This is a genomic window from Acidovorax lacteus (genome assembly GCF_039540375.1).
Taxonomy (GTDB): domain Bacteria; phylum Pseudomonadota; class Gammaproteobacteria; order Burkholderiales; family Burkholderiaceae_C; genus Acidovorax_G; species Acidovorax_G lacteus.
Genome location: NZ_BAABEX010000008.1, coordinates 54,780 through 110,618 on the forward strand (window position 1 = coordinate 54,780; position 55,839 = coordinate 110,618).

50 protein-coding genes (2 of these 50 running past the window's edge) are annotated in these 55,839 nt (G+C 68.5%); 28 read left to right on the plus strand and 22 right to left on the minus strand.

What is annotated here, in order from left to right; translation table 11 throughout:
* Both ABD866_RS07145 and hemC read right to left on the minus strand, forming a co-directional pair.
* Positions 1-114, minus strand: the start of a protein-coding gene (locus ABD866_RS07145; protein ID WP_345062631.1) for a uroporphyrinogen-III synthase. The gene continues 702 nt to the left of window position 1, outside the view; 114 of the gene's 816 nt are visible here — the first part of the coding sequence; it begins with the start codon at positions 112-114; its stop codon lies beyond the left edge, outside the window.
* Between the two features lie 7 nt (positions 115-121).
* Positions 122-1,054, minus strand: a complete 933-nt coding sequence (hemC, locus tag ABD866_RS07150) for a hydroxymethylbilane synthase (RefSeq protein WP_345062634.1) — start codon at positions 1,052-1,054, stop codon at positions 122-124.
* Positions 1,055-1,186: 132 nt separating this feature from the next.
* Here hemC and ppc point away from each other — a divergent pair, with 132 nt between their 5' ends.
* The 3 genes from ppc (at position 1,187) to ABD866_RS07165 (ending at position 5,473) form a co-directional block, all read left to right on the plus strand.
* Complete coding sequence (ppc, locus tag ABD866_RS07155; protein ID WP_345062636.1) at positions 1,187-3,982, plus strand: phosphoenolpyruvate carboxylase; 2,796 nt, start codon at positions 1,187-1,189, stop codon at positions 3,980-3,982.
* Between the two features lie 166 nt (positions 3,983-4,148).
* Positions 4,149-4,916 carry a hypothetical protein gene (locus ABD866_RS07160; protein WP_345062638.1) on the plus strand — a complete coding sequence of 256 codons (768 nt, stop codon included), beginning with the start codon at positions 4,149-4,151 and terminating at the stop codon, positions 4,914-4,916.
* Positions 4,913-5,473 (plus strand): FlgO family outer membrane protein, encoded by a 561-nt coding sequence (locus ABD866_RS07165; RefSeq protein WP_345062640.1) that lies wholly within the window; start codon positions 4,913-4,915, stop codon positions 5,471-5,473. The genes ABD866_RS07160 and ABD866_RS07165 overlap by 4 nt, the downstream gene beginning before the upstream one ends.
* Before the next feature lie 98 nt (positions 5,474-5,571).
* Here ABD866_RS07165 and flhC read toward each other — a convergent pair whose 3' ends face one another.
* The 5 genes from flhC to ABD866_RS07190 form a co-directional block, all read right to left on the minus strand.
* Positions 5,572-6,114, minus strand: coding sequence for a flagellar transcriptional regulator FlhC (flhC, locus tag ABD866_RS07170; RefSeq protein ID WP_345062642.1), 543 nt, complete (start codon positions 6,112-6,114; stop codon positions 5,572-5,574).
* 43 nt (positions 6,115-6,157) lie between these two features.
* Positions 6,158-6,484 carry a flagellar transcriptional regulator FlhD gene (gene flhD, locus ABD866_RS07175; RefSeq protein WP_345062644.1) on the minus strand — a complete coding sequence of 109 codons (327 nt, stop codon included), beginning with the start codon at positions 6,482-6,484 and terminating at the stop codon, positions 6,158-6,160.
* 424 nt (positions 6,485-6,908) lie between these two features.
* Positions 6,909-7,823: a sulfurtransferase gene (locus ABD866_RS07180; protein WP_345062646.1), complete on the minus strand. Its 915-nt coding sequence runs from the start codon at positions 7,821-7,823 to the stop codon at positions 6,909-6,911.
* Positions 7,824-7,839: 16 nt separating this feature from the next.
* Positions 7,840-8,751, minus strand: coding sequence for a DMT family transporter (locus ABD866_RS07185; protein WP_345062648.1), 912 nt, complete (start codon positions 8,749-8,751; stop codon positions 7,840-7,842).
* 113 nt (positions 8,752-8,864) lie between these two features.
* Positions 8,865-9,998 (minus strand): aromatic ring-hydroxylating oxygenase subunit alpha, encoded by a 1,134-nt coding sequence (locus ABD866_RS07190; protein ID WP_345062650.1) that lies wholly within the window; start codon positions 9,996-9,998, stop codon positions 8,865-8,867.
* Positions 9,999-10,303: 305 nt separating this feature from the next.
* Between ABD866_RS07190 and ABD866_RS07195 the strand changes: the two genes are divergently transcribed.
* The 5 genes from ABD866_RS07195 to ABD866_RS07215 all read left to right on the plus strand — a co-directional run bounded on the left by ABD866_RS07195 (position 10,304) and on the right by ABD866_RS07215 (position 15,954).
* Positions 10,304-10,543 (plus strand): exodeoxyribonuclease VII small subunit, encoded by a 240-nt coding sequence (locus tag ABD866_RS07195; RefSeq protein ID WP_345062652.1) that lies wholly within the window; start codon positions 10,304-10,306, stop codon positions 10,541-10,543.
* A complete protein-coding gene (locus ABD866_RS07200; protein WP_345062654.1) occupies positions 10,540-11,460 on the plus strand; it encodes a polyprenyl synthetase family protein in 921 nt (306 codons plus the stop codon). Before ABD866_RS07195 ends, ABD866_RS07200 begins: the two co-directional genes overlap by 4 nt.
* A gap of 103 nt (positions 11,461-11,563) precedes the next feature.
* A complete protein-coding gene (dxs, locus tag ABD866_RS07205) occupies positions 11,564-13,456 on the plus strand; it encodes a 1-deoxy-D-xylulose-5-phosphate synthase (RefSeq protein ID WP_345062656.1) in 1,893 nt (630 codons plus the stop codon).
* A gap of 135 nt (positions 13,457-13,591) precedes the next feature.
* Entirely contained in the window at positions 13,592-14,674 is a 1,083-nt protein-coding gene (locus ABD866_RS07210; protein ID WP_345062658.1) for a TRAP transporter substrate-binding protein, read from the plus strand.
* 197 nt (positions 14,675-14,871) lie between these two features.
* Positions 14,872-15,954 (plus strand): TRAP transporter substrate-binding protein, encoded by a 1,083-nt coding sequence (locus tag ABD866_RS07215; protein WP_345062660.1) that lies wholly within the window; start codon positions 14,872-14,874, stop codon positions 15,952-15,954.
* Positions 15,955-17,063: 1,109 nt separating this feature from the next.
* On the opposite strand, the gene ABD866_RS07220 is transcribed toward ABD866_RS07215, so the two are convergent.
* From ABD866_RS07220 to ABD866_RS07230, 3 genes are all read right to left on the minus strand, one after another.
* Positions 17,064-18,857: a TRAP transporter large permease gene (locus tag ABD866_RS07220; RefSeq protein ID WP_345062662.1), complete on the minus strand. Its 1,794-nt coding sequence runs from the start codon at positions 18,855-18,857 to the stop codon at positions 17,064-17,066.
* Positions 18,858-18,860: 3 nt separating this feature from the next.
* On the minus strand, positions 18,861-19,475 hold the full coding sequence (locus tag ABD866_RS07225; RefSeq protein ID WP_345062664.1) for a TRAP transporter small permease subunit: 615 nt from the start codon (positions 19,473-19,475) through the stop codon (positions 18,861-18,863).
* 187 nt (positions 19,476-19,662) lie between these two features.
* A complete protein-coding gene (locus ABD866_RS07230; RefSeq protein ID WP_345062665.1) occupies positions 19,663-20,784 on the minus strand; it encodes a substrate-binding domain-containing protein in 1,122 nt (373 codons plus the stop codon).
* Positions 20,785-20,833: 49 nt separating this feature from the next.
* On the opposite strand from ABD866_RS07230, the gene ABD866_RS07235 reads away from it, so the two are divergent.
* From ABD866_RS07235 to ABD866_RS07245, 3 genes are all read left to right on the plus strand, one after another.
* A complete protein-coding gene (locus tag ABD866_RS07235; protein WP_345062666.1) occupies positions 20,834-21,565 on the plus strand; it encodes an ABC transporter permease in 732 nt (243 codons plus the stop codon).
* Positions 21,562-22,296 (plus strand): ABC transporter ATP-binding protein, encoded by a 735-nt coding sequence (locus ABD866_RS07240; protein ID WP_345062668.1) that lies wholly within the window; start codon positions 21,562-21,564, stop codon positions 22,294-22,296. The genes ABD866_RS07235 and ABD866_RS07240 overlap by 4 nt, the downstream gene beginning before the upstream one ends.
* A 68-nt stretch (positions 22,297-22,364) precedes the next feature.
* Positions 22,365-23,120, plus strand: a complete 756-nt coding sequence (locus ABD866_RS07245; RefSeq protein ID WP_425549557.1) for an ABC transporter substrate-binding protein — start codon at positions 22,365-22,367, stop codon at positions 23,118-23,120.
* A 24-nt stretch (positions 23,121-23,144) separates the two neighbouring features.
* On the opposite strand, the gene modC is transcribed toward ABD866_RS07245, so the two are convergent.
* From modC to modA, 3 genes are read right to left on the minus strand one after another with little or no spacing between them, the layout of a single operon-like run.
* On the minus strand, positions 23,145-24,239 hold the full coding sequence (modC, locus tag ABD866_RS07250; protein WP_345062672.1) for a molybdenum ABC transporter ATP-binding protein: 1,095 nt from the start codon (positions 24,237-24,239) through the stop codon (positions 23,145-23,147).
* Complete coding sequence (modB, locus tag ABD866_RS07255; RefSeq protein WP_345062674.1) at positions 24,236-24,913, minus strand: molybdate ABC transporter permease subunit; 678 nt, start codon at positions 24,911-24,913, stop codon at positions 24,236-24,238. Before modB ends, modC begins: the two co-directional genes overlap by 4 nt.
* Positions 24,914-24,920: 7 nt before the next feature.
* Positions 24,921-25,658 carry a molybdate ABC transporter substrate-binding protein gene (gene modA / locus ABD866_RS07260; protein ID WP_345062765.1) on the minus strand — a complete coding sequence of 246 codons (738 nt, stop codon included), beginning with the start codon at positions 25,656-25,658 and terminating at the stop codon, positions 24,921-24,923.
* Between the two features lie 172 nt (positions 25,659-25,830).
* Between modA and ABD866_RS07265 the strand changes: the two genes are divergently transcribed.
* The gene (locus ABD866_RS07265; protein ID WP_345062676.1) at positions 25,831-26,607 is read left to right on the plus strand and encodes a TOBE domain-containing protein; all 777 of its coding nucleotides are present in this window, start codon (positions 25,831-25,833) and stop codon (positions 26,605-26,607) included.
* A gap of 30 nt (positions 26,608-26,637) precedes the next feature.
* Here ABD866_RS07265 and ABD866_RS07270 read toward each other — a convergent pair whose 3' ends face one another.
* Positions 26,638-27,777, minus strand: a complete 1,140-nt coding sequence (locus ABD866_RS07270; protein WP_345062678.1) for a helix-turn-helix domain-containing protein — start codon at positions 27,775-27,777, stop codon at positions 26,638-26,640.
* A gap of 223 nt (positions 27,778-28,000) precedes the next feature.
* Between ABD866_RS07270 and ABD866_RS07275 the strand changes: the two genes are divergently transcribed.
* From ABD866_RS07275 to ABD866_RS07305, 7 genes are all read left to right on the plus strand, one after another.
* Entirely contained in the window at positions 28,001-28,471 is a 471-nt protein-coding gene (locus ABD866_RS07275) for a (2Fe-2S)-binding protein (protein WP_345062680.1), read from the plus strand.
* Between the two features lie 21 nt (positions 28,472-28,492).
* Complete coding sequence (locus ABD866_RS07280) at positions 28,493-30,880, plus strand: xanthine dehydrogenase family protein molybdopterin-binding subunit (protein WP_345062682.1); 2,388 nt, start codon at positions 28,493-28,495, stop codon at positions 30,878-30,880.
* A 15-nt stretch (positions 30,881-30,895) separates the two neighbouring features.
* Entirely contained in the window at positions 30,896-31,690 is a 795-nt protein-coding gene (locus ABD866_RS07285; RefSeq protein WP_345062684.1) for an FAD binding domain-containing protein, read from the plus strand.
* Between the two features lie 102 nt (positions 31,691-31,792).
* Positions 31,793-32,731, plus strand: coding sequence for an AAA family ATPase (locus ABD866_RS07290; protein WP_345062686.1), 939 nt, complete (start codon positions 31,793-31,795; stop codon positions 32,729-32,731).
* Between the two features lie 7 nt (positions 32,732-32,738).
* On the plus strand, positions 32,739-34,034 hold the full coding sequence (locus ABD866_RS07295) for a vWA domain-containing protein (protein WP_345062766.1): 1,296 nt from the start codon (positions 32,739-32,741) through the stop codon (positions 34,032-34,034).
* A gap of 39 nt (positions 34,035-34,073) precedes the next feature.
* Positions 34,074-34,724, plus strand: coding sequence for an SRPBCC family protein (locus ABD866_RS07300; protein WP_345062688.1), 651 nt, complete (start codon positions 34,074-34,076; stop codon positions 34,722-34,724).
* A 22-nt stretch (positions 34,725-34,746) separates the two neighbouring features.
* On the plus strand, positions 34,747-35,820 hold the full coding sequence (locus tag ABD866_RS07305; protein ID WP_345062690.1) for an XdhC family protein: 1,074 nt from the start codon (positions 34,747-34,749) through the stop codon (positions 35,818-35,820).
* A gap of 9 nt (positions 35,821-35,829) precedes the next feature.
* Here ABD866_RS07305 and ABD866_RS07310 read toward each other — a convergent pair whose 3' ends face one another.
* Genes ABD866_RS07310 through ABD866_RS07325 form a run of 4 tightly spaced genes read right to left on the minus strand, consistent with a single transcriptional unit; the run spans position 35,830 to position 38,525 of the window.
* Positions 35,830-36,357 carry a low molecular weight protein-tyrosine-phosphatase gene (locus ABD866_RS07310; protein WP_345062692.1) on the minus strand — a complete coding sequence of 176 codons (528 nt, stop codon included), beginning with the start codon at positions 36,355-36,357 and terminating at the stop codon, positions 35,830-35,832.
* 18 nt (positions 36,358-36,375) lie between these two features.
* Positions 36,376-37,065, minus strand: a complete 690-nt coding sequence (locus ABD866_RS07315) for a glutathione S-transferase family protein (RefSeq protein WP_345062694.1) — start codon at positions 37,063-37,065, stop codon at positions 36,376-36,378.
* A 24-nt stretch (positions 37,066-37,089) separates the two neighbouring features.
* Entirely contained in the window at positions 37,090-37,869 is a 780-nt protein-coding gene (locus ABD866_RS07320; protein WP_345062696.1) for a response regulator, read from the minus strand.
* Positions 37,866-38,525 carry a response regulator gene (locus ABD866_RS07325; RefSeq protein WP_345062698.1) on the minus strand — a complete coding sequence of 220 codons (660 nt, stop codon included), beginning with the start codon at positions 38,523-38,525 and terminating at the stop codon, positions 37,866-37,868. The genes ABD866_RS07320 and ABD866_RS07325 overlap by 4 nt, the downstream gene beginning before the upstream one ends.
* Positions 38,526-38,677: 152 nt before the next feature.
* Between ABD866_RS07325 and ABD866_RS07330 the strand changes: the two genes are divergently transcribed.
* From ABD866_RS07330 to ABD866_RS07340, 3 genes are all read left to right on the plus strand, one after another.
* On the plus strand, positions 38,678-39,049 hold the full coding sequence (locus ABD866_RS07330; protein ID WP_345062700.1) for a response regulator transcription factor: 372 nt from the start codon (positions 38,678-38,680) through the stop codon (positions 39,047-39,049).
* Positions 39,050-39,126: 77 nt separating this feature from the next.
* Positions 39,127-39,912 carry an ABC transporter substrate-binding protein gene (locus ABD866_RS07335; RefSeq protein WP_345062768.1) on the plus strand — a complete coding sequence of 262 codons (786 nt, stop codon included), beginning with the start codon at positions 39,127-39,129 and terminating at the stop codon, positions 39,910-39,912.
* Entirely contained in the window at positions 39,810-42,452 is a 2,643-nt protein-coding gene (locus ABD866_RS07340) for a sensor histidine kinase (protein WP_345062702.1), read from the plus strand. Before ABD866_RS07335 ends, ABD866_RS07340 begins: the two co-directional genes overlap by 103 nt.
* A 27-nt stretch (positions 42,453-42,479) precedes the next feature.
* On the opposite strand, the gene ABD866_RS07345 is transcribed toward ABD866_RS07340, so the two are convergent.
* From ABD866_RS07345 to ABD866_RS07360, 4 genes are all read right to left on the minus strand, one after another.
* Positions 42,480-42,650: a hypothetical protein gene (locus tag ABD866_RS07345; protein ID WP_345062704.1), complete on the minus strand. Its 171-nt coding sequence runs from the start codon at positions 42,648-42,650 to the stop codon at positions 42,480-42,482.
* A gap of 82 nt (positions 42,651-42,732) precedes the next feature.
* Positions 42,733-43,350, minus strand: coding sequence for a histidine phosphatase family protein (locus ABD866_RS07350; protein WP_345062706.1), 618 nt, complete (start codon positions 43,348-43,350; stop codon positions 42,733-42,735).
* Positions 43,322-44,290, minus strand: coding sequence for an MBL fold metallo-hydrolase (locus ABD866_RS07355; protein WP_345062708.1), 969 nt, complete (start codon positions 44,288-44,290; stop codon positions 43,322-43,324). Before ABD866_RS07355 ends, ABD866_RS07350 begins: the two co-directional genes overlap by 29 nt.
* A 123-nt stretch (positions 44,291-44,413) precedes the next feature.
* Positions 44,414-44,791, minus strand: a complete 378-nt coding sequence (locus tag ABD866_RS07360) for a hypothetical protein (RefSeq protein WP_345062710.1) — start codon at positions 44,789-44,791, stop codon at positions 44,414-44,416.
* A gap of 99 nt (positions 44,792-44,890) precedes the next feature.
* Between ABD866_RS07360 and ABD866_RS07365 the strand changes: the two genes are divergently transcribed.
* The 6 genes from ABD866_RS07365 to ABD866_RS07390 all read left to right on the plus strand — a co-directional run.
* Positions 44,891-45,529, plus strand: coding sequence for an ABC transporter ATP-binding protein (locus ABD866_RS07365; RefSeq protein ID WP_345062713.1), 639 nt, complete (start codon positions 44,891-44,893; stop codon positions 45,527-45,529).
* A 95-nt stretch (positions 45,530-45,624) separates the two neighbouring features.
* The gene (locus tag ABD866_RS07370) at positions 45,625-46,263 is read left to right on the plus strand and encodes a LysE family translocator (RefSeq protein ID WP_345062715.1); all 639 of its coding nucleotides are present in this window, start codon (positions 45,625-45,627) and stop codon (positions 46,261-46,263) included.
* 148 nt (positions 46,264-46,411) lie between these two features.
* Positions 46,412-48,136, plus strand: a complete 1,725-nt coding sequence (locus ABD866_RS07375; RefSeq protein ID WP_345062716.1) for an efflux RND transporter periplasmic adaptor subunit — start codon at positions 46,412-46,414, stop codon at positions 48,134-48,136.
* A gap of 32 nt (positions 48,137-48,168) precedes the next feature.
* Complete coding sequence (locus tag ABD866_RS07380; RefSeq protein WP_345062718.1) at positions 48,169-51,348, plus strand: multidrug efflux RND transporter permease subunit; 3,180 nt, start codon at positions 48,169-48,171, stop codon at positions 51,346-51,348.
* A gap of 138 nt (positions 51,349-51,486) precedes the next feature.
* On the plus strand, positions 51,487-54,624 hold the full coding sequence (locus tag ABD866_RS07385) for an efflux RND transporter permease subunit (protein WP_345062720.1): 3,138 nt from the start codon (positions 51,487-51,489) through the stop codon (positions 54,622-54,624).
* On the plus strand, positions 54,621-55,839 hold the 5' portion of the coding sequence (locus tag ABD866_RS07390; protein ID WP_345062722.1) for an efflux transporter outer membrane subunit. Its footprint extends 263 nt past the window's final position; 1,219 of the gene's 1,482 nt are visible here — the first part of the coding sequence; the start codon lies at positions 54,621-54,623; the stop codon falls past the right edge of the window. Before ABD866_RS07385 ends, ABD866_RS07390 begins: the two co-directional genes overlap by 4 nt.

A 55,839-nucleotide genomic window follows, 5' to 3' on the forward strand; every position in this document is an offset into this window, starting at 1 on the left:
CGCGATCAGCGGCAGGGCCTCGGCTGCAAGGCCACGCGCCTGCAAGGCCTGCACCCAGGGGGCGGCCTCCCGGGCGGGCCGGGTGACCAGCACGCGCGGGGCGGGCTGGGCCATGGAGCGGTCAGGCCACGGGGGCCGGGCCGGTCGCGCCACCGGCGCGCAGGCGCTCGGCAATCGCCAGGCCCAAGGCTTCGGCCGCGGCCAGGTCGGCCACGGGCGCGCTGGCTTCGGCGCGTACCAGGGGCACGCGGCCCTCGGGGTCGCCCCAGGCCGCGCGCAGGTGCAGCGTGCCGCTGTTGAGTACGCCGTGCGCGGCCAGCGGCATGGAGCAGCTGCCGCCCATGGCGCGGCTCACGGCGCGCTCGGCGGCCACCGTCAGCCAGGTGGGGGTGTGGGCCAGCGGGGCCAGGGCATCGATCAGGTCGCGGCGGTCGCTGCGCACCTCGATGCCCAGCGCGCCCTGGCCGGCAGCGGGCAGCATCTGGTCGGTCTCGAACACGCAGCGGATGCGCTCTGCCAGGCCCAGGCGCTTGAGGCCCGCAGCCGCGAGCACGATGGCGTGGTACTGGCCTTCGTCGAGCTTGCGCAGGCGCGTGTCGAGGTTGCCGCGCAGGGGCTCGATGCGCAGGTCGGGCCGCAGGGCCTTGAGCAGCACCTGCCGGCGCAGGCTGGAGGTGCCCACCACCGCGCCCTCTGGCAGGTCTTCGAGCCGTGCGAATGCGGGCGAGACAAAGGCGTCGCGCGGGTCTTCGCGCTCCATCACGCAGGCCAGCGCAAAGCCCTCAGGCAATTCCATGGGCACATCCTTGAGCGAATGCACCGCGATCTGCGCCCGGCCTTCGAGCAGGGCCACTTCCAGCTCTTTGACGAACAGGCCTTTGCCGCCCACCTTGGAGAGGCTGCGGTCCAGGATCTGGTCGCCCAGCGTGGTCATGCCCAGCAGCGACACCACATGGCCCCGCGCGCGCAGCAGCGCCTGCACATGTTCGGCCTGCCACAGGGCCAGGCGGCTTTCGCGCGTTGCGATGACGATGGGGGAAAGAACGGGGCTCAAGTTCGTAACCTATTTGTAATTATTGGGCGGCGGGCGATGCTAGCATGCGCCCGCACTGATGGCCGGTGCCCCCGCGCTCCGGGGCTGGGGCGCGGGCGCCGCGCCCCCGATTCCCCTCCGGAGACACCGCGCATGAAACGATCCGACAAGGACCAGCCGCTCATCGAAGACATCCGCCTGCTGGGCCGCATTCTGGGCGACGTCATCCGCGAGCAGGAAGGCGTTGCCGCCTACGAGCTCGTCGAGCAGGTGCGCAAGCTCTCCGTGGCCTTTCGGCGCGATGCCGACGAAGAAGCCGACCGCGCGCTCAAGAAGCTGCTCAAGTCGCTTACGGCCGACCAGACGGTGAGCGTGATCCGCGCCTTCACCTATTTCAGCCACCTGGCCAATCTGGCCGAAGACCGCCACCACATCCGCCGCCGCGCGGTGCACGAGCGCGCGGGCGACACGCAGGAAGGCAGCATCGCCGTGGCCCTGTCGCGCCTGCGCTGGGCGGGCATTGCGCCCAAGACGATTGCCCAGACGCTGGCCGGCAGCTACGTGGCGCCCGTGCTCACGGCACACCCCACCGAGGTGCAGCGCAAGAGCATTCTGGACGCCGAGCGCGACATTGCCCGCCTGCTGGCCGAGCGCGACGACATCCGCGAGCGCGCCCAGCTCTACACCGTGGCCAAAGATGCGCTCACGCCCCGCGAGCTGGCCGCCAATGAGGCCCGGCTGCGCGCCCGTGTGGCGCAGCTGTGGCAAACGCGCCTGCTGCGCTATTCGCGCCTGACGGTGGCCGACGAGATCGAGAACGCGCTCAGTTATTACGAGGCCACGTTCCTGCGCGAGATCCCGCGCATCTACGCCGACCTTGAAGACGAGCTGGGTCAGTACCCGGTGGCGAGTTTTCTGCGCATGGGCCAGTGGATCGGCGGCGACCGCGACGGCAACCCCAACGTGACGGCGCACACGCTCGAATACGCGCTGCGCCGCCAGGCCGACGTGGCCCTGCGCCACTACCTGACCGAGGTGCACTACCTGGGCGGCGAGCTGTCGCTGTCGGCGCGGCTGGTGCAGGTCACGCCCGAGATGGAGGCCCTGGCCCTGCGCTCGCCCGACACCAGCGAGCACCGGCAGGACGAGCCCTACCGCCGCGCGCTCACCGGCATCTACGCGCGCCTGGCGGCATCGCTGCGCGAACTGACCGGCGGTGAGGCCGCGCGCCACGCGGTCGCCCCGCAGAACCCCTACACCAGCGCGGCCGAGTTTCTGGCCGACCTGCGCGTGATCGAGGCCTCGCTCTGCGCGCACCACGGCAAGGCGCTGGCAGCCGAGCGGCTGCATCCGCTGATTCGCGCAGTGGAGGTGTTTGGCTTCCACCTGGCCACGGTGGATTTGCGCCAAAGCTCCGACAAGCACGAGGAAGTGGTGGCCGAGCTGCTGGCCACGGCGCGCATCGAGCCTGCGTATGCCGCGCTGGACGAGGATTCCAAGCGCGCGCTGCTGCTGCGCCTGCTGAATGACGCACGGCCGCTGCGCGTGGTGGGGGCCGAGTATTCGGCCCATACGCAAGGCGAGATTGCCATCTTCGAAGCCGCACGCCGCCTGCGCGAGCGCTTCGGGGCCGAGGCCATCCGCCACTACATCATCAGCCACACCGAAACCGTGAGCGACCTGCTCGAAGTGCTGCTGCTGCAAAAGGAAGTGGGCCTGATGCGCGGCACGCTCGATGCCGAGCCCGGCGCGCGCAACGACCTGATCGTGGTCCCGCTGTTCGAAACCATCGAAGACCTGCGCAACGCCGCGCCCATCATGCGCGCCTTCTACGGCCTGCCCGGCATTGCCGCGCTGGTCCAGCGCAGCGGGGCCGAGCAGGACATCATGCTCGGCTACTCCGACAGCAACAAGGACGGCGGCATCTTCACCAGCAACTGGGAGCTGTACCGCGCCGAGATTGCGCTGGTCGAGCTGTTCGACGAGCTGGCCACCAGCCACGGCATCCAGCTGCGCATGTTCCACGGCCGCGGCGGCACGGTGGGCCGTGGCGGCGGGCCCAGCTACCAGGCCATCCTGGCGCAGCCGCCGGGCACGGTGCGCGGCCAGATCCGCCTGACCGAGCAGGGCGAGGTGATCGCCTCGAAGTACGCCAACCCCGAAATCGGCCGCCGCAACCTCGAAACCCTGGTGGCGGCCACGCTCGAAGCCACGCTGCTGCAGCCCACCAAGCCGGCCACCAAGGTGTTTCTCGATGCGGCCGCGCGCCTGTCGCAGGCCAGCATGGCCGCCTACCGCGCGCTGGTGTACGAGACCCCGGGCTTCACCGACTACTTCTTCAACTCCACGCCGATCCGCGAGATTGCCGAGCTCAACATCGGCTCGCGCCCGGCCTCGCGCAAGGCCAGCCAGCGCATCGAAGACCTGCGCGCCATTCCCTGGGGCTTCAGCTGGGGCCAGTGCCGCCTCACGCTGCCCGGCTGGTTCGGCTTCGGCTCGGCCGTGCAGGCGTTTCTGGACGCCGAGGGCAAGGACCCGAAGGCCCAGCTCGCGCTGCTGCAGAAGATGTACCGCCAGTGGCCGTTCTTCCGCACGCTGCTGTCGAACATGGACATGGTGCTGGCCAAGAGCGATTTGGCCCTGGCCTCGCGCTACAGCGAACTGGTGGCCGACGCGCGTCTGCGCAAGAAGGTGTTCACCGCCATCGAAGCCGAATGGCACCGCACGGCCGACGCGCTCACGCGCATCACGGGCGACAAGCAGCGCCTGGCCCACAACACGGCGCTGGCCCGCTCGATCAAGCACCGCTTCCCGTACATCGACCCGCTGCACCACCTGCAAGTGGAGCTGGTGCGCCGCTGGCGCGCGGGCCAGGGCGACGAGCGGGTGCAGACCGGTATCCACATCAGCATCAACGGCATCGCCGCAGGGCTGCGCAACACGGGTTGAGTGTGGCGGGGCGCGTGGCAGCGGCCTGCCTCGGGCAGGCCGGACGCGGCTCTGTGGCGGTGGGGGCGGGGTGCGGCGGCGCACCCGCACATGAGCGCAAATTGGCCGCTATTTCCACCGCTGTTCGCTGCATGCCGGGGGAGGGCCCTGGCATAGGATGTGGACCATGCTGCAGCCCCGATGCCTGTTTTCTGTTTCCCCGGTGACCGCGCCTGGCAGGCCCCTGCGGCCGCGCCTGTGGGCTGCGGCACTGGCTGCGCTGCTGCTGGCCACCGGCTGCAGCAGCCTGGACGTGCCGCGCGCCGACAACTACCCGGCCAGCGACCAGAAGAAGGCGCGCGCCGTGCACCACTGGAACGTGCTGGCCGACGACGTGGCCACGCGCATTGCCGACAAGATCCGCGACTGGCCTGCGGGCGAGCATCCGATCCACGTGTCGGCCAGTGGCGATTCGGCTTTTCACACGAGCCTGCGCCGCCTGCTCGTGGCGCGTCTGCTGGACCGGGGCGTGGTGTTGTCCAACCAGCCGACCAACGTGTCCCTTGTGATCGAGACGCAGGTGGTCGAGCATGTGGCCCCCGTGTCCAACCGCTCGCCCATGCCGCTCACGCGGCTGGCCGCCGGGGTCATCGTGGCGCGCGACTGGCACCGCTATATGCAGAGCAACACCTCCATGGGCCTGGGTGTGGCCGCGCTGGGCGTGCTGGGCGACGCGGCGCTGTACGCCACCGACGGCCCGGCCGCAGGCGGCCCCACGCGCACCGAAGTGCTGGTGACGGCCACGCTGGAAAGCGGCGATCGCCTGTTGGCCCGCACGGCCGACATCTACTACATCGAGCCCGAAGACGCGACGCTGTACCGCCCGCCCGCGCCGCCGCCGCCGGCCCCGCCGCCGGTGCCGCTCAAGACCTGGCAGGTGGTGAACCCGTCATGAACGCCTCCCGCCGCCAATGTCTGCGCACGCTGCTGCCCGTGCTCGCCGCGCCCGTGGTCGTACCGCTTACTGGCTGCGCCAGCTACTACTACGGCGAGGGGCTGGCGTCTCTGGCCAAGACCGATCTGCTGGACGCCAATTACCGCGCGGCCGACCAGTTGCTGCAAACCGTGCGCATCGATCCGGCGCAGCCGCTGATCGTGGCCACGCTGGTGAGTGTGGACCGGGTGCACGAGTCGTCGCGCCTGGGCCGCATGTTTTCGGAGCAGATTGCCAGCCGCCTGGTGCAGCGCGGCCTGAACGTGGTGGAGCCCAAGCTGCGCGAGACGCTGGCCATGCAGCGCGACCAGGGCGAGCTGCTGTTGTCGCGCGAACTGCGCGAGGTGGCACGCAGCCATGCGGCGCAGGCCGTGGTGGTGGGCACGTATGCGGCCTCGGCCACCATGCTGTACGTCAGCCTCAAGATGGTGGTGCCCACGGGCAACAGCGTGGTCGCGGCCTGCGACTACGCCCTGCCGCTGGACGACAACGTGCGCACGCTGCTGCTGGCCCGCTGAGGGTGTGCCCCTTCGGTCACCCGGTTGCTATAAAAGTAATAGCTGCTCGTGCTTGATTAATAAGCACGAGCAGCCGATTTGGCTTGGTTTTGGGGCGCTCAGTGCAGCATCAGCGCCCCGGCCGACTTGCTCTTGCCTGCGCGGGCTGGCGGGTTGCACAGGCCGCAGGTGTAGTGGCGGGCGTTCTCGTAGGGCTCGGTCACGAACAGGCCGCCGCACTTGGAGCACTTGGTGCGCGTGAGCATGCTGGCATCGACAAACTTGACCAGACGCCAGGCGCGGGTGAAGGACAGCAGCGGCTCGATCTCGGCCGTGGCCACCTGCTCGTTGTAGAGGCGGTAGGCCTTGGTCAGCAGTTCCACCGAGTCCAGGCTCACGCCCTTGGACAGGTACTCGTAGATGTTGAGGAACAGCGAGCTGTGGATGTTTTCCTGCCAGGTCAGGAACCAGTCGGTCGAGAACGGCAGCTGCCCCTTGGAGGGCGACTTGCCCGCGATCTCCTTGTACAGGCGGATCAGGCGCTCGTACGACAGCGTGGTTTCGGATTCGAGCACCTGCATGCGCGCGCCCATCTGGATCAGCAGGGCAGCACGTTCGATCTGCTTGGACTCGTTCAGAACGCTTTTGACGGGTGCGGACATGGCGGCTTCTCCGGGGATCAGGGGGCAGGGCAATCGGCGAGACTTACAGCACTTCGGACACGCGGCCGGCCATCAAAATGTTGGCGTGCAGGGTGTTCGTGGCTTCGTTGCCGACCTTGCTGGCGCTGTGGTTGGTCAGCAAGCTCCAGACCAGGTTGTCGTCCACACGGAAGCTGCACAGCAGCGTGTTGCGCGATGCGATCTTGAGCACCTGCGCGGCCGACAGCGATGCGAGAATGTCCGCAGCCTCTTCGTTGATGCCCAGACGGAACACCGCTTCGGCCTTGTCCTGGCGGATCAGGTTCTGGGCCAGCATCAGGTAGGTGAGGTTGGCTTCGCGAATCTCGGCAAGCAGTTGTTCGTTGGTCATGGCGGCTTCCTTTCCACTCGGATCGGGGATGTCACCGGCGGTGTCATCGTGTTCGCGATCCGTTGAAATGGATTGTGAAACCGGGCCAATCGGAAATTAAGTCGGTGTTTGGCTGTGCAGTGTGTCTGGTCCGGCCGCCGTTTTTGTAGGAATTTTTCCTACACGCCGATCAGTCAGCGTCCCGCGTTTCCCAGTGCCATGCGTGCTGCGCACCCCGGCACCAGGGCGCACAAGCTGCTCATCTTTTTGATAGCACCCACAAAGCCCTCTTTTTTGCGCATTGGCCACATCGGCCGTGTGCACAGCGGTGTTGTATGGCCACGCCGGCCAGATGTGGGCTTGCAGACCAGGTGGCAATCGCTTGCTGCCGCGTGGTGTGCTGGGCGGCAATGGTTCGGTGGCTCAGGGACTGTGTCCGGGCACCTCAGGCGGGTGCGCTCTTTTCCACCGGGCGGCTGGGGTCGCTGCACCACTCGCTCCAGCTGCCTGCAAACAGGGCCGTGGGGCCCAGACCGGCGACTTCCATGGCCAGCAGGTTGGGAATGGCGCTCACGCCGCTGCCGCACTGGTGCACCACGCTGGCCGCCGGGCGACCGCCGAGCAGGCCTTCAAACTCGGCGCGCAGCACGGCCGGGCTCTTGAAGCGGCCGTCGCTGCCCAGGTTGTCGGCAAACGGGCGGTTGAGCGCGCCCGGAATGTGCCCGGCCACCGGGTCCAAGGGCTCGACTTCGCCGCGGTAGCGCGCGCCCGCCCGGGCGTCCACCACCACCTGGCCGGGCGTGCCCAGCCGGGCCAGCACGTCGCTGGCAGTGCGCAGTTCGCGCAGTGGCGGCTGCAGGCGGAAGTGGCTTTGAAAATGCGCCGCTTCCACGCCGCTGACCACGGCACCACCAGTGGACTGCCAGGCCTGCAGGCCACCGTCGAGCACGGCCACATCGGCATGGCCCGCCCACTGCAGCATCCACCACAGGCGGCCGCAGTAGTTGGCGCCGTTGCGGTCGTACACCACGGCCTGCATGTTGTTGGCAAAGCCCACGCTCGACAGCCACATGGCAAAGCGCTCGCGGCTGGGCAGCGGGTGGCGGCCGCCCGATGCGGGCCGGTCGGCCTCGGCTGCCACCTGCGTGCCACCGGCACCGGGCGCACCGTGTTTGGCGCTCAGGTGCAAATCCAGGTGCGCGTACACCGCGCCCGGAAGGTGTGCCTGCAGGTACTGTTGCTCGCCAGCGCTGGGCTGCATCAGGTCAAAGCTGCAGTCGAACACCATCAGCGGTCGGCCGCTGGCCTGCAGGGCCTGCAGTTCGGCCACCGAAATCAGCGTGCGGTACGAGGCGGTCATGGGGTGTCCTTCCAGGTCAGTGTTCTTCGGCCGGGGTGCCGGGCACGGCGCGGGCGCGCAGGATGGTGGCCACGATACCGCTGCCCACGATGAGTGCCATGCCCAGCCAGCCCAGGGGCGGAATCTGGTCGCCAAACAGCAGCACGCTGTACAGCGCGGCAAACACGATGCCCGAATACTGCAGGTTGGCCACCACCAGGGTGCCGCGCTGCGTCTTGGCGCTGGCGTAGGCGCGTGTCATGCACAACTGCCCGCCCGCAGCCAGCACGCCAATGGGCAGCAGCCACAGCGCGGCCCAGCCGGGCCAGGCCGATACGCCAGTGAACAGCATGGCCCCACCACCGGCCACGGCCGAGCCCAGGGCAAAGTAGAACACCGTGCGCGATTCGGGCTCGCCGATGCGCGACAGCGCCACGACCTGCATGTAGGCAAACGCGGCCGTCAGGCCCGACATCAGCCCGATCAGGCCTGCGAACATCTGGTTCTGCTCGATGCTGGGGCGCAGCATCAGCACCACGCCCGCGAAGCCGGTGAGCACCGTGAGCACCAGCGGGCCCTGCAGCACCGGCCGCGGCGCGGCAGCCGAGGGCCGCCAGGCCAGCAGCGCACCGCCCACCAAAAAAGCCGCAATCCACACGCTGCTCATGTAGTTGAGCGTCATGGCGGTGGCCAGCGGCAGGTGCGCAATTGCATAAAACCAGGCCCCGAGCGACACCACGCCCACCAGGCTGCGCCACGCGTGCATGCCCGGGTAGCGTGTGGCCAGCGTGATGTGCTGCGAGCGCGACAGGGCCCACAAAATGGCCATGCCGATGAGCCCGCGGTAGAACACGAGTTCGGCCGCATTGAAGTACGCCGACGCGATCTTGACGCACACCCCCATGCTGGCAAAGAGGAATGCGGCCAGGACCATCCAGAGGGCTTGCATGCGGCGGTGTGTGGAGTAGGGTGGCCAATAAAAAAGCTGCGCGGGCCGAAGGACCGGCCCGCGCAGCTATTCTAATGAGAGCACCCGGGCCGCACGGCCCGGTGATCGGCGGATCAGCGGGCGGTATACCCCATGACTTCGCGGTACCACTCGTGGAAGTGCTGCATGCCGTCTTCCATCGGGCTCTGGTAGGGGCCCACTTCGTTGTCGCCACGCTCGAACAGCGCCTTGCGGCCGGCATCCATGCGCTCGGCGATCTCGTCGTCCTCGATGCAGGTCTCCATGTAGGCGGCCTGCTGGGCTTCGACGAATTCGCGCTCGAAGGCGGCGATTTCTTCAGGGTAGTAGAACTCCACCATGTTCAGCGTCTTGGTGGGGCTGACCGGGTGCAGCGTCGACACCGTGAGCACGTGCGGATACCACTCCACCATGATGTGCGGGTAGTAGGTCAGCCAGATCGCGCCGCGCTCGGGCATCTTGCCTTCGCGGTAGTTCAGCAGCACGTCGTGCCACTTTTTGTAGATGTCCGAACCCGGCTTGCCGAACGTCGAGGCCACGCCCACGGTCTGCACCGAGTAGTGCTTCTGGAATTCCCAGCGCAGGTCGTCGCAGGTGACGAAGTTGCCCAGCCCCGGGTGGAAGGGGCCGACGTGGTAGTCCTCGAGGTAAACCTCGATGAAGGTCTTCCAGTTGTAGTTGCACTCGTGCAGTTCTACGCGGTCGAGCGCATAACCCTCGAACGACAGATCGGCGCGCGGGCCCATTCCGGCCAGCTCGGCTTCGATGTCGCGGCCGTTGTCTTCAAACAGCAGGCCGTTCCACTCGCGCAGCGTGTAGTTGTTCAGGTTCAGGCACGGGTCGTGCGCGAAGTGCGGCGCACCCAGCAACTGGCCGCTGGGGCTGTACGTCCAGCGGTGCAGCGGGCACACGATGTTGCCCCCGGCATGGCCCTTGCCTTGGCCTTGCAGCGAGCCGCGGCCCTTGAGCATCACCGCCTGGCGGTGGCGGCAGACGTTGGAGACCAGTTCGACCTGGCCCTGGGCATTGCGCACGAGGGCGCGGCCTTCCCCTTCCTGGGGCAGTGCGTAGTAGTCGCCCGTGTGGGGCACGGCCAGCTGGTGCCCCACATAGCGGGGCCCGCGCTGAAAGATCGTCTCCAACTCGCGCTGGAACAGCGCCTCGTCAAAATAGCTGGAAACTGGTAGTTGGCTTGCGGCCTGCTGCAGTTGAAGACTTAAATCAGACATGGGTGACCTGACCTAAAGACTCCCCACAGGGAGGGTGCGCACAAAGGCGACGTTGAAATGAATAAACCGGCGTGAAAGCCGGCTCGACGGGGAATGGGATTGTAGCCCGTGGGGTTATTCCCGTAGCCCCCCTGTGTCTATTGAAAGCCTTGATCCAGCACAGGTTTTTGCCACTGAAAGACCTCGGGCAGGGGGCTGGTACGCCCCCGTCGGGGCGGCCCCAGGGCGGAACCCCCAGGCGACGGCGTGGCACATGCCCTGCGCCTAAAATCGCCGCTTTTGCACTGCGCTTCGGCGCCCCTCCCATGCCCAAGGCCTCCTCCGCCGCCCCTGCCAGTGATCCCGCCAGCTACGAAGCGGCGCTGCAGGAGCTTGAGCAGCTCGTGGCACGCATCGAATCCGGGCAGATGCCGCTGCAGGATCTGCTGGCCGGTTATCAGCGCGGTGCCGTGCTGCTGGCCTACTGCCGCCAGCAACTCGAAGCGGTGCAAGACCAGATCAAGGTGCTTGACGGCGACACCCTACAGCCCTGGAGCGCCGAATGAGCGCCGCGGTGGCCGACGCCTTCGACTTTGCCGCCTGGAGCCGCGCGCACCTGCAGGCCACGGAAGACGCCTTGTCGCAATGGGTGGGCGTGGATGCGCCGGCCGGTCTGGGCGAAGCCATGCGCTACGCCGTGCTCGACGGCGGCAAGCGCCTGCGCCCGCTGCTGGTGTACGCCGCCAGCGAGGCCGTGGTGGCCGCCGCCCCCGCCATGTGCCGCGAGGCCGCGGTGCGCGCCGCCTGCGCGGTGGAGCTGATCCACGCCTATTCGCTGGTGCACGACGACCTGCCCTGCATGGACAACGACGTGCTGCGCCGCGGCAAGCCCACGGTGCATGTGCAGTTTGGCGAAGCACCGGCATTGCTGGCGGGCGACGCGTTGCAGGCCTTTGCGTTCGAGCTGCTCACGCCCGAAGGCCCGGCGGTGCTGCCCACGGTGCAGGCCGAGTTGTGCCGCCTGCTCGCGCGCGCCGCCGGATCGGCCGGCATGGCGGGCGGGCAGGCGATTGACCTGGCCAGCGTAGGCCGCGCGTTGACCGAAACCGAGCTGCGGCAGATGCACCGCCTCAAGACCGGTGCGCTGCTCGAAGGCAGCGTGATGATGGGCGCCGCCTGTGCGCAGGCCCCGGCCGCCGCGCGCGAGGCGCTGTCGCGCTACGGTGCGGCCCTCGGCCTGGCGTTTCAGGTGGTGGACGACATCCTCGACGTGACGGCCGACTCCGCCACGCTGGGCAAGACGGCCGGTAAAGACGCGGCCTGCGACAAGCCGACCTACGTCTCGCTGATGGGCCTGGACCGCGCGCGCGCCCATGCGCTGGAGCTGCACGCGCAGGCCCTGGACGCGCTGGCGCAGCCCGCGTTGGCCGACACGCGCGCCTTGCGGGCGCTGGCCGATCTGGTCGTGCAACGTTCGCACTAGGCCCCTTTGTTCACACCCATGGCAGGCCCTCTGCACCCCCTTTGGATGGTTGACCCGGCTCGTGCTTGAAAATCAAGCACGAGTCGCTACAAAAAACATAGCAATGTCGACGACGCCCTACCCCCTGCTGCAGACCATCAACGACCCGGCCGATCTGCGCCAGCTCTCGCGCACCGACCTCAAGGCGCTGGCCACCGAGCTGCGCGCGTTTGTGCTCGACAGCGTCTCGCGCACCGGCGGCCACCTGAGCTCCAACCTGGGCACGGTGGAGCTGACCATTGCGCTGCACTACGTGTTCCAGACTCCGCACGACCGCCTGGTGTGGGACGTGGGCCACCAGACCTACCCGCACAAGATCCTGACCGGCCGGCGCGACCGCATGGGCACGTTGCGTCAGTGGGGCGGCATCTCGGGCTTTCCGCAGCGGGCCGAGAGTCCCTACGACACCTTTGGCACCGCGCATTCGTCCACCAGCATCTCGGCTGCGCTGGGCATGGCCCTGGCTGCCCGCCGCAAGGGCGAGGACCGCCATGCCGTGGCCATCATCGGCGACGGCGCGATGACCGCGGGCATGGCCTTCGAGGCGCTCAACAACGCGGGCGTGGCCGACGCCAACCTGCTGGTGGTGCTCAACGACAACGACATGAGCATCAGCCCGCCGGTGGGCGCGCTCAACCGCTACCTTGCACAGCTCATGAGCGGCCAGTTCTACGCGGCCGCCAAGAACGTGGGCAAGACCGTGCTCAAGCCCGTGCCGCCGCTGCTGGAGCTGGCCAAGCGCTTCGAGCAGCAGGCCAAGGGCATGGTGGTGCCGGCCACGCTGTTCGAGAAGTTCGGCTTCAACTACATCGGCCCCATCGACGGGCACGACCTGGATTCGCTGATCCCCACGCTGGAGAACATCAAGGGCCTCAAAGGCCCGCAGTTCCTGCATGTGGTGACCAAAAAGGGGCAGGGCTACAAGCTGGCCGAGGCCGACCCCGTGGCCTACCACGGCCCGGGCAAGTTCGACCCCAGCGTGGGCCTGACCAAGCCGGCCACGCCGCCCAAGCCCACCTTCACCCAGGTGTTTGGCCAGTGGCTGTGCGACATGGCCGCGCAGGACGAGCGCCTGGTGGGCATCACGCCCGCCATGCGCGAGGGCTCGGGCATGGTCGAGTTTGAAAGGCGCTTCCCCGACCGCTACTACGACGTGGGCATTGCCGAGCAGCATGCCGTGACCTTTGCCGGCGGGCTGGCCTGTGAGGGCGTCAAGCCCGTGGTGGCGATCTACTCCACCTTCCTGCAGCGGGCGTACGACCAGCTCATCCACGACGTGGCGCTGCAGAACCTGCCCGTGGTGTTCGCGCTTGACCGTGCAGGCCTGGTGGGGGCCGACGGCGCGACCCATGCGGGTGCCTACGACATTGCCTACGTGCGCTGCATTCCGAACATGAGCATGGCCTGCCCGGCCGACGAGCGCGAATGCCGCCAGCTGCTGTCCACCGCGTTTGCGCAAAACCACCCGGTGGCGGTGCGCTACCCGCGCGGCAGCGGCGTGGGCGTGGAGCCGCTGCCCGGGCTCGAAGGACTGCCGTTCGGCAAAGGCGAAGTGCGCCGCACCGCAGGCCCCACGCAAGCAGGCCGCCCGCGCATCGCCATCCTGGCCTTCGGCACGCTGTTGTATCCCGCCATGGCGGCGGGCGAGGCGCTGGACGCCACCGTGGCCAACATGCGCTGGGCCAAGCCGCTCGACACGGAGCTGTTGCAAGCCCTGGCGCAGGACCACGATGCCTTCGTCACGGTGGAAGAGGGCTGCGTGATGGGCGGCGCGGGCAGCGCCGTGACCGAGGCCCTGCATGCCGCGGGCGTGGTGCGGCCGGTGCTGCAGCTGGGCCTGCCCGATGCCTTCATCGAGCATGGCGATCCGGCCAAGCTGCTCGCCATGCAGGGGCTGGACGCGGCTGGCATTGAGCGCTCGATGCGCGAGCGCTTCCTGCAGGCTGCCCGGGCCTGAGTGCGCAGGCGCTGAACCCAAACGCCTTCGGGTAAGCCGCGATGCGCAGCGCGCAGGCGGCTCCCTACAATCGGCGCGGGTCTCCGGCAGGCGGAGGACCGTTTTCTGCAACCCGCACACAGGAGCCGCACGCGCGTGGATCGCCGATCAGTCGTCAAACGTTCTGGCATCCTGGGCGTGCTCGCTTCGGGGGTCGCCCCGGCCGTCTGGGCGCAGCCTGTCATCCGCTGGCGCCTCGCGTCGAGCTTTCCGCGCTCGTCTGACACCATCTACGGCGGCGCCGAGGTGTTTGCGGCCCATGTGCGCACCATGTCCAACGGGCGCTTCGAGATTTCGGTACACGCCAGCGGCGAAGTCGCACCGGCTTTTGGTGTGGTCGATGCGGTGCAGGGCGGCACCGTCGAAGCCTGCCACACGGTGCCGTACTACTTCTACGACAAGCACCCGGCCTTTGCCCTGGGCTCCGCGATTCCGTTCGGCTTCAACGCCCGCCAGATGAACGCCTGGATGCTGCACGGCAATGGCCGCAAGCTGCTGGACGAGTTTTACGCAGGCTTCAACATCGTGAGCTTTGCGGGCGGCAACACCGGCACACAGATGGGCGGCTGGTACCTCAAGGAGATCCGCCAGCCGTCCGACCTCAAGGGCCTGCGCATCCGCGTGGGCGGCGGGCTGGTGGGCGAGGTCATGGCCAAGCTGGGCGCCGTGCCCAACAGCCTGCCGGGGGGGGAGATCTACCAGGCCCTGCAGCGCGGGCAGATGGACGCTGCCGAATGGATTGGTCCCTACGACGATCAGAAGCTCGGCTTTCACAAAGTCGCGCCCTACTACTACTACCCAGGTTGGTGGGAAGGTGGGCCGGAAGTGGGCTTCTTCATCCAGCGCAAAGCCTACCTGGCCTTGCCCCAGGATCTGCGCGGCATCCTGGCAGGCGCGGCCTCCATGGCCCATGCCGACATGCTGGCCCGTTACGACTCCAACAACCCCGCTGCGCTCAAGCAACTGGTGCAGGCCAAGACCAAGGTGCTGGCGTTCTCGGGGTCGGTGATGGACGCAGCGTTCAAGGCGTCCATGGAAGTGTTTGCCGCCAACGATGCGCGCAGCCCCGAATGGAAGCGCATCTATGCCGACATGCGCACGTTCCAGCGCGAGCAGATCATGTGGTTCCGCTTCGCCGAGGCGCGGTACGACAGCTTCATGTCGGCCCAGAAGATCTGACGCAGCGCCGTGCGGCAAGGCGCGGCACCGCATTCCTTGCAGAACCCTGAAGCGCTGTGTCTGCAGGCCGTTTTCCGGGGGTAAACCCCCAAAAGCGACACCCCCCATCTTCCTAGAATCCTTGAGGCAAGTCGCCGCGGTGACGGGCTTATCGGCCCGGTCCCGCAGTTCACAAAACCCATCGTAGGAGATCACTCATGGATCGTCGCTCCCTCATGAAGCGCGCTGGCATCGCCGGCGTTCTGGCCTCGGGCATTGCGCCTGCTGTGCACGCACAGGCCACCATCCGCTGGCGCCTGGCTTCCAGCTTCCCGAAGTCGCTGGACACCATCTACGGCGGTGCTGATGTGTTCGCCAAGGCCGTTCGCGCCATGTCGGGCGGCAAGTTCGAGATCTCGGTGCACCCGGGTGGCGAACTGATGCCTCCCTTCGGCGTGCTCGACGGCGTGCAGAACGCCACGGTCGAGATGTGCCACACCGTGCCTTACTACTTCTATGGCAAGAACCCCGCCTTCGCGCTGGGCTCTGCGGTGCCCTTCGGCTTCAACGCCCGCCAGATGAACGCCTGGATGATGCACGGCAATGGCCGCAAGCTCATGAACGAGTTCTACGCCGGCTACAACGTCATCAGCTTCGCCGGTGGCAACACGGGCACCCAGATGGGCGGCTGGTACCGCAAGGAAATCAAGACGCCCGCCGACTTCAAGGGCCTGAAGATGCGCCTGGGCGGCGGCCTGGTGGGTGAGGTGATGCAAAAGCTGGGTGCCGTGCCCCAGAGCATCCCGGGCGGTGAGGTGTACCAGTCGCTCGAAAAGGGCACGCTGGACGCCGCAGAGTGGGTGGGCCCGTACGACGACCAGAAGCTGGGCTTCAACAAGGTCGCTCCGTTCTACTACTACCCCGGCTGGTGGGAAGGCGGTCCCGAAGTGGACTTCTACATCAACACCAAGGCCTACGAAGGCCTGTCGGCCGAGAACAAGGCCATCATTGATGCGGCATCGGCCCTGGCCAACGCAGACATGCTGGCCAAGTACGACGCGCTGAACCCCATCGCGCTCAAGCAGCTGGTGGCCGCCAAGACCAAGGTGCTGCCTTTCTCGCAAGCCATCATGGACGCCTCGTTCAAGGCCGCCATGGAAGTGTTCGCCGAGAACGATGCCAAGAGCCCCGAGTGGAAGAAGATCTACGCCGACATGCGGACCTTCCAGCGCGACCAGGTGCTGTGGTTCCGCTTCGCGGAAGCCCGCTACGACATCTTCATGTCGTCGCAAAAGCTGTAAGAGGGCGTGTACGGAGGGCTCAGGCCCTCTGCGCAGTGCCATCGCTGCCACGGGCTTGCCCGTGGCTTTTTTTTGCCTGTGCGCGGGCCGCGCCCTGCGCCCCGCACCCTGTGGCCCTGTGGCCCTGGGTCGGTGGGCGCTATGCCCAGGGACCACGGGCCCGCCGCCGCCGCTCTGGGGCCTGTTGCCAGCCCCATGCCAGCCGCTCTCGGTCGGGTGCGGGTGGCCAATGGGCTCAGGGCTTCCGGGGATGGGGCAGGCCGGTGCGGCATACCGCGTGGGGCGTGCGGCATGGCGATCCTGGTCCACACCACATGCGAAGGCCGAGGCCACGGCCACCACTGCGGGCGGCCCTGGGGTGGCGGGTGGGGCGGGCTCCACCCGGTGACCCGGGAGTGGCCAGCGCTGTCCCGAGACGGTTCCTGGCTGTGGGGCCGCGGCGGTAGTCTGTGCGGTCAAGCCTGGTGCCTTCGGTCCGGCGGCTTCGTGGGCACACCGCCTGCGAGATCGGTCCTCAAAAGTGCTGCTCGTGCTTGCAAATCAAGCACGAGCAGCTCCTCAATTGATAGCAAACGACGGTGCGCGGGGCTTCGTGCGGCGCGGCAACACGTGCGTGGCGCGTTCGTGCTGTGCACGTGCCCGCAGCGTATCGCCCATGGGGCCTCCGGTGCCTCGTTGGCCTGCGCGGCGCATGGCGCACGGGCTGGCGCCCCTCTGGGGCCTGTTGCGGCCCTGTAGCCGCCGCTGACCCGGCGGTACGCAGGGCACGCGGTGGGTTGGGCCAGGGCTTGTTCAGCCTGTTGGTGCCCGTGCGAAGGCCATGAAAACCGCGCCCACCTGGGCGCATGACGACGCTACGGCCGGTGCCTTGGCCGTGCCCACCGCAACGGGTGGCGCCGTTTCCAGGGCCTTCCCTTCGGGGTGCAAGCAACCAGCGCCATCCGTGGTGCCATCCGCGGTGCTGCCAGTCTCGCTGGGGCCGCACAACCGCTTCGTTTGCCGCCGGGCGCCTTGTGATTGCGACGCATCTACCCAAACGGGTGAACAGGCCCTGCGGCATAAAAAAGCCCCGCACAGGGCGGGGCTTGTGGCAGGAAGAACCCGGGTTCTCAGTTCTTCTTGTCGTTGGCCATCGACTCTTGCAGGGCCTTGAGCGGATCGTCGGCCGGTGTGGTGGTGGGCTCGGTGGTCGACTGGGCGCCCTCCAACGCTGCCGCCGGATCGACCGGGTCCAGCGGCGGCGGGGCCAGGTCGCCGCCCATGTTTTCGAGCTTTTGCATCAGCTCGGTGTCGCTGATGGTTTCGACCTTCTCCAGGTTGTCAATCACCAGACCCGGGAAGGCCATGATCACACCCACCATGCAGATCTGAATGATGATGAACGCAATCGAGCCCTTGTAGATCTGCGTGGTCGTCACCGCCGGGATGGTGGCGCCGGTCACGCGGTCCTTGTAGTCCTTGCGCGGTGCCACGCTGCGCAGGTAGAACAGCGCAAAGCCGAAGGGCGGCGTGAGGAAGGAGGTCTGCAGGTTCATGGCCAGGATCACGCCGAACCACACCAGGTCGATGCCCATCTTCTCGGCCACGGGCACCAGCAGCGGCACCACGATGAACGCGATCTCGAAGAAGTCGATGAACATGCCCAGGATGAACACCAGCAGGTTCACCACCAGCAGGAAGCCCAGCTGACCCCCCGGGATCTTGTCGAACAGGTGTTCCACCCAGATGTGGCCGTCGGCCGCATTGAAGGTGAAGCTGAACACGGTGGAGCCGATCAGGATGAACAGCACGAACGCGGCAAGCTTGGCCGTGTTGTCCATGGCTTCCTGCATCAGGCCCCAGCTCAGGCGGCGCTTGATCATGGCCAGCACCAGGGCGCCCATGGCACCCATGGCACCGCCTTCGGTGGGCGTGGCCACGCCCAGGAAGATCGTGCCCAGCACCAGGAAGATCAGGATCAGCGGCGGCATGAGCACAAAGGTCACCTGCTCGGCCAGACGCGACAGCAGGCCCATGCGCGTGACGCGGTTGATGATCGACAGCGTCAGCGCGGTCAGCGAGGCAATCGTCATCGACATGATCACGACTTCGTCGCCCGCAGACGGCAGAGAGCGGTCGAGCCAGCGGGTCATCAGCGGGTCGTGCACACGCGACCACACATAGCCCACAGCGGCGCAGAGAGCCACCAGCACCAGCAGCGACTTGTGGCCCGACGCACCGTTGGATTCGCGGTAGATGCGCGCCTCAGGCGGCAGGGCCGGGGCCCAGTGGGGCAGCACGATGGCGATGATCACCACGAACAGCACATACAGGCCCACGAGCATCAGGCCTGGAACCAGGGCACCGGCGTACAGGTCGCCCACCGAGCGGCCCAGCTGGTCGGCCAGCACGATCAGCACCAGCGAGGGCGGGATGGCCTGCGCCAGCGTGCCCGACGCGGTGATGGTGCCCGTGGCCAGCACGCGGCTGTAACCGTAGCGCAGCATGATGGGCAGCGAGATCAGGCCCATGGAGATCACGGCTGCAGCCACCACGCCGGTGGTGGCGGCCAGCAGCGCGCCCACCAGAATCACGGCGATGGCCACGCCACCGCGCAGGGGGCCGAAGATCTGGCCCACGGTTTCCAGCAGGTCTTCGGCCATGCCGGACTTCTGCAGGATGATCCCCATGAAGGTGAAGAACGGAATCGCCAGCAGCGTGTCGTTCTGCATGATCCCGAAGATCCGCAGGGGCAGCGCCTGGAACATCACCGTCGGGAACAGGCCCAGCTCAATGCCCAGCCAGCCAAAGCCCAGACCGGCGGCGGCCAGCGCAAACGCCACCGGAAAGCCGGTGAGCAGCAGCACCAGAAGGCCGGCAAACAGCAGCGGCACAAAGTTTTGGGTGAGGAATGTGGTCAGCATGGCTCAGGCCTTTCCAGGAGTGCCGGGCTGGCGCGACTGGGCTTCCAGTTGCGCGGCCAGTTCTGCGGCCAGTTTGGCCTCTTCATCGTCGTCACCGTGGGCCAGCGGGTCGGGGCCCTGGCCGGTCAGGAAGGCAATGCGCTTGATCAGCTCGGAAGCGCCCTGCAGCATCAAAAACGCAAAGCCCACCGGGATCATCAGGTAGGCGGGCCAGCGGACCAGGCCGCCTGCGTTCTGCGACATTTCGCCCGACTCCCAGGCGCGCATGAACAGCGGCCAGCCCAGGTCCATCACGATCCAGCAGAACGGGAACAGCACCAGCAGAATGCCGAACACATCCACCCAGTTGCGGGCGCGGGCGCTCAGGCGCGACGCGACGAAGTCGATGCGCACATGGGCGTTTTGCAGCAGGCAGTAGCCCGCACCCAGCAGAAACACGCCTGCAAACAGGTACCACTGGACTTCCAGCAGCGCGTTGGAACTGATGTCAAACGCTTTGCGCACGATGGCGTTTGCCGCGCTGATGACCGTGGTGATCAGAATCAGCCACATGCTGAGTTTGCCCAGCCGTATGCTGATCCAATCCACCCCCTGAGAAAACTTCAGTAACGCCTGCATGGTGTCTCCAAGTCGTAAGGCTGTGGGGTGCTCCTGTCCTCTGGTCAAGGATCAGAGAGCGCTTTGGTGGTAAGGAACGCGGCGATTCTACGGAGCCACAGACGCTGTTTCTGACGGTAGCGTGACAAGTGGTTTGTGCTTGTCCAGTATGAGTTTGTTGCTACCAAAAAAGGAGTAATCAGGGTTACTACTGAGCGGTGGTGGCGCGCTTGGGCCGCCGGAACGTCCACCAGGGCAGCTCGCGGTGAAGGCTGAGCACTTGCCCGCTGTCCGAGGGGGCGTAACCTTCGAGCTGGCGGCACAGTGCGTGCCATGCGGGCTCGGACATCACCTGCCGCAGCCGCAGCATGCCGGGGCTGTCGATCTGGCTGCGCAGGCAGACCAGGTAGTAGCGCTCCTGCACGAGCGGTACAAAGCCAAGCCCGCGGCGGTGCGCCGCCGGGGCAATGCCCAGGGCCACGTCGGCCTGCGCGCTGGCCACCGCCTGCGCGGCAGCGTCGTGCGAAGGCTCCACCTGGTCGTAGCCCTGCACATGCCGCGGCAGCAGCGCGGCGGATTGCAGCAGGCTGTCCAGCATGAGGCGGGTGCCGGTGCCCAGGGGCCGGTTGCACAGCGTCGCGCGCTGGCGCACCACATCGTCCAGGCTGTGCAGCGCCAGGGGGTTGCCCGCGGGCACGATCAGCCCCAGGGCCCGAGTGGTGAAGCCGATCAGCTTGTGCTGGCCCGGCTGCAGCAGCGGTCGGTACACCACCGCGTGCAGCGAGGTGGGCGGCGGTGCCACGGGCAGATGGAAGCCCGCGACCGTGCAGCGCCCTTCGTTCAGTGCCCGGATGGCGTCCACGCTGCCGGTGAATCGGATGTCCAGGTGCACGGGCGCCGGGCGTTCGGCGTTGGCCGCTACGCTGCGCAGCAGGGGCAGCGCATCGTCGTGGCTGGCGTACAGCGGCAGCACGTGGGTGTGCGGGTCGAAGGCCAGGGCCAAGGCGCGTTCCAGGTCGGCCTGCAGGGCCGCAATCTGCGGTGCGAGCCGTGCCTGCGCTTGCTGTTCGGCCCACAGCAGCTTGCGGCCAAAGTCGCTCAGTTGCGCGGCGTGCCCTTTGTCCCAGTGCAGCAGCTCGTTGCCCAGCTCCACTTCCCAGCGTTTGAGTGCGCCCCACACATGGCGGTACGACAGCCCGAGCGAGCGGGCCGCGCCCGAGATCGAGCCCTGCTGCGCCACGGCCTGCAGCAGCGCGGGCAGCGGGTTGAGCACGGTGCGGGCGTCGGTGGCTTCGCGGCCAATCGAGTAGTGGAGCTGGACCCTATGCACGGATGTTCATATCGCTGGAGATTGGCACGGTGCCTACGATAGCGCACCGATGTCCACCTTCACCGAAAGCGTCCAGACGGCGCTCGCGCTCACCCTCTCTGCCGACCCGGTGCTGCTGTCCATCGTGGGGCGCTCGCTGGCCGTGAGCGCCACCGCCTGCGCGCTGGCCAGCGGCTTTGGCCTGCTGCTGGGCGCATGGCTGGGGGTTGCCCGCTTTCGGGGGCGGGGCGCGGTGCTGCTGGTGCTGAACACCGCGCTGGCCGTGCCCTCGGTGGTGGTGGGGCTGGTGGTGTATTTGCTGCTGTCGCGCAGCGGGCCGCTGGGGCACCTGGGCTGGCTGTTCAGCTTCAAGGCCATGGTGCTGGCGCAGGCGGTGCTCGTGCTGCCGCTGGTCACGGCCCTGACCCGGCAGGTGGTCGAAGCCGCCGAGCGCGACCACGGCGAACAATTGCAGTCGCTGGGCGCCGGGGGCCTGCTGCGCAGCCTGCTGCTGGCCTGGGACGAACGCCTGGCCTTGCTCATGGTGCTGGTGACGGCCTTCGGACGTGCGATTTCGGAGGTGGGTGCGGTGATGATCGTGGGCGGCAACATCGACGGCTTCACGCGCGTGATGACCACGGCGATTGCGCTGGAGACCAGCAAGGGCGACCTGCCCTTGGCGCTGGCGTTGGGGCTGGTGCTGCTGTCCGTGGTGCTCTTGCTGCATGCGCTGGTGGGCCTGCTGCGGCGATGGGCTGCCCGGGCGGGCGACCGCGGGCTGGCGCCGGAGGCCCTGGCATGAGCGCGCCTGCCGTGACCGCCGCACCCTGGGTGCGCCTGCACGACGTGGGCCTGCGCCTGGGCTCTGTACAGGTGCTGGACGGTGTGAACCTTACCCTCCAGGCCGGCGAGCGCGTGGCGCTGATTGGTGCCAACGGCAGCGGCAAGAGTTCGCTGCTGCGGGTGCTGCATGGCCTGCTGCCGCCCACGGCCGGGCAGGTGGTGCGCGACACGGGCTTGCGCGAGGCGATGCTGTTTCAGCGGCCCTACCTGCTGCGGGCCTCGGCCCAGCACAACGTGGCCCTGGGGCTGTGGCTGCGCGGCATGCGGTGGCAACAGGCGCGGCAGACGGCGCTGGCGGCGCTGCATCGGGTGGAATTGCAGTCCGTCGCCCATCGCAATGCGCGCACCTTGTCGGGTGGCCAGCAGCAGCGGCTGGCGCTGGCGCGCGCCTGGGCGCTGCGGCCCGATGTGCTGCTGCTCGACGAGCCCACGGCCAGCCTGGACCCGCACGCCAAGCGCGAGGTCGAAGCCCTGATGGCCGACTTTGCGCAGGGCCACGGGCAGGCAGGACCACAGCAGCCCATGACCATGGTGTTTGCCAGCCACAACCTCGGTCAGGTCAAGCGCCTGGCCAGCCGGGTGCTGTACCTCGAACGCGGCCGCGTGCTGGCCGACCGCCCGGTGCACGACTTTTTTCAGGGGCCGCTGCCCGAGGCGGCCCAGCTCTTTCTCAAAGGAGAACTCTCATGACGACTTCCCGCCGTTGGGCGCTGCACCGAGTGGCCGTTTGCGCCGTGGCCCTGTCGGGCGCGCTGGCGATGGGCAAGGCCGCTGCGCAGTCCATCACCATGGCCTCGACCACCTCCACCGAGCAGTCGGGCCTGTTTGCGCACCTGCTGCCCGCGTTCAAGCAGGCATCGGGCCTGGATGTGAAGGTGGTGGCCCTGGGCACCGGGCAGGCGCTTGACATGGCGCGGCGTGGCGACGCCGACGTGCTGTTTGTGCACGACCAGGCGGCCGAGGAAAAATTTGTGGCCGACGGCTTTGGCGTGCAGCGCTTTGCGGTGATGTACAACGACTTCATCCTGATCGGCCCCAAGGCCGACCCCGCAGGCGCGCGCGGCAAAGACATCGTGCAGGCGCTGCAAAAGCTGGCTGCGGGCAATGCCCCGTTCATCTCGCGCGGCGACAAGAGCGGCACCCATGCGGCCGAGCTGCGCTACTGGAAGCAGGCCAACCTGGACAACGCCAAAGGCAGCGGCTACCGCGAGTGCGGTTGCGGCATGGGGCCTGCGCTCAACATTGCGGCCTCCAGCGGTGCCTATGTGCTGGCCGACCGCGGCACCTGGCTCAACTTCAAGAATCGGGCCGATCTGGCCGTGCTGGTGGAGGGGGACAAGCGCCTGTTCAACCAGTACGGCGTGATGGTGGTGAACCCGGCCAAGCACCCGCATGTCAAGGCGCAGGATGCGCAGAAGTTTGTGGACTGGGTGGTCTCGCCCGCTGGGCAGAAGGTGATTGCCGACTACAAGATCGGCGGCGAGCAACTGTTCTTCCCCAACGCGCAGCGCTGAAGCCGGGGGCGGTGCGCCGCGCCCTCAGCGGGCGATGGCCACGCCCTTGACCTGCGCAAACACCGCAAGGCCTGGGGCCAGCCCCAGCGCACGGACAGAGCGCTGCGTGACGCGTGCGAGCAGTCGCACGCCAGAGGCCTCCAGCGCCACGGTGGTCTGCCCCGGGCCTGCGGGCGCCAGGGCCGTGACGGTGACAGGCACCACGTTCAGGATGCTGCTGTGGCTGGGCGCCGTGAGCGACAGGCTCACGTCGCGCGCAGGAATGCGCAGCCGCACACGGGTGCCTACCGCCGGGGTGTGGGCGGGCGTGATCAGCAGCCGCCCTCCGGCAAACGCCACTTCGGTGATACCGTCGTGCGGATCGTGGCCTACCACCGTGCCGTCCACCAAAGCGCCCGCCAGATCGGCCTCGGCCAGCGGTCCGTCGGTGGCGGCCATCACCTCGGCGGCCGGGCCGCTGGCGCGCACGCGGCCCGCGTCCATCAGCACCAGGTGTTGCGCAAGCCGGGCCACCTCTTCGATGGAGTGGCTCACGTACACCACTGGCAGGTCGAGGCGCTGCACCAGGCCCTCCAGGTAGGGCAGCAGCTCGGCCTTGCGCGCCGCGTCCAGCGCGGCCAGGGGTTCGTCCAGCAGCAGCAGGCGGGGCTGCGCGGCCAGGGCGCGCGCGATCGCCACGCGCTGGCGTTCGCCGCCCGACAAAGTGGCGGGGCGGCGCTCCATCAGGCGTTCGATACCAAGCAGCGCGATGGCGTCGGCCAGCGCCACCTGGGCTGCGCCCGCTGGTGCGCGTTTGCGGGCGTAGTCCAGATTGCCGGCCACGCTCAGGTGCTCGAACAGACTGGCTTCCTGGAATACGTACCCGACCCGCCGCAGGTGTGGCGGCACCCATGCCCGGGCCGCGTCGTCCTGCCAGACGTCCGCGCCCAGCGACACGCGGCCGCCCGGCGTACGCAGCAGCCCGGCGATGGCCCGCAGGCAGCTGGTTTTGCCACAACCGGATGGCCCGAACAGCACGCTCACGCCGCGCCCGGGCAACTGCAGGTTGACGTCGAGCGCAAACCCATCAGGGCGATTCAGTTGCAGCCGGGCCTGCAGAAGCTCCGCATGTGCGGTCATGCCAGCGCCCCCCGTCCGCGCCGTGCGCGTTGCAGCAGCAGCAACACCAGGAACGAAAACACCAGCATGCCCGCCGCCAGCACATGTGCGCGCTGGTAGTCGAGCGCCTCGACGTGGTCGTAGATCTGCACCGAGATCACGCGCGTGACGCCCGGGATGTTGCCGCCAATCATCAGCACGACGCCAAACTCGCCGATGGTGTGCGCAAAGCTTAGGATGCCCGCGGTGACGAATCCAGGCCGCGCCAGCGGCAGCGCCACGGTGAAGAAGCGGTCGAGCGGCCCGGCTCCGAGCGTGGCCGCGGCTTCGAGCGGGCGCTCGCCGATGGACTCGAATGCGTGCTGCAGCGGCTGTACCGCAAAGGGCAGCGAATACACCAGCGAGCCCACCACCAGGCCCGCAAAGGTGAAGGGCAGGGCCGGAATGCCCACAAGCCCCAGCAGCGGGCCCAAGGGACCGTTGGGGCCCAGAGCCACGAGCAGATAAAAGCCAATCACGGTGGGGGGCAGCACCAGGGGCAGTGCCACCACCGCAGACACCGGCCCGCGCCAGCGAGACCGGGTGCGGGCCAGCCACCAGGCCAGCGGTGTGCACAGCACCAGCAGCAGCACGGTGGTGACCGTGGCCAGCTGCAGCGTGAGCGTGATCGCCGCCCAGTCGGCCGAGGTCAGCATGGGTGCGTCAGACCCCGTAGCCAAAGGCGCGTATCACCGCCTGGGCCGCGGGCGTGCGCAGGTACTGCAGCAGCGCGCGCGCACCGGCATGGCCTTGCCCGGGCTTGAGCAGCACGGCCTCCTGGCGCAGTGGGGCGTGCAGCGACTCGGGCACCACCCAGGCCGAGCCGCGGGCGATACGGCCCTGCTGCTGCACCTGCGACAGCGCCACGAAGCCCAGCGGCGCGTTGCCGGTGGCCACGAACTGGTAGGCCTGGCCGATGCTTTCGCCGGTGACCAGACGCGGCTCCCACCGGGCGCGCACGCCCAGCGCGTCCAGCACCTGCATCGCGGCTGCGCCGTAGGGGGCCACACGCGGCTGCGCAATCGCCAGGTGGCGCTGCGTCCCGTCGCGCAGCACCTGCCCCTGGGCGTCCACCACGCCAGGCTCCGGGCTCCACAGCACCAGCCGCCCCACGGCGTACACGAAACGCGAGTCCGCGACCGCCTTGCCTTCTTGCGCGAGGCGTGCCGGGGTGGTGTCGTCGGCCGACAGCAGCACGTGGAAGGGCGCGCCCTGCGTGATCTGGGCGTAGAACTTGCCGGTGGCGCCGAAGGCCAGCTGCACGCGGTGGCCGGTCTCGCGCTCGAAGTCCGCGGCCATCTGCTGCATGGGGGCCGTGAAATTGGCCGCCACGGCCACCAGAACGGGCCCGGTGGGTGTTGTTTGCGCTTGCGCGCTGCCGACCGCCAAGCCTGTGGCCATGGCAAGTGCCAGCCACGCGCGCCGCGAGCCGCCCAGGAGCGCCGAGGTGCGGGGCGGAGCAGAGGCGATCAGGCGCGGACGCAAGGGCATGGGTGCAAAGCGTGGATCAATGTCCCGCTATTCTTGAATGGAATAGCGCCAGTATAGCCATGGCCCCGGGCATGATGGGGCCATGGACGAACGATTGCATCTGCGCGATGCGCTGGGCCTGGACGTGGCCGACAAGCGCATTGCCATCTTGCGGCGCATTGCGGACTGTGGGTCGATCTCGCAGGCCGCGCGCGATGCGGGCGTGAGCTACAAGGCCGCCTGGCAGGCGGTGGACACCCTGACCAACCTGGCCGGGGTGCCCTTGCTCGACCGGGTGGTGGGCGGCAGCGGCGGTGGCGGTGCGCGCCTGACCGATGCTGGCCGCTCGCTGCTGGAAGCCGCACAGACGCTGGACACCGCGCGGTCGGCCCTGTTGACGCAGTGGCAGGGGCCGCAGGCAGGGTTGCGCACGCTGGCGCGTCTGGCCTTGCGCACCAGCATGCGCAACCAGTTGCCCTGCACCGTCGAAACGGTGGAGGCCTCGGGCGCTCTGGTGCGGGTAGGCCTGCGGCTCAGTCCCCTGGCAGGAAACTCGCCGGGCGACCGGATCTGGTCGCGCATCACGCGCGAAAGCGCAGAACTGTTGGCGCTGCAGCCCGGGCTGGCCGTGCAGGCGCTGTGCAAGGCCACCGCCGTGCGTGTGCTGGCCGCTTCAGGCGCTGCCTGCGCCGACGCGGCCCTGCAAGGGACGGCCCAGCGCGTGGCCCGCGGCGACTGGGGCGACGAGGTGGTGGCGCAACTGGCCGGGGGCTTGCAACTGGTCGGCTTTGCCCCCGCCCACAGCGGCCTGCGCGCGCGCAGGCGCGTGGCATTGCTGGTGGATGAAAGCGCCTGGGTGATCGCCCGCGCGGGCGACTGAGGCGCACGCGCCTGCAGCGTGTCCTGGGTATCAGCGCTTGCGGGCGCCACCGCCGAGCTTGCGGTACACCGTGGCACGGCTGATGCCCAGCGCCCGGGCGGCCTCGGCCACGTTGCCCCGGGCGTCTTGGACGGCGCGGCGGATCAGTTCCGTTTCGGTTTCACGCAGCGGCGCAGCGCCCCACGTGCCAACGGCTGGCAGGGGCGCGGACGCCCGGGCAGGCTGCGCGGTCTGTACGTGCGCCTGCGCCTGCAAGCGCAGCCCCGACCACAGCGGCAGGTCGATCACGCCCGGGCGCTGCGTGCGGGCAGCGTCCATCAGCAGCGTCCAGGGCAGGGCAAACAGGTCGCTGGCGTGCAGCGCCGAGCCTGGGGGGCGCAAAGGCATGGGCAGCATTTGGCGGGCGGCGGTGTTGGCACCGGTCACAAAGCCTTCTGCATCCAGGGTCATCAGCCCCACGCCTTCGCCGCCCAGGGCACCGCCGGGCCAGTTCAGGCGCAGCAGCAGGGCATGCGCCTGGCCGCAGACAAGCGCATCCTCAATGGCGCGGGCCGAGCGGGCGACCAGGTGGCGCAGCTCGGGCCGTTCGGGCACCTCCACACCGGTCAGGTCCAGCATGCCCATGCAGCGGCCCGCGGGGTCGAACAGTGGCGCCCCGGCGCAGCTGAAGGCTGCGTTGTCGTCGCAAAAATGCTCGCCCCGGTGCAGCCACACGGGCTGCAATTCCGTCAGCGCCGCCCCGATGGCCGTGGTGCCGACAGCCGCCTCGCTCAGGTCCACGCCCACGCGCCCGATGGCGCGCGCACGCGCGTCGTGCCGATCCACAGGCCCTTGCACATCGACCACGATGCCGTACGCGTTGGTCAGCATGGCGAAGTAGCGCATGCCGGCGGTGGCGCGCGTGAGCTGCTCAATGACCGGGCGTGCGGCGGTGACGAGCGCATGGTGGGCTTCGGTGGCGTCGTGCGCCTGTGCGCTGCTCACGGGGGCAAAGCTCACGCGCTGGTGCGGCCGCATGCCGGCCTGCAGGCAGCGCTGCCAGGAGCGCACGATCCAGGGCTCAATCCCCGCATGGACCGCCGCCACGGCTCCGGCCTGCAGGCACTCCCGTGCGCGGGCGATAAGAGCCTGTCGGTGGGCGGCAGCGTCGGACACGATGGGCGCGAGCATCGGGGACTCCCGGACGAATCGGCGCTGTGCTGCAGCGCCTGGAAGGTGTTGCCTTGCATGGTGCACAGATGTGCGCTGCAACATGTTTCATTTTGAGAATATCCGCGCACTTGCGGGCGCTTTTCAGGGTTGTCCCTAGGGGGGTGGGCGCAGTCGGCTCCCAAGATGCTGGATGCCAATCCAGCCATCCCCGTGCGCAGCACGCCCCGAAGGAGACAGCGAGATGCAAGTGCAGTTCACCGTCAATGGCCGCGCGGCCAGCCTCGACGTACCCCCCAACACCCTGCTGGTGCACGCTCTGCGTGAGCACCTGCAACTCACCGGCACCCATGTGGGCTGCGACACCAGCCAATGCGGGGCGTGCACCGTGCACGTCAATGGCCGCGCGGTGAAGTCGTGCGCGATGCTGGCCGTGCAGGCCCAGGGGGCCGAAGTGACCACCATTGAAGGCATGGCGGCGCCTGACGGCACCATGCACCCCATGCAGGCGGCGTTCAAGGACTGCCACGGCCTGCAGTGCGGCTTCTGCACACCCGGCATGGTGATGAGCGCGGTGGACCTGTGCAAGCAGCATCCCAACGCCAGCGAGGGCGAGATCCGCGAACTGCTCGAAGGCAACATCTGCCGTTGCACGGGCTACCAGAACATCGTGCGCGCCGTGCAACAGGGCCAGAAGGCCATGGCATCGGCTTGACCTGAAAAGAGGAGAACGACCATGGGTGCATCCGACTTTTCCAAGCTGCCGCACATCGGCGAGGCGCTCAAGCGCAAGGAAGACTACCGTTTCCTCACCGGCGCGGGCCAGTACACCGACGACGTGGTGCTGGCCGCGCAATGCCATGCGGTGTTCGTGCGTTCGCCGCACGCCCACGCTGCCATCACCCGCATCAACGTGGACGCCGCCAAGGCCGCGCCCGGGGTGCTGGGCGTGTTTACCGGCGCCGATGTGGCGGCCGACAACATCAACGGCCTGCCGTGTGGCTGGCTCATCACCAGCACCAATGGCGAGCCCATGAAGGAGCCGCCACACCCCATCCTGGCCCAGGGCAAGGTGCGCTATGTGGGCGACCATGTGGCCATGGTGGTGGCGCACACCCAGCAGCAGGCCCGCGACGCGGCCGAACTGGTGGAGGTGGACTACGACGTGCTGCCTGCCGTGGTGGCCGTGGGCGATGCGGCGGCAGGTGCCGTGCCCGGGGCGGTGGTGCACGACATTGCGCCCGACAACCATTGCTTCAAATGGGCCATTGGTGACAAGGGCGCGGTGGACGCGGCCTTTGCCAACGCAGCGCATGTGACCCGGCTCGATCTGGTCAACAACCGCCTGATCCCCAACGCCATGGAGCCGCGTGCGGCCATTGGCAGCTACAGCCGTGCGAACGACGAGTACACGCTGTACGTGAGCAACCAGAACCCGCACGTCGAGCGGCTGTTGATGACGGCCTTTGTGATGGGCCTGCCCGAGCACAAGGTGCGCGTGATCGCGCCCGACGTGGGCGGCGGATTCGGCTCCAAGATTTATCTGTACGCAGAAGACGTGTGCCTGACCTGGGCCGCCAAAAAGCTCAACCGCAACATCAAGTGGGTGGCCGACCGCAGCGAGTCGTTTGTGAGCGACGCGCACGGCCGCGACCACGTGAGCCATGCCGAAATGGCCATGGACAAGGACGGTAAGTTCCTGGCCATGCGCGTGCACACCGACGCCAACCTGGGCGCGTACCTGAGCACCTTTGCCAGCGCTGTGCCCACCATCCTGTACGCCACCCTGCTCGCGGGCCAGTACACCACGCCGCAGGTCTATGTGGAGGTGGACGCCTGGTTCACCAACACCGCGCCGGTGGACGCCTACCGCGGTGCGGGCCGCCCCGAGGCCACTTACCTGCTCGAACGCCTGGTCACGCGCTGCGGCTGGGAGATGGGGCTGTCGCAGGACGAGATCCGCAAGCGCAACTTCATCACCAGCTTTCCGTACCAGACGCCGGTGGCGCTGCAGTACGACATTGGCGACTACCACGCGTGCATGACGCAGGCGCAGCAGCTGGCCGACGTGGCGGGCTATGCCGCACGCAAGGCCGCGAGCGAGGCCAAGGGCCTCAAGCGCGGCATCGGCTACAGCAGCTACATCGAGGCCTGTGGCATCGCGCCGTCGAATATTGCCGGGGCGCTGGGTGCGCGTGCGGGGCTGTTTGAGTGCGGCGAAGTGCGCGTACATCCCACCGGCAGCGTGACGGTGTTCACCGGCTCGCACAGCCACGGCCAGGGGCACGAAACCACGTTTGCCCAGGTGGTGGCGGCGCGGCTGGGCATTCCGGTCGAGAACGTGGACGTGGTGCACGGCGACACGGGCCGCGTGCCCTTTGGCATGGGCACCTACGGTTCGCGTTCCATCAGCGTGGGCGGCGCGGCCATCATGAAGGCGCTCGACAAGATCGAGGCCAAGGCCAAGAAGATCGCGGCCCACCTGCTCGAAGCCAGCGACGCCGACATCGACTTTGCGGGCGGCGAGTTCACCGTGCGCGGCACCGACAAGAAGATCCCGTTCGCGCAGGTCGCGCTCACGGCCTACGTGCCGCACAACTACCCGCTCGACAAGCTGGAGCCCGGGCTCAACGAAACCGCGTTCTACGACCCGACCAACTTCACCTTCCCCGCGGGCACCTACATCTGCGAGGTGGAGGTGGACCCGGCCACGGGCGTGGTGCGCGTGGACCGCTTCACCGCAGTGGACGACTTCGGCACCATCATCAACCCGATGATCGTCGAGGGCCAGGTGCACGGCGGGCTGGCCCAGGGTATTGGCCAGGCGCTGCTGGAAAACTGCGTGTACGACCGCGAGACCGGCCAGCTGCTCACCGGCAGCTTCATGGACTACGCCATGCCGCGGGCCGACGACTTTCCGGAGTTCCGCCTTGGCCATGTGTGCACGCCCTGCACGCACAACCCGCTGGGCACCAAGGGCTGCGGCGAGGCCGGGGCCATCGGCTCACCGCCCGCAGTCATCAACGCCGTGCTCGACGCACTGGCCCCGCTGGGCGTGAAGGACCTGGACATGCCCGCATCGCCCCAGCGCGTGTGGGACGCCATCCAAAGCGCCAAGGCCTGACAGGAGGACCGGACCATGTACACATTCACTTACGAAGCCCCCACCTCCACCGCAGCGGCCGCGCAGCTGGCCGCCGCCGGTGGCAAGCCGATTGCGGGCGGGCAGAGCCTGCTGCCGTCCATGCGGCTGCGCCTGTCCAACCCTGGGCAACTGGTCGATCTGAACGGCGTGGCCGAGCTGGCGGGCATCCGCCGCGAGGGCAACGCCATCGTCATCGGCGCGATGACGCGCCACATGGATGTGGCGCAGAGCCCCGTGGTGCGCGAGGCCATCCCGGGCCTTGCGGGCCTGGCCGCGCACATTGGCGACCGCCAGGTGCGCGCCCGCGGCACGCTGGGCGGCTCGGTGGCCAACAACGACCCGGCCGCCTGCTACCCCAGTGCGGTGCTCGGGCTTGGGGCCACCGTCATCACCCACCGGCGCGAGATCGCGGCCGACGACTTCTTTGTGGGCATGTACACCACGGCCCTGGAAGAAGGCGAGCTGATCACGGCCATCCGCTTCCCGATTCCGCAGCGCTCCATCTACATGAAGTTCCGCCAGCCGGCCTCGCGCTTTGCGCTGGTGGGCGTGTTCGTGGCGCAGACGGCGGCGGGCGTGCGCGTGGCCATCACGGGCGCGGCCAGCTGCGTGTTCCGCCATGCGGGGCTCGAAGCGGCGCTGACGGCCAACTTCACGCCTGCGTCGGCCGCGGCCGTGCGCATCGACGCCAGCGAGCTCAATGGCGACCTGCACGCCAGCGCCGCCTACCGCGCGCAGGTCATCAGCGTGCAAACCCAGCGCGCTGTGGCCGCGCTGCTGCAGGGCTGACGCCTGCGCCCGTCCCGGTGCGCAGACGCTGCACCGGGTTGGGCATCAAAATGGCTGCTCGTGCTTCATAATCAAGCACGAACAGCTATCAAAATAATAGCAATGAGCACCACCCAGCCTCCTTCCCTGTCCCCCGGCGACGGCACCCCGGCGAGTGTGGACGCGCTCATCACGGCGCTGGAGCGTGTGGGCTACTTTGCCGACCGGCGGCTGGCCACGGCCGTGTTCCTCGCGCTGCGGCTGCAGCGCCCGCTGCTGCTCGAAGGCGAGCCCGGCGTGGGCAAGACGGCGCTGGCCCAGGCGCTCGCGCAGGTGCTGGGCCGCCCGCTGATCCGCCTGCAGTGCTACGACGGGCTGGAGCTGCGCGAAGCCCTTTACGAATGGAATTACGCCGCCCAGCTGCTGCACCTGCGCCTGGCCGAAGGGCAGGGCGGGGCCGACGCCAGCGCGCTGGAGCGCGAGCTGTACCAGGCCCGCTACCTGGTGCGCCGCCCGCTGCTGGAGGCGCTGCAGGCCCCGCCACCCGGCGCGGTGCTGCTGATCGACGAGGTGGACCGCGCCGACGAGCCCTTCGAAGCGTTCTTGCTCGAATACCTGGGCGAATACCAGGTGTCGATTCCTGAGCTGGGCACGGTGCGCGCCACGCACCCGCCGGTCACGCTGCTGACCAGCAACCGCACGCGCGACCTGCACGACGCCGTCAAGCGCCGCTGCCTGTACCACTGGCTCGACTACCCCGAGCGCGAGCGCGAGCTGGCCATCGTGCGCGCCCAGGTGCCGGGCGCGGCCGAGGCCCTGTCGGCCCAGGTGGCCGACTTTGTGGCCCGCCTGCGCAGCCAGCCCTTTGCCAACGCCTTCCAGCGCGCGCCCGGCGTGGCCGAAAGTGTGGAATGGGCCAAGGCCCTGGTCGCGCTCGACACCTTGCAGGTGGACCCGGAGGTGGTGCAGGACACGGCGGGCATCCTGTTCAAGCAGCGCGAGGACGTGGCTGCGCTCACGCCCGCACTCACGGCGCAACTGCTCGCGCCCCAGGAGGGCTGAGGTGTCCGTGCAGGCCCCGGCCGCTGACCGTAGCAGCGCCGCCCCCCCGCGCGCCCCGGCCCTGGGCGACGCCCGCCGCGGCAAGCTGGCCGACAACCTGACCGGCTTTGGCCGTGCACTGCGCCGCGCCGGTCTGCCGGTGGATGCTGCCCGCATCGCGCTGGCCCAGCAGGCCTTGCAGTGCGTGGCGCTGCGGCGCGACGACGTGGCCGCCGCGCTCGAAGCCGTGCTGGTCTCGCGCGAGCAGGACCGGGGCGTGTTCCGCGAGCTGTTTGCCGCGTACTTCCGCAACCCCGACCTTGCACAGAAGCTGCTGGCCCAGATGCTGCCCAGCGCCCAGGCCCCGGCCGCGCCCAGCCCGCGCCGCCCGCGCGTGGCCGAGGCCCTGGCCCCGGTGCGCGCGGCCCGGCAGTCGGCACCGCCTGCGGCCGAGACACCGGTGGAATTCGACGCCGCGATGACGGCCAGCGACCGCGAGCGGCTGCGCCAGGCCGACTTCCAGCAACTGAGCGCGAGCGAATACCGGCTGGTGGAGCGCCTGGCGCGCGAGCTGCCGCTGCCCCTGCCCGAATACGCGGCCCGCCGCCGCAGCCCGGGCGCCCGCGGCAGCGTGCCCGACTGGCCCGCCCTGCTGCGGCGCAGCCTGCGCCACGGCGGCGAATGCCTGGAGCTGCCGCGCCGCGCGCGCCGCAGCCTGCCGCTGCCGCTGCTGGTGCTGGTCGATGTGTCGGGCTCCATGGAGCGCTACAGCCGCCTGCTGCTGTCCTTTCTGCACGCGGCCACCGCCCCGGGCCGCGCCGGGGCCCCGCGCGGCCTGCGGCGCGACGTCATGGCCTTTGGCACCCAGCTCACCGACCTGACCCCGGCGTTTGCTCTGGCCGACACCGACGCCATGCTGCTGCAAGCCGCGCGCAGCCTGCCTGACTTTGGCGGCGGCACCCGGCTGGGCGAGAGCCTGGGCACGTTGCGCATGCGCCATGCCCGCCGCCTGGTTGGCCGCCGCACGCTGGTGCTGGTGGTGAGCGACGGCCTCGACACCGGCACGCCCGAGGCGCTGGCGCAAGAACTCGCCTGGCTGCGCCGCCACTGCGCGCGGCTGGTGTGGCTCAACCCGCTGCTGCGCTTTGACGGCTATGCGCCCAGCGCGCGCGGTGCTGCGGCCCTGCACCGCGCCTGCGACGCCATGCTGGCCGTGCACAACCTGCACAGCCTGCAGGCGCTGGCCGAGCACCTGGCCCAACTGCTGCGCAGCGCGCCGCGCGGCCTGGCACCCCAGGCCATTGCGCGCGCTGCGCTTCCCTGAATCCACCGTATCACCGACTGCCGCTGAAGGAACCCCACCATGGAAATGCAAGCCAGCCGCACCCTGGCCGTGTCGCAACAGCAGGCCTGGGACGCGCTCAACGACCCCGAGGTGCTCAAACAGTGCATCCCCGGCTGCGACAAGGTCGAGGCCACGGGCGAGAACCAGTACGCCGTGGGCATGGCGCTCAAGATCGGCCCGGTGTCGGCCAAGTTCGCGGGCAAGATCCAGCTCTCCGACATCGCACCGCCCGAGCGCTACACCATCGCGTTTGACGGGCAGGGCGGCGTGGCGGGTTTCGGCAAGGGCCAGGCGCAGGTGCGGCTCGAACCGCTGCCCGACGAGCCGCCGGGCCAGCCGCGCTGCGAGTTGCACTACACCGTGCACGCCACCGTGGGCGGCAAGATCGCGCAGCTGGGCCAGCGCCTGATCGACGGCGCTGCCAAGGGCATGGCCGAAGACTTCTTCAAGCGCTTTGACGACCGCATGCGCGAGCGCCATCCGCCACTGCCCATGCCCGAAGCGGCCCCGGGTGCCGCAGAAGGAGCGCCTGCCGCGGGCGATGCGGGCACTGCCCCGGCAGCGCCTGCCCCGGTGGCGCCCCCTGCCTCTGGGGCTGGCGGCATTCCCGCCTGGGTATGGGTGGCGGGCGCGGCCGTGCTGGTGGGCTTGGCGCTCTGGCTGCGCTGACGGCAATGGAGCGGAGCCGCGCATGGACAACCTCGATGTGACCGTGTTGCGCACCCTGCTGCGCTGGCGCAGCGCGGGCCGCCGCGCGCTGCTGGCCACCGTGGTACGCACCTGGGGCTCGTCGCCCCGGCCGGTGGGCTCCATCATGGCCTTGTGCGAAGACGGTGCGGTGGTGGGTTCGGTGTCGGGCGGCTGTATCGAAGACGACCTGATCGACCGCCACACCCGTGCGTATGCGGGCGGTTCGGGTACAGCCGACCGGGGGCTGGACCACTGCATTCCGAGTGGCCCCCCGAGCTTCGTGAAGTATGGCGTAACAGCCGACGAGGCCCACCGCTTTGGGCTGCCCTGCGGCGGCACGCTGGAACTGCTGCTCGAATACGACCCCGACCCGGGGGCGCTGGCCGCACTGGTCGCGGCGCTGGGCGAAGGCCGGTTGATGCAGCGCAGCGTGCGCCTGGCCGACGGGCAGGTCACGCTCACGCCTGCCCAGGCGCCTGCAGACCTCGTGCTCACGCCCGAGCACCTGACCAACACCTTCGGTCCCGAATACCGCATGCTGCTGATTGGCGCAGGGCAGCTCACCGAGTATCTGGCCACCATGGCGCTGTTCAGCGGCTTTTCCGTGACGGTGTGCGACCCGCGCGAAGAGTACAGCCGGGCCTGGAATGTGCCGGGCGTGACCCTCACGCGCGAGATGCCTGACGACGTGGTGCTCTCGTTCCACCCCGACCGGCGCACGTGCGTGGTGGCGCTCACGCACGACCCCAAGCTCGACGACCTGGCGCTGCTCGAAGCCCTGCAGACCGAGGCCTTCTACGTGGGCGGCATCGGCTCGCGCCGCAACAACGAGGCGCGCCGCGCCCGCTTGATCGAGCACTTTGGCCAGACCGAAGCCAGCCTGCAGCGCCTGCGTGGCCCGATCGGCATTTACATCGGCAGCAAGACGCCGCCCGAGATTGCCGTGAGCGTGATGGCGGAGATTTTGGCCGTGAAGAACGGCGTGACCCTGCCACGCGACATGGCCGTGGCCGAGGCCAAGAACGTGCGCGATGGCGGGCCGGTGCTGTCTGGGCCGGTGTGTGGCGTGGGCTGAGCCGGGGCCTTAGTGGCGCGCAGCGCCGTCCGCTGGCAAGTCGCGCGCGGCCAACCGCGCCCGCACATGCTGAAGCAGACCGGCACAGGCGTCTTCGACCAGGTCCAGGACCTGCTCGAAGCCAGCCGCACCGCCGTAGTATGGGTCGGGCACCACCGGGCTGTCGGACTGCTGGCAGAACTCGGTCAGGCGGCGCAGGCGGCCTTCGCGCCCCGGCGGGCACAGCTCCTGGGCCAGGGCCAGGTTGTCCCAGTCCATGGCCAGTACCAGGTCGAAGTGCTCGAAGTCCTCGGGCGCCAGCGCACGCGCGCGCAGGTCGTGCAGCCGGTAGCCGCGGCGTTCGGCATGGGCCTGGGCGCGGCGGTCGGGCGGCTCGCCCACATGAAAGTCGTGCGTGCCCGCCGAATCCACCTGCACCCGCTCTGCCAGCCCCTGCGCCTGCACCATCGCTCGGAATACGCCGTGGGCGGTGGGGCTTCGGCAGATGTTGCCCATGCACACAAACAGCACCGCGTAATCCGTACCCACCGTGGTCATGGTCGATGCCCCAGGCGTTTACAGCGACTGCAGCACGGGGCCGCCCTTGGCAATTGCCCGCTGGTAGGCCGGGCGTGCTTGCATGCGCTGCAGGTAGCCCACCACATGCGGGTAGCTGGGGCCGGGCGCGCGACGCGACAGCGCAGCCTCGACGGCAAAGCTCATCTGAAAGTCGGCCATGGTGATGCGATCACCTGTAAACCAGGTGTGGCGCGACAGGTGTTCGTTCATGAAGGCCAGCGCGGTTTCCACGTTGGGGTCGATGAGCTTTTCCTGCACGCGTGCGCACAGCGTTCGGGCGATGGGCCGCACGAAAAAGGGCATGGGCTGGCGCGGAATGCTCATGAACACCAGCTTCATCACCAGCCAGTTCATCAGCGAACCTTCGGCGTAGTGCATCCAGAAGCGGCACTCGCGGTGCTCGGTAGAGCCTGGCTCTGGGGTCAGGTGTGCGAGTTCGCCCGTGCGTCCAGCGCCGTACCGCTCGGCCAGGTATTCGATGATGGCTCCCGACTCTGCGATCACCGCATCGCCTTCGGTGATCACGGGCGACTTGCCCAAAGGGTGGACGCGCTTGAGTTCTGCAGGTGCCAGACGCGTCTTGGGGTCGCGCCGGTACACCTGTATTTCGTAGGGCACACCGAGTTCTTCGAGCAGCCAAAGGACCCGCTGCGAGCGGGACGCTTCAAGGTGGTGGACGGTGATCATGAAAAGCAGGTGGAATGGATAGGTTCAGGGCCGGGGCGTCGTGTCTGGCAAGGGAGCGCTCAGGCGCTCTTTCAGCTGTTGCCACAGGGCCGTGGCTGCCGCGGCCCCCTGGGTCTCTGCGGCGGTCTCCAGCGCACGCGCCAGCGCGCTGTCGGCCGGGCGGCCCAGGGTCAGCAGTACTGTGGCCAGGCTGTGTCCAAGACGGCGCAATGCGCCGGCGTCGCCCGCCGCCGCAGCGGCATCGCCGGCGGCCTGGTCGTGCGGGAACTGGGCATGGCAGCTGACGCGGTAGGCCCTGAACAGCGGAGCGTTGCCGGCGAAATGGGTGGCAATGGCCTGCGCTTCCGCGCTCTTGGTGTCGTTTGCAGAAGGCGGGTTGGTCTCGCTGGCGGCTTCGCGCGTGGCGTCTGCACCGTCGGGCTGTGACCACAGTGCCAAGGCCTCGGACACACAGGCGTCCAGATCCAGCACCGATGCAGGTTTGCGCAGCATGCGCCAAACCTGCAAGGACCGCAGGCGCTCCTCCACCTCGGTCGTGATACCGGCACTGAACACCACGACTTTCGCTCTGCCAATCCGCTCGGGCCACTGGGCCAGACGCTCGACAAGCCCCAACCCTGACTCGCCGGGCAGCATCAAATCGGTGATGACCAGTGCGATGCCTCCCTGATCCAGAAGGCCCAGTGCTTCACCCACCGTCTCGCAGGTCAGAAGTTCCACAGCAGACTCTTCCAGCGCCAGGGCCACGAATCGGCGGATGGAGGGGTCGTCCTCCACCAGCAGTACGCGGGGCCGGGGGCTCATGCCGCTGCAGGTGTGTGGGCCGGCAGACTGGAGGCCAGCGCAGAGGGCAGCTCGGCCACGAGTTGCGGCTTGTGAATGACGGTGACACCCTGCAGTGCAAAGGCGTAAGGCTCGCGCTGTGTGGCATCGAGCGAGGTCACGACGATCAAGCGGCTGCGGGCAAACTGGGGGTGCGTTCGCAACGTGGTGATCAGGGTCGCTCCGTCGATGCCCGGCAGCAAAATGTCCACAATCAGGACGTCTGGCTGGAACTGGCCATACATGGCCAGCCCTGTGATGCCATCGTGCGCAATCTGCAGCTCCACCTGCGGAAAGCTCTGGCGGACCAGCAGCGCCACCAGGTTCTGGAAGTGCACGGAATCTTCAATCAGCAGCACCCTGGGGTGCGTGGAGTCTGCAGACGTGGTGGACGAGTTGGGGGGCTCCGTCGGTATGCGCGAGGCTTTGGTGCCACCCGCGGCACGCGTCTGGATCCACCGCTCGACCGACTCACGCGAGATGCGTCGGTGGCCCCCAGGCGTTTTCCAGGCCTCCAGTTCCTGACGGTCTACCATCAGCTGCACCGAGCGCACGGCCAATCCGAGCATGCTGGCGACTTCCAGGGTGGTGTAGTGCTCCGGAACGCGGGGGCTGGCGTGAGAGTTTTCAGATTTCATGGCTTGCGCATTTTCTCTCGATTTGCTCTGCCGTGAAAGAGGTTGCATTTGATATTTTTGATTGATATGATGCATCCATGAGGTGACATCATCGGTGCTGTGCACTTTCACTTCAAGTGTTTTTTGCCATCCGTCCGTCTACCGAGGCTGTCATGAAGAAGATCCTGATCGTGGAAGACCACGCCGACATCCGCAAGCTGCTCAAAATGACCCTCGAATTCGATGACTTCGAAATCCATGAGGCGTCAACGGGCGATGCCGGGTTGGCCATGGCCAAGGAACTGGGCCCGGATGTGGTGCTGCTGGACATCATGATGCCGGGCAGCATCAACGGCCTGGAGGTGTGTCGCCGCATCAAGGCCGACGTGGCGACCCGGCATACCAAAGTGATCTTGCTGACGGCGCGCGTACAGTCGGGAGACCGCGTGGCCGGGTTTGAGGCCGGGGCTGACGACTACCTGATGAAGCCCTTCAGTACCCTTCAAGTACTGGAGACCATCTACCGGCTGGAAGCTTCGGCCTGACGGCCGACGCCTGAGCGCTGGTCCATGGCGGGTGCGCTGTCGCTGGATGCGAGTATCGAATGCGTCGAAAGATGACCATGTCCTGGATATTGCGAGGCTTGATCCTGGCGGCTGTGTGTGGCCTGCCCGCCGCGTGGGCCGGTGAGGTACTGGATCGCATTCAGTCCCATCGCGTGCTGCGCGTGTGTATCTGGCCCGACTACTACGGCATTACCTATCGGCACCCGCAGACGCAGCAGCTCGTCGGCATGGACATCGAGCTGTCCACGGCGCTCGCACGCGAACTCCAGGTCCGGGTTGAGCATGTTGATTCGTCTTTTGTGACGCTCATAGCCGATCTCACATCGGACCGCTGCGACGTGGCGATGTTTGCTGTGGGGGTGCTGCCTCAGCGCCAGGAGAAGCTCCGCTTCACCCAGCCATACATGCGCAGCGATATCTATGCGGTGACCACGAAAAGCAACCGTGTGGTGCGGCAATGGTCCGATATCGATGCGCCGGGAGTCCAGGTGGCGGTGCAGGCCGGCACGTTCATGGAGCCCGTGATGGCCCAGCGCCTGCGCCATGCGCAGCTGGTGCGCGTACAGCCGCCGGCCACCCGCGAGCGGGAGCTGATGGCGGGGCGTGTGGATGTGTTCATGACCGACTTTCCCTACAGCCGTCGGTTGCTCGACAACGCCGATTGGGCGCGGCTGATTGCACCGCCTGCGCCATTTCATGTGCTTCCGTACGCCTATGCGATCCGCCCCGGGGATGATGAATGGCTGGCTCGGCTGGACGCCTTCGTGGCGAGCATCAAACGGGATGGTCGCCTAGAGCAGGCCGCTCGCAACCACGGGCTTCAGAGCATCATCGTCCGATGACTGATACGCGCATGGGTCTTGGGGAGTGGCTGGCGCGGTGGCAGGCCTGGTCAACCCGGCCTGATGTGATGGTGCTGCTCGCCGGGGCGCTGGCCGTGGTGCTCAGTGTCGTGGCCTTAGGGGCGATGGCCGTCAGTGATTTTCGGTCCACCGTGTCAAGCAACCGCGATCATGCAGCGCTGCTGGCGCGCGTGCTGGAAGACCAAGCCACCCGCACAGTCGAGTCTGCGCAGCTGGCTCTGGAGGCGCTGTCGTCGTCTTCCGCGCTACGCGACCGAGACTCGGACCCAGCGCGTATGGAGGCTGCTTTGCGCCAGGCGCTGTCAGGGCTGTCGTTTCTGCGCGCCCTGGCGGTGGTAAACCGCGATGGGTACGTGCTTGCGAGCACCCAGACCGGTGAGGCTGGCATGGAGCTTCAGATCGAACGCTTGGGTCCACGCATGGCCCCTGGGCAGTCGGCGATGGGGCCGTTGGTGCCTGGGCGGTTTCTGGACCAACTGCGGCGCGGACCGGGCGCAGCGCCCGGCAATCCTCCGTCTGGCATGGCTTTCATTCCGCTTTTGCAAGGTTATCAGGATGAGAACGGACTGCACCGGGTGTTGGTGGGGTTGATCAATCCCGATACGTTCTCCAACTTTCAGCACCTGACGCTGGAGTCGGAGAGCTACGACTCGGTGATCACGACCTATCAGGGAACGGTGCTGGCAAGCTCTTCCGGCACATCCGGGCTTCTAGGCCGCAGTGTGGCTCAACTCCCGATCTACACGCAGTACCTGCCATCACGCCAGCACTCAAGCTACATCGGTCCGGGGGCTGGAGGCGACAAGCAGATCCTGGCCTTCCGGGCTTCCAGCACCAAACCACTGGTGGTGGTGGTGGAGGAGGCCTACGACGCGGCCTTGTGGCGCTGGATCCGCGACGCCCGCGCGCTGCTGTCCGTGGGGCTGGCCATGGTGTTCCTGGTGCTCGGTCTGACGGCAGCCGTCTGGCGCGGTGTGCGCATTCGGGAGGGAGCACGACGCGCCGCTGATGCCGCCAATGCCCGGGTGGCGCAGAGTGAGCAGGAACTCTCGGTGCTCATGCGAAGCGTGCAGGAGTTGATCTTCCGCACCGACGCAGAAGGGCATGTCACGTTTGTCAACGCGCACTGGGAGGCCTTCCATCCCAATGTGTCGGAACAGGTCTTGGGGCGCCGACTGGACGCGCTGGTAGACCCGACCAGCCGTGTCGCTGTGCTGAAGGCTCTGGTGCCGCGAGCCGAGCTGGGCGTGCGCAAGGCGCAAGTGCTTCTACGCCCGTCGCCAGGCCGCGAGTACGTGTTCGATATGGCTGTGGTTCCGCTCGTGGCGGATGGTCGCCTGCAGGGATTTGCGGGCAGTGCGGTTGACGTCACCGCGCGGTGGGTGGCACAGCAGAAACTGCAGGCGCAGATCGCTTTTCAGAGTCTGCTACTGGAGACCAATCCTCTGCCGATTGCGGTCACCGATACGCATTCCTTGATTGTCCAGGTGAACCGTGCCTGGGAGGATTACAAAGGTTGGCCTCGCGACCGTCTGCTGGGTCAACCTCTGACGGCCCACATGCCTGCCGACGAAGCGCAGATGCACCACACCTCCAGCACCCAGTTGTTGCGCTGGGGAGGCAGCGCGCATTTCGAAGCCAAGGTACTGCATGGAGACGGTTCCCGCCGCGACACGCGGGTGATGAAGGCCGCCATCACCGACGCGCTGGGTCAGGTGTCCGGGGTGCTGTGCATCCTGATGGACGTGAGCGAGTTCCGTGAGGCCGAAAGGGTGACGCAGGAAGCGCGGGACGCGGCGGAGGAGGCGTCGCGCTCCAAATCCGAGTTCGTGGCCAACATGAGTCACGAACTGCGAACGCCGCTGCAGTCCATTCTCGGCTTTGCCGAGCTGGGCGTGCTGCGTGGCAAGGCTTCGCCCAAGTTGGCCGAGATGTTTGCGGACATCCATGCGGCCGGCCAGCGCATGCTGGCGCTGGTCAATGATCTGCTGGAGGTGTCGAAGCTCGAAAGCACGGTGGGCACTATGCACCTGGAGCGTCTGGACCTGCGGGGGCCTGTCCGCTCGGTGGCGCACGAACTGGAGCCGCTGCTGGCGCGGCAGCACCAGCAATTGCGACTGGAACTGGGGGAGGTACCGCTGGTCGCGAAAGCCGACCCGATGCGCTTTCAGCAGGTGGTGCGCAACGTTCTGGCCAATGCCATCAAGTTTTCGCCGCAGGGTTCGACGATCAGCCTTGCTGGGCAGATCGACAGCGCAGGCCAGGTGCACTTTTCTGTGAGGGATCAGGGGCCAGGCGTTCCCGAGGCAGAACTCGAGCAGATCTTCGAAGCCTTTGTGCAATCGAGTAAGACCAAGGACGGCTCGGGTGGCACCGGACTGGGCCTTGCCATTTGCCGCAAGATCATCGAGGCGATGGGTGGGCGCATTTATGCCCAGAATGCCCAGCCAGAGGGGGCGGTGTTCCACATCGTGCTCCCCGCACGGGGCTTCAGTGAAACCATGCCGGCCGGGCTTTGAAAGCCCGGGCCGGCACGTGATGCGGGATCAGCCGCCTTTGTGTGCGCGCTTGCCCGGATTCTTTTTGCTGCGCGTGGCCGAGCCGCGCTCGCGACTCACGCGCTGACCACGTCCGCCCGTGGGCAGGGCAATGCCGGGCAATGCGGGCGGTTGGGGGGTGCGACGGCGGTCGGCTTCGGTCACGATGGTGCGTCCCATGGCGATTCCTCGAAAAGTGAAACAGGGGCCCATTGGAACGCACAGGGGCAAGGCCCCTGTATGCGAATGTTTCTGTGGGCGGTCAGATCGGCGGGGCCGCCACGCGTGCCAGGGCTGCCACGGTGCCGTCGGCGCGCCACTGGAGCACCCAGCCCTCGCCCGACGCGGGGTTCAGGCCTGCCAGCGCGGCCAGCACAAACATGTGTGTGACCCAGACCTCAAACTGGCTGGACTGCGCGGCCACGCGGCGCAGGCCCGCTCGCAGTGCCGTCAGGTGTGCGGTGCTGGTGGTCTCGGGTTGTCCGTGCGGGGATCCGAGTGCATCCCAGGCTTCCGCGCGACCAAACCCCAGTGTGGCGGTGTCCATGCAGCGGCACCACGGGCTCGAGCGCACCGCCGAGGGCTGAAGGCCGCGCGCTGCCAACCACTGTCCCGCGGCCCGCGCTTGTTCGCGGCCCCGGTCGTCGAGGTTACGCTGCGTGCGGCAGTCACCCAGCGTGAACCCGGGCGGATCGAAGGTGCCGGGGGCCAGCGCGTGGCGCATGGCCAGCACCACGCCGCCGCGGCGCAGCCACGTCTCGGCCTCGGGGCTTGCCCAGGCCGGCAACACGCAGCCGGCGCCAGCCACCAGCAGCGCACGGCGCGCCACTGGTGCTGGAGCGGTGTCGGTCTCAGGCCTGGGGCTGGAACGCGAAGCCATTGCCGGATGCCGTCATCCGCCCGAACGCCGGGAACGGGAAGTGGAAGCCGCCGACCAGTGCGTTGCTGGCGGTGATGCGCTCAAACACTTGTCGGCGAACCTTGCGTGCGGCCTCTGCGTCCATGTCGAAAGTGACCGCCCAGTCCGGGTTGCGGGCGAAAAGCGCCGGCACGTTGGTCAGGTCGGCCACGTACACGAAGCGCTGGCCCGCCGACGACACCTCGAACAGCGTGTGGCCCGGTGTGTGGCCAAACGCCGCCACCGACTGCACGCCAGGCGCCACCTCGTCGCCCGGGTTGAATCGCACCAGCATGTCGGCCGACATGCCGTTGAAGGTGCGGCGCACGTTCTCGAAGGCCCCCTTCATGCCTTGGGGGGCTGCAGCCATGCGAGCATCGTCCATCCAGAAGGCGAACTCGGGCGCGGGCACCAGCACCTTCGCTTTCGGGAACAGCAGCTCGCCCGCCTTGTTGCGGATGCCGTTGATGTGGTCTCCATGGAAATGGCTGATCAGCACCGTGTCGATCTCGGAGGGCTGCACACCGGCTGCGCGCAGGTTCTCAGCCAGCTTCCCGGCGTTCGGGCCACCGAATTCGCCAAGGCCGGTGTCCATCAGCATCTTGCGGCCGCCTGCCACCACGAGGAACGGCGTGAACGGAACGTCGATGTAGTCGGTGGGCAGACCTTGCGAAGCCAGCAGCGCACGCACTTCCGCCAGTGGCGCGTTCTTCACGAATTCTTCGCCCAACGGACGGCGCGCAATGCCGTCGATCAGGGACACCACTTCCACATCGCCCACCTTGGTGCGCCGGAAGCCGGGCGATGGCAGGGCTGGAGTGCCCAGGTTGGGGGCGCTTTGCGCCCAGACGGGCACAAACGAGCCGGCGGCGTAGGCCGTCGCGGCGAGGCCGGCGTGCAGGAAGTGGCGGCGTGACAGCATCTGAACTCCTTGGTCATGAAATGGACAATAGAGTCTCAGACTGTAGCCATCAGATCCGCTTGTGCGGGCAATGGCCGCGGTGTCCGACTGCTGTCAGGGGTCTTTGGATCAGGCGTGGCTGTCCTAGCCGATCGCGAAGGCCTCGCGAAGGGCCGCGCAGAGGTCTTCCCGCGCGCTGAGCGTGAAGGTGTAGACCACCCGCCCAGTGGTCAGCGCAGAGGTTGGGGAGCTCTTGAATTGCGCACGCAGCGGGTCGTATTCCAGCACCGCGGGTGCTGAGCCGTCCGGTGTGGCGTGGACCAGGTAGTCCCAGTCACCGCCGTCGTCGAGCGGCGCCAGTCGCCAACTGCGTTGGGCATGGACCCAGGCCAGCACCTGTGCCAGTTCGGCTTCCACCAATGGTGCGCGGGCGGCGGGAATGTCGGCCATGGCGTCCAGGCAGCCATGGCCTGCGTCGTCCTCGCTGTAGTCGAAATCCAGGTAGAGCAGGGCAGTGGGCACGGGCGTTCCTACAATCAGCGGCCGACGTTGGCGCGCGATTGTCGCGCAGCGCCGCACGCTGCGGCGCGCCCTTTCACTCCCTTGAAGTCTGGCGATTCCATGCCTGCTGATGTCCCCACCCTACCTGCTGCCCAGAACACCGCCTTCCTGGGCCTGATCGATCTGGCCGTGGCGTGGCCGGGCCAAGCTCCGCTCTGGCGGGGGCTTCACATGCGGTGGCGTGCAGGCCTGGGCTGGGTGGTCGGCGACGAGTGCAGCGGCAAGACCAGCCTGCTGCGAGCGCTGGCCGGAGAGCTGCCGTACGAAGCAGGGCGCATCGAGGGCCCTGCGCTGTCGGCTGCGGTGTTCTGGGTGTCCCCCAGAGCCCCACTGCCCGAGGGGCTGACCGCGCGCCAGTGGCTGGCCGGCCGGGCCCGGGAGTACCCGCAATGGAGCGACGCGTTGCTGAACAGGCTTCTGGAAGGCTGGCAATTGCTCGACCACCTGGACAAGCCCCTGCATGGCTTGTCGGCGGGCACCTGGCGCAAATGCATCATGGCCGCAGGATTGTCCAGCGGTGCCCCCCTGACATGCCTGGACGAGCCCGTGGCTGGTCTGGACCAGCGCTCGGTGCGGTACCTCGAGCAGGCCTTGCTGCAAGCTTCGGATTGGACGGACCGCCTGGTGCTCGTAGCGCATCACAGCGTGCTGCCGGGCGCAAACCGGGGCGACGTGCTCGAGTTGCCACCGCCTGCGTGACGCGACAGCGCGCGGGCTATGGCGGTCTTACACTGGCACGGCACGCGCCGTATTGATCACGCAAGCACGCGCCGTGCCCGACTGGAGTGGAATCCATGGATGCGCTGTACTTTGCCCCGGTGGCCGTGGCCATCGCCCTGACCCCCGGCCCGAACAATTTTTGTGGGCTCAACAACGGCCTGCGCGCAGGGGTGGGGCCTGCGCTGGTGGCCACCACCGGGCGCGTAGCGGCTTTTGCGATCTTTCTCACGATCTCGGCGGTCGGTCTCGGGGCCATGCTTCTGGCGTCCGAGGCGGCTTTCACAGCCATCAAGTGGGTGGGTGCGGCCTACCTGTTCTGGCTGGGCTGGAAGGCATGGCGCAGCCGGGAGTTTCAGGGGCTTGATCTGGTGGATGGGCCGGCGGCTGCGGGCGCGGCTCCGACGGCGCGGCCCCGTCTGCGGGCACTCGTGGCGCAGGAGTTTCTGCTCGGCATCACCAATCCCAAGGCCATCATCCTGTTTGCGGCCATTTTTCCCCAGTTCATCGACCCGGCCCAGCCGGCTGCACGGCAGTTTCTGGTGCTGGGCAGCGTGTATCTGATGGCCGAATTTGTGGCCACCGCGGTGTACGCGCTGTGCGGCCGCCAGATCCGGCGCTTTGTGCGCACCTCGCGCGGGGTCGTCCGGCTCAACCGAGCCACGGGCGGGTTTTTCATGGGGGCGGGCGGACTGCTGCTGGCCACCAACCGCTGAGCGGCCGCGGCTGCTCGCACGGTAAAGCTCCGGTAAAAGGCGGCCTGGCTGCCGGGCCCGCCCAAGGGCGCTCAGTATCATCCCCACGCTGTCAGGGCCGCGCCGCGATGCCGGTGGGGCCCGTTTTTTGTTTGCGAGTGCCTTCACCATGCGTCCCTCCCCTTTGACGATGCAGCGCGCAATGCCCGCGCGCCAGACCGGCCGCTTGCGCTGGACCCATGCGGTGCTGCTCGTGGCCCTGCTGGGGGCGGTGGGGGGGGGCGCGTGGTGGTGGCAGCAGCGCCAGGCCGCGTCGCCTCCTGACGCTGCCAAGGCGGGTTCAGCGGGGCGCGCCGCAGGCGGACCGGGCCGCTTTGGTGCGGGCAACGTGCAGCCGGTGTCGGTCGGCACGGTGCAGCGCGGCGACGTACGCGTGGTGGTACAGGCCATTGGCACCATGAGTGCGCGGGCCACGGCCGTGGTGCGCGCGCGTGTGAGCGGCGAACTGGTGGCCCTGCGCTTTCAGGAGGGAGACGAAGTTCGCGCCGGGCAGCTGCTGGCCGAGATCGACCCGCGCAGCTACCAAGCGGCGCTGGCGCAGGCCGAGGGCGTGCTGCGGCGCGACCAAGCGCTGCTGCGCAATGCGCAGCTGGACCTCAAGCGCTACCAGGAGCTGCAGGAGCGCGACGCGATTGCAGGCCAGCAGGTGGATGCACAGGCCTCGCTCGTGCGCCAGCTTGAAGGCACGGTGGCGGCCGATCAGGCGCAGGTGGATGCGGCCCGGCTGCAACTGGGCTACACCAAGGTGGTCGCTCCGTTTGCCGGGCGGCTGGGCTTGCGCCAGGCCGATCTGGGCAATGTGGTGGGGCCTACCGACGCCAATGGCATCGTGAGCATCAACCAGGTGCGCCCCATCGACGCGAGCTTTGCCGTGCCCGAGGTGCATCTGCCGCAGATGCGCAAGCGCCTGGCCGCGGGCGATGAGCTACCGGTGGAGCTGTGGGACCGAGACTTCCGCCAACTGCTGGGCCGGGGCCGCGTGGTGGCGCTGGACAACGCGGTGGACGTGGCCACGGGCACGGTCAAGGTCAAGGCAGCGGTGGCCAATGAGGACCGCGCGCTGTACCCCAACCAGTTTGTCAATGTGCGCCTGCAGGTGAACCGGCTGGAATCGGTGCTCACCGTGCCGGCGACGGCCGTGCAGAACCAATCGGTGTATGTGGTGCAGGACGACAACACCGTCACCCAGCGGCGCCTGCGCGTGGGCGTGACCGACGGCGACCGTGTGAGCGTGGAAGGCGATCTGCGCGAAGGCGACCGTGTGGTCACCGACGGCATCGACCGCTTGCGCGAAGGCACCAAGGTGGCGGTCATCGACAGTGGCGCGGCCACACGGGCCGACCAGGCGGCACAGGAGCAGGCCGCACGCCGCCGGGCGGTGATGGCTTCGCTGTCGCCCGAAGAACGCGCGAGGCTGGAAAAGATGACGCCCGAGGAGCGCCGCGCCTTCCTGCGTGCCAAGGCGGCGCAGGCCCCGGCGGCCGGTGCGTCTGCCCCTGCGGCGCCTACGGCATCTGCGGCATCCGGTGCTGCGGCTGGCGCATCGGCACCGCGTGCTCAGGCCGCAGATGCGCCGCAGGCCTTGCGCCGCGATGCGGCCCCGAAGGTGCCGGTTGACGCCCCACCCACCAGTGCGGCGGAGTCCTCGGCAGCGCCAGCGCTGCCACTGGCTGAGGGCGCGCGGCCGGTGCCCCCCCAGGTGCGGGCCCTGCTGGAGCAGATGCCGCCCGATGAGCGCGCGCGGGTGCTGGCCCTGCCGGCCGAGGAGCGGCGTGCCTACTTCCGCGAGCGCCTGCAGCAGCAGGGTGGCGGCGCGGCCACCCCGGCGCGCTGACCAGCCCCCACGGCTTGCGAGCGGATGGCTCCATGAACCTGTCGCGCCTGTTCATCCTGCGGCCTGTGGCCACAGCCCTGCTGATGGTGGCCATTCTGTTGGCCGGTCTGCTGGCCTACCGGCTGCTGCCCACGTCGGCCCTACCCGAGGTGGACTACCCCACGATCCAGGTCACCACGCTGTACCCGGGGGCCAGCCCCGACGTGATGGCCTCCAACGTCACCGCACCGCTGGAGCGACAACTCGGCCAGATGCCGGGGCTGGCGCAGATGTCGTCCACCAGCTCGGGGGGCGCGTCGGTGATCACGCTGCGCTTTGAGCTGAACATGCCGCTGGACGTGGCCGAGCAGCAGGTGCAGGCCGCGCTGAACGCAGGGGGCAACCTGCTGCCGTCCGACCTGCCCATGCCGCCGGTCTACAGCAAGGTCAACCCGGCCGATGCGCCCATCCTCACGCTGGCGGTCACTTCGCCCTCGTTGCCGGTGATCCGTGTGAACGACCTGGTGGAAAACCGCCTCGCGCCCAAGCTCTCGCAGGTGCAGGGCGTGGGCCTGGTGGCCATTGCGGGCGGGCGGCGGCCGGCCGTGCGCATCCAGGCGCATCCCACGGCGCTGGCGCAGCGGGGCATGACACTCGAAGACGTGCGACTGGCCATCGCCGCGGCCAACGTCAAGCTGGCCAAGGGCGGGTTTGACGGGCCGGCGCGGGCTTCGACCATCGACGCCAACGACCAGCTCCAGTCGGCCGCCGAGTACCGCGAGTTGATCCTGGCGTTCAAGAACGGTGCGCCGGTGCGGCTCAAAGACGTGGCCGAGATCGTGGACGACGCCGAGAACACGCGCCTGGCCGCCTGGGCGGGCACGCCCGAGACGGGCTCGCAGCCCGGCGTGATCCTCAACATCCGCCGCCAGCCCGGCGCGAACGTGATCGAGACGGTGGACCGCATCAAGGCCTTGCTGCCGGAGCTGCAAAGCACGCTGCCCGCATCGCTGGATGTGCAGGTGCTCACCGACCGCACCGTGACCGTGCGCGCCTCGGTGCGCGACATGCAGTTCGAGCTGGGCCTGGCAGTGCTGCTGGTGGTGGCGGTGATCTTCGTGTTCCTGCGCAGCCCCTCGGCCACGCTGATTCCCAGCGTGGCGGTGCCGTTGTCGCTCATCGGCACCTGCGGCGTGATGTACCTGGCCGGGTTCTCGGTCAACAACCTCACGCTGATGGCGCTGACCATTTCGACCGGCTTCGTGGTGGACGACGCCATCGTGATGATTGAAAACATTGCCCGGCATCTGGAGATGCCGGGCAATGTTTCGGCGCAGGCCCATGGGGCTGAAGGCGAGGCGGCGCCGGGCCAAAGCCCAGCCCCGATCACCCCGCTGCAGGCCGCGCTCGACGGCTCGCGCCAGATTGGCTTCACCATCATCTCGCTCACGGTGTCGCTGATCGCGGTGCTGATACCGCTGCTGTTCATGGGCGACGTGGTGGGGCGGCTGTTCCACGAATTCGCGATCACGCTGGCCGTGGCTATTCTGATTTCGGCGGTGGTCTCGCTCACGCTCACGCCCATGCTGTGCGCGCGGCTGCTGCGGCACGACCCGGCCGCGCAGCACGGTCGGCTGTACCACGCCACGGGCCGGTTCTTTGACCGCACCATTGCCCGCTACGGTCGCATGCTGGACTGGGTGCTCGACCGCCGCGGCTGGACCTGGGCGGTGTTCCTGGCCACGCTGGCGCTCACGGTGCTGTTGTACCTGTGGATTCCCAAGGGCTTCTTTCCGGTGCAGGACACCGGCACGCTGCAGGCCACCACCGAGGCCGACCAATCCATCTCGTTTGCGGGCATGGCCGAGCGCCAGCAGGCCGTGGCCGAGCGGCTGCTGCAAGACCCGGCGGTGCGCAGCATCTCCTCGTTCATTGGCGTGGACGGTGCCAACCCCACGCTCAACACCGGGCGCTTGTTGATCGACCTGCAACCGCATGCGCAGCGCGATGCGGCCGATGTGGTGCAGCAGCGCCTGGCCGCAAGCGTGCAGGATCTGCCCGGCATCCGGCTGTACCTGCAGCCTGTGCAGGACCTGACCATTGAAGACCGTGTGGCCCGCACCCAGTACCAGTGGCTGCTGTCCTCGCCCGATCCGCAGCAGCTGGCGGCCAGCGCCGCCGACCTGCTGCGCCGGCTCAAGGCCCTGCCCGAGCTGACCGATGTGGCCAGCGACCAGCAGGAGCAGGGCCGCCAGGCCTTTGTGCAGATCGACCGGGCCCAGGCCAGCCGCCTGGGCGTGACGGTGGCGGGCATCGATGCCGCGCTCTACAACGCCTTTGGCCAGCGGCTGATCTCAACGATCTTCACCCAGTCCAACCAGTACCGCGTGGTGCTGGAGGTGGCCGCGCCGTACCGCCTGGGCCCCGAGGCGCTGCAGTCCATTTACGTGCCGTCAAGCGCCGGTGCGCCGGTGCCGCTGTCGTCGGTGGCGCGGGTGGAAGAGCGGCCCATGCCGCTGGTGGTGCAGCGCGTGGGCCAGTTGCCCGCGGCCACGCTGTCGTTCAACACTGCGCCCGGCGTGTCGCTGGGCGACGCGGTGGCCGCCATCGAGCGCGAAAAGGCTGCGGCCCAGGCCGAAGGCCTACTGCCGCTGTCGGTGGAGACGCGCTTCCAGGGCGCGGCGCTGGCGTTCCAGGCCTCGCTGGGCTCGACGCTGCTGCTCATCCTGGCGGCGGTGGTCACCATGTACATCGTGCTCGGTGTGCTGTACGAAAGCACGGTGCACCCGGTCACCATCCTCTCGACGCTGCCGTCGGCCGGTGTGGGCGCGCTGCTGGCGCTGCTGCTCGCGCGGCTGGACCTGGACATCATCGCCATCATCGGCATCGTGCTGCTGATCGGCATCGTCAAGAAGAACGCGATCATGATGATCGACTTTGCGCTGGAGGCGCAGCGCGAGCAGGGCCTGACGGCCCGCGAGGCCATCCACCAGGCCTGCCTGCTGCGTTTTCGGCCGATTCTGATGACCACGCTGGCGGCGCTGTTGGGCGCGCTGCCCATGATGCTGGGCGGCGGCGTGGGCAGCGAGCTGCGCCATCCGCTGGGCGTGACCCTGGTGGGCGGTCTCGTGGTGAGCCAGCTGCTCACGCTGTTCACCACCCCGGTGATTTACCTCACCTTTGAAGGCTGGGCGCAGCGCTGGCGCGCTGGGCGTGGGGTTGCCCATGCCTGAGTCGGTACACCGGCCCGCACTGGCACCGGAGGGCATGGCTCAAGCCCAGAATTGGTTTGCTATTGAATATATAGCGAACTTTCAAGCGGGGATAAGCACAAGCTGCCATTTTGGCCGTGGGTGCCAGAAAGGCCTGCGGTGAGCCTCTCCACCCCGTTCATCCACCGCCCCATCGGCACCATGCTGCTCACGCTGGGTCTCGCGCTGGCTGGGGCGGTGTCGTACTTCCTGCTGCCGGTGGCGCCGCTGCCGCAGGTGGACTACCCCACCATCTCGGTCAGCGCCAGCCTGCCCGGGGCCAGCCCCGATACCGTGGCCGCCACCGTGGCCACACCGCTGGAGCGCACGCTGGGCGCGATTGCGGGCGTGAACGAAATCACCTCGCGCTCCATCCAGGGCAGCACGTCCATCACGCTGCAGTTCGATCTGGACCGCGACGTGGACAGCGCCGCGCGCGACGTGCAGGCCGCCATCAATGCCGCGCGCACGCTGCTGCCCACGGGCATGCCGGGCAACCCCACCTACCGCAAGGTCAACCCGGCGGATTCGCCCATCATGATCCTGGCGCTCACGTCGGACCTGCTCACCCGCGGGCAGATGTACGACGCGGCCTCCACGGTGCTGGCGCAAAAGCTCTCGCAGGTCGAAGGCGTGGGGCAGGCTTCGGTCAGCGGCGGCGCGCTGCCCGCGGTGCGTGTGGAGCTGGACCCGGTGCGCCTGGCCTCGCACGGCATTGCGCTCGACCAGGTGCGCGCGGCCATCGTGGGCACCAACGCCAACCGGCCGCTGGGCGCGCTGGAGCAGGGCGACCGCCACTGGCAGATTGCGGCCAACGACCAGGCGCGCACCGCGGCCGATTACGCGCCCCTGGTGCTGCGCTGGAAGAACGGCCAGGCCGTGCGGCTGTCCGACGTGGCCCACGTGGTCGATTCGGTGCAGGACGTGCGCAACTTCGGCGTGGCCAACGGCAAGCCCGCGGTGCTGCTGCAGGTGTACAAGCAGCCGGGCGCCAACGTGCTCGAAGCGGTGGAGCGCGTGCGCGCCTTGCTGCCGCAACTGCAGGCGTCGATTCCGGCGGCCATCGACATCGAGGTCGTCTCCGATCGCACGCCCACGCTGCGCGCGTCGGTCCAGGAGGTGGAGCGTGCGCTCGCGATTGCCGTGGCGCTGGTGGTGCTGGTGGTGTTCCTGTTCCTGCGCAACGGCCGCGCCACGCTGATCCCCAGCGTGGCCGTGCCGGTGTCGCTGGCCGGCACCTTTGGCGTGATGTACCTCGCGGGCTACACGCTCGACAACCTGTCGCTGATGGCGCTCACGGTGGCCACCGGCTTTGTGGTGGACGATGCCATCGTGGTGCTGGAACACATCATGCGCCACATGGAGCGCGGCAAAACCGCCCTGCAGGCCGCGCTGGACGGTGCGCGCGAGATCGGCTTCACGGTCGTGTCCATGAGCCTGTCGCTGATCGCGGTGTTTGTGCCCATCCTGTTCATGGGCGGCATCGTCGGGCGCTTCTTCCAGGAGTTCGCCATCGTCATGTCGGCGGCCATCCTGGTGTCGATGGTGGTGTCGCTGACCACCACGCCCATGATGTGCGCCGCGCTGCTGCGCCCGCAGGACGTGCGCCCCGTGCGTGGCCGCGGCTGGCGCGCCGCTTTCAGCCGGCGGGTAGACCGCTGGCAGGCCCGCGGCCTGCGGGCCTACCGCCGCAGCCTGGCCTGGGGCCTGCGCCACCAGCCCGTGGTGCTGCTGGCGCTGGCGGGGGTGGTGGGCCTCAACGTCTGGCTCTACAACGCCATCGACAAGGGCTTCATGCCCGAGCAGGACACGGGCCGCATCTCGGGTTTCATCCGCGCCGACCAGGCCACCTCATACCAGGCGATGGAGCAGCGCCTGCTGCGCTTTCTGGCCATCGTGCAGGCCGACCCCGCCGTAGAACATGTGACGGGCTTTACCGGCGGCTGGCAGCGCAATTCGGCGGCCATGTTCATGACGCTCAAGCGCGGGCCGAACCAGGAGCGCTCGGAGGTCGTGATCGCCCGGCTGCGCGAGCAGCTCAAGAACGAACCCGGCGCGCGCCTGTTCATGACGCCGCAGCGCGACATCCGCATCGGCGGGCGGCAAAGCAGCGCCTCGTACGACTACACGCTGCAGGCCGACGACATCCAGGACCTGCGCACCTGGGAGCCGCGCATCCGCCAGGCGCTGAGCCAGCTGCCCGAGCTGGAAGACGTGAACAGCGATGTGCAGGACTTCGGCCTGCAGACTTCCCTGGTCATCGACCGCGACGCCCTGGCGCGCCACGGCCTGACCATGGCGCAGATCGACGCCACGCTGGGCAATGCGTTCGCGCAGCGGCAGGTGGGCGTGATCTACAACCCCCTGAACCAGTACCGCGTGGTGATGGAGGCCGACCCGCGCTTCCTGCAAAGCCCTGAGACACTGCGCGGCTTCTTCTTTGTCAACGCCCAGGGGCAGCCCGTACCACTCACGGCCGTGGCCCGCATCACCACCACCAACACGCCGCTGTCGGTGAACCACGAACGCGGCACACCGGCCAGCAGCATCAGCTTCAGCCTCGCACAGGGCGTGTCGCTGTCGCAGGCGTCGGAAGCGGTGCGCAATGCGGTGGCCGAGCTGGGCGTGCCCGTGTCGGTGCGTGGCACCTTCAGCGGCACTGCCGGGGCCTTCCAGGAGGCGCTGTCCGGCCAGCCGCTGCTGATCCTGGCGGCCATCGTCACCATCTACCTGGTGCTGGGCATGCTGTACGAAAGCCTGGTGCACCCGATCACCATCCTCTCCACGCTGCCGTCTGCAGGGGTGGGCGCGCTGCTGGCGCTGATGCTGTTCAAGACCGAGTTCTCGCTGATCGCACTGATCGGCGTGATCCTGCTGATCGGCATCGTGAAGAAGAACGCGATCATGATGATCGACGTGGCCATCGTGCGGCAGCGCCGCGCGGCGGCGGGCGGCACCACCGCCGCGCAGGCCATCTACCGCGCCTGCAGCCTGCGGCTGCGCCCCATCCTCATGACCAGCGTGGCCGCCATGTTCGGCGCGCTGCCGCTGGCCCTGGGCCGTGGCGACGGGGCCGAGCTGCGCCAGCCGCTGGGCATTGCCATTGTGGGCGGGCTGGTGGTCAGCCAGCTGCTCACGCTCTACACCACGCCCGTGGTGTACGTGGGGCTCGACCGGCTGCGCCAGGCCGTGATGCGCCGCCGTCCCGCCCCAGCCCGCTCATCGCCCGCAGCCGCCCTGCCTGGAACCGACGCATGACGACCCGACTGCCTTTTCTTCGAGACCTGCCCCGGCGTGCCGCCGCCCCCTGGCTGCTGCTGGGCGCCAGCGCCTGGCTGGCCGGCTGCGCCCAAACGCCGCCCTACGCAGCGCCCGCGCAAGAGGTGCCGACCCAGTTCAAGCAGCAGGCTGCCGCGCAGGCCCAGGGCCTGTGGCGGCTGGCCGAAGCCGGTGCCGCACGCCTGCCCGAGGCCACCTGGTGGGCCGGCCACGGCGACCCCGTGCTCGACGACCTGCAGACCCGCGCCCAGGCACAGAACCCGGGCCTGGCGCAAACCGCCGCGCGCCTGCGCGTGGCTGAGGCCGCGCTGGCCGCCAGCGGCGCTGCCCGCGTGCCCAGCCTGGGCGTCAGTGCCAGCGGCAGCCGCGCGCGCAGTGGCACGCAGCTGGCCGACGGCAGCACCAGCGCCCGTATTGGCAGCAGCTATGCCGTGGGCCTGAATGCGGCCTGGGAGCTGGACCTGTGGGGCCGCGTGGCGGCCGGCGTGTCGGCCGCCCAAGCCAGTGCCGACGCCAGCGCCGCCGACCTGGCCGCGGCCCGCCTGTCGTTGCAGGCCACCGTGGCCCAAACCTACTTTGCGCTGCGCGCGGCCGAGGCCCAGGGCCGCCTGCTGGACGACACCCTGCGCGCCTACGAGCGCAGCTGGGAGCTCACGCGCGCACGCCAGGCTGCGGGCGTGGCCACCAGCGCCGACGTGGCCCAGGCCGAAGCCCAGTACAAAACCACCCGCGTGCAGTGGATGGAATCGCGCACCACGCGCACACAGCTCGAACACGCGCTGGCCACCTTGCTGGGCCTGCCGCCTGCGGCCTTTGCCCTGGCCCCCACGGCCGAGCTGCCCAGCCCCCCGGCCGTACCGGGCGCGCTGCCCGCACAGCTGCTGCAGCGTCGCCCCGACGTGGCTGCGGCCGAGCGGCGCGTGGCTGCGGCCAATGCGCAAATCGGCGTGGCACGCGCGGCGTTTTTTCCGGCGGTCACGCTGTCGGCTTCGCTGGGCCAGCGCAGCACGGTGCTGGCCGATCTGTTCAATGCCCCGAATCTGGTGTGGTCGCTCGGCCCGGCGCTGGCGGCCTCGCTGTTCGACGGCGGGGCGCGCAGTGCGGCGGTTGAGTCCGCCCGCGCCAGCCACGCGCAGGCCACGGCCGCCTACCGGCAGACAGTGCTGGCCGCGCTGCAGGAGGTGGAAGACAACC

What these genes read in the sequence shown, in the direction of transcription:
- ppc (WP_345062636.1), top strand. Translation starts at nt 1,187, where the DNA reads ATGAAACGATCCGACAAGGACCAGCCGCTCATCGAAGACATCCGCCTG.
- ABD866_RS07160 (WP_345062638.1), top strand. Translation starts at nt 4,149, where the DNA reads ATGCTGCAGCCCCGATGCCTGTTTTCTGTTTCCCCGGTGACCGCGCCT.
- ABD866_RS07165 (WP_345062640.1), top strand. Translation starts at nt 4,913, where the DNA reads ATGAACGCCTCCCGCCGCCAATGTCTGCGCACGCTGCTGCCCGTGCTC.
- flhC (WP_345062642.1), bottom strand. Translation starts at nt 6,114, where the DNA reads ATGTCCGCACCCGTCAAAAGCGTTCTGAACGAGTCCAAGCAGATCGAA.
- flhD (WP_345062644.1), bottom strand. Translation starts at nt 6,484, where the DNA reads ATGACCAACGAACAACTGCTTGCCGAGATTCGCGAAGCCAACCTCACC.
- ABD866_RS07180 (WP_345062646.1), bottom strand. Translation starts at nt 7,823, where the DNA reads ATGACCGCCTCGTACCGCACGCTGATTTCGGTGGCCGAACTGCAGGCC.
- ABD866_RS07185 (WP_345062648.1), bottom strand. Translation starts at nt 8,751, where the DNA reads ATGCAAGCCCTCTGGATGGTCCTGGCCGCATTCCTCTTTGCCAGCATG.
- ABD866_RS07190 (WP_345062650.1), bottom strand. Translation starts at nt 9,998, where the DNA reads ATGTCTGATTTAAGTCTTCAACTGCAGCAGGCCGCAAGCCAACTACCA.
- ABD866_RS07195 (WP_345062652.1), top strand. Translation starts at nt 10,304, where the DNA reads ATGCCCAAGGCCTCCTCCGCCGCCCCTGCCAGTGATCCCGCCAGCTAC.
- ABD866_RS07200 (WP_345062654.1), top strand. Translation starts at nt 10,540, where the DNA reads ATGAGCGCCGCGGTGGCCGACGCCTTCGACTTTGCCGCCTGGAGCCGC.
- dxs (WP_345062656.1), top strand. Translation starts at nt 11,564, where the DNA reads ATGTCGACGACGCCCTACCCCCTGCTGCAGACCATCAACGACCCGGCC.
- ABD866_RS07215 (WP_345062660.1), top strand. Translation starts at nt 14,872, where the DNA reads ATGGATCGTCGCTCCCTCATGAAGCGCGCTGGCATCGCCGGCGTTCTG.
- ABD866_RS07220 (WP_345062662.1), bottom strand. Translation starts at nt 18,857, where the DNA reads ATGCTGACCACATTCCTCACCCAAAACTTTGTGCCGCTGCTGTTTGCC.
- ABD866_RS07225 (WP_345062664.1), bottom strand. Translation starts at nt 19,475, where the DNA reads ATGCAGGCGTTACTGAAGTTTTCTCAGGGGGTGGATTGGATCAGCATA.
- ABD866_RS07235 (WP_345062666.1), top strand. Translation starts at nt 20,834, where the DNA reads ATGTCCACCTTCACCGAAAGCGTCCAGACGGCGCTCGCGCTCACCCTC.
- ABD866_RS07240 (WP_345062668.1), top strand. Translation starts at nt 21,562, where the DNA reads ATGAGCGCGCCTGCCGTGACCGCCGCACCCTGGGTGCGCCTGCACGAC.
- ABD866_RS07245 (WP_425549557.1), top strand. Translation starts at nt 22,365, where the DNA reads ATGGGCAAGGCCGCTGCGCAGTCCATCACCATGGCCTCGACCACCTCC.
- modC (WP_345062672.1), bottom strand. Translation starts at nt 24,239, where the DNA reads ATGACCGCACATGCGGAGCTTCTGCAGGCCCGGCTGCAACTGAATCGC.
- modB (WP_345062674.1), bottom strand. Translation starts at nt 24,913, where the DNA reads ATGCTGACCTCGGCCGACTGGGCGGCGATCACGCTCACGCTGCAGCTG.
- modA (WP_345062765.1), bottom strand. Translation starts at nt 25,658, where the DNA reads ATGGCCACAGGCTTGGCGGTCGGCAGCGCGCAAGCGCAAACAACACCC.
- ABD866_RS07265 (WP_345062676.1), top strand. Translation starts at nt 25,831, where the DNA reads ATGGACGAACGATTGCATCTGCGCGATGCGCTGGGCCTGGACGTGGCC.
- ABD866_RS07270 (WP_345062678.1), bottom strand. Translation starts at nt 27,777, where the DNA reads ATGCTCGCGCCCATCGTGTCCGACGCTGCCGCCCACCGACAGGCTCTT.
- ABD866_RS07275 (WP_345062680.1), top strand. Translation starts at nt 28,001, where the DNA reads ATGCAAGTGCAGTTCACCGTCAATGGCCGCGCGGCCAGCCTCGACGTA.
- ABD866_RS07280 (WP_345062682.1), top strand. Translation starts at nt 28,493, where the DNA reads ATGGGTGCATCCGACTTTTCCAAGCTGCCGCACATCGGCGAGGCGCTC.
- ABD866_RS07285 (WP_345062684.1), top strand. Translation starts at nt 30,896, where the DNA reads ATGTACACATTCACTTACGAAGCCCCCACCTCCACCGCAGCGGCCGCG.
- ABD866_RS07290 (WP_345062686.1), top strand. Translation starts at nt 31,793, where the DNA reads ATGAGCACCACCCAGCCTCCTTCCCTGTCCCCCGGCGACGGCACCCCG.
- ABD866_RS07300 (WP_345062688.1), top strand. Translation starts at nt 34,074, where the DNA reads ATGGAAATGCAAGCCAGCCGCACCCTGGCCGTGTCGCAACAGCAGGCC.
- ABD866_RS07305 (WP_345062690.1), top strand. Translation starts at nt 34,747, where the DNA reads ATGGACAACCTCGATGTGACCGTGTTGCGCACCCTGCTGCGCTGGCGC.
- ABD866_RS07310 (WP_345062692.1), bottom strand. Translation starts at nt 36,357, where the DNA reads ATGACCACGGTGGGTACGGATTACGCGGTGCTGTTTGTGTGCATGGGC.
- ABD866_RS07315 (WP_345062694.1), bottom strand. Translation starts at nt 37,065, where the DNA reads ATGATCACCGTCCACCACCTTGAAGCGTCCCGCTCGCAGCGGGTCCTT.
- ABD866_RS07320 (WP_345062696.1), bottom strand. Translation starts at nt 37,869, where the DNA reads ATGAGCCCCCGGCCCCGCGTACTGCTGGTGGAGGACGACCCCTCCATC.
- ABD866_RS07325 (WP_345062698.1), bottom strand. Translation starts at nt 38,525, where the DNA reads ATGAAATCTGAAAACTCTCACGCCAGCCCCCGCGTTCCGGAGCACTAC.
- ABD866_RS07330 (WP_345062700.1), top strand. Translation starts at nt 38,678, where the DNA reads ATGAAGAAGATCCTGATCGTGGAAGACCACGCCGACATCCGCAAGCTG.
- ABD866_RS07335 (WP_345062768.1), top strand. Translation starts at nt 39,127, where the DNA reads ATGTCCTGGATATTGCGAGGCTTGATCCTGGCGGCTGTGTGTGGCCTG.
- ABD866_RS07340 (WP_345062702.1), top strand. Translation starts at nt 39,810, where the DNA reads ATGGCTGGCTCGGCTGGACGCCTTCGTGGCGAGCATCAAACGGGATGG.
- ABD866_RS07345 (WP_345062704.1), bottom strand. Translation starts at nt 42,650, where the DNA reads ATGGGACGCACCATCGTGACCGAAGCCGACCGCCGTCGCACCCCCCAA.
- ABD866_RS07350 (WP_345062706.1), bottom strand. Translation starts at nt 43,350, where the DNA reads ATGGCTTCGCGTTCCAGCCCCAGGCCTGAGACCGACACCGCTCCAGCA.
- ABD866_RS07355 (WP_345062708.1), bottom strand. Translation starts at nt 44,290, where the DNA reads ATGCTGTCACGCCGCCACTTCCTGCACGCCGGCCTCGCCGCGACGGCC.
- ABD866_RS07365 (WP_345062713.1), top strand. Translation starts at nt 44,891, where the DNA reads ATGCCTGCTGATGTCCCCACCCTACCTGCTGCCCAGAACACCGCCTTC.
- ABD866_RS07370 (WP_345062715.1), top strand. Translation starts at nt 45,625, where the DNA reads ATGGATGCGCTGTACTTTGCCCCGGTGGCCGTGGCCATCGCCCTGACC.
- ABD866_RS07375 (WP_345062716.1), top strand. Translation starts at nt 46,412, where the DNA reads ATGCGTCCCTCCCCTTTGACGATGCAGCGCGCAATGCCCGCGCGCCAG.
- ABD866_RS07380 (WP_345062718.1), top strand. Translation starts at nt 48,169, where the DNA reads ATGAACCTGTCGCGCCTGTTCATCCTGCGGCCTGTGGCCACAGCCCTG.